This window comes from Rhodococcus sp. AZ1 (assembly GCF_054979605.1).
This window is the reverse complement of the sequence record NZ_JBUEQF010000001.1, coordinates 1-56,051: the sequence shown is the minus strand read 5'-3', so window position 1 is coordinate 56,051 and position 56,051 is coordinate 1. Positions and strand designations below refer to the sequence as shown.

General features: G+C 67.1%; 58 protein-coding genes (1 of these 58 running past the window's edge). 28 read left to right on the top strand and 30 right to left on the bottom strand.

Annotated elements, in window-relative coordinates; genetic code table 11:
* The 4 genes from ACY48E_RS00290 to ACY48E_RS00275 form a co-directional block, all read right to left on the bottom strand.
* Positions 1 to 188, bottom strand: the 5' portion of a protein-coding gene (locus ACY48E_RS00290) for a DUF2516 family protein (RefSeq protein ID WP_462870049.1). The gene continues 103 nt to the left of window position 1, outside the view; 188 of the gene's 291 nt are visible here — the first part of the coding sequence; the start codon lies at positions 186 to 188; the stop codon falls past the left edge of the window.
* A 70-nt stretch (positions 189 to 258) separates the two neighbouring features.
* Positions 259 to 1,068: a heparin-binding hemagglutinin gene (locus tag ACY48E_RS00285; RefSeq protein ID WP_462870048.1), complete on the bottom strand. Its 810-nt coding sequence runs from the start codon at positions 1,066 to 1,068 to the stop codon at positions 259 to 261.
* Positions 1,068 to 1,499 carry a helix-turn-helix domain-containing protein gene (locus ACY48E_RS00280; RefSeq protein ID WP_462870481.1) on the bottom strand — a complete coding sequence of 144 codons (432 nt, stop codon included), beginning with the start codon at positions 1,497 to 1,499 and terminating at the stop codon, positions 1,068 to 1,070. Before ACY48E_RS00280 ends, ACY48E_RS00285 begins: the two co-directional genes overlap by 1 nt.
* A gap of 145 nt (positions 1,500 to 1,644) precedes the next feature.
* A complete protein-coding gene (locus tag ACY48E_RS00275; protein ID WP_462870047.1) occupies positions 1,645 to 2,907 on the bottom strand; it encodes a DUF445 domain-containing protein in 1,263 nt (420 codons plus the stop codon).
* Between the two features lie 115 nt (positions 2,908 to 3,022).
* On the opposite strand from ACY48E_RS00275, the gene ACY48E_RS00270 reads away from it, so the two are divergent.
* The gene (locus ACY48E_RS00270; protein WP_462870046.1) at positions 3,023 to 3,763 is read left to right on the top strand and encodes a TetR/AcrR family transcriptional regulator; all 741 of its coding nucleotides are present in this window, start codon (positions 3,023 to 3,025) and stop codon (positions 3,761 to 3,763) included.
* Between the two features lie 10 nt (positions 3,764 to 3,773).
* On the opposite strand, the gene ACY48E_RS00265 is transcribed toward ACY48E_RS00270, so the two are convergent.
* From ACY48E_RS00265 to ACY48E_RS00255, 3 genes are all read right to left on the bottom strand, one after another.
* Complete coding sequence (locus ACY48E_RS00265) at positions 3,774 to 4,229, bottom strand: PPOX class F420-dependent oxidoreductase (protein ID WP_462870045.1); 456 nt, start codon at positions 4,227 to 4,229, stop codon at positions 3,774 to 3,776.
* Between the two features lie 26 nt (positions 4,230 to 4,255).
* On the bottom strand, positions 4,256 to 6,484 hold the full coding sequence (locus ACY48E_RS00260) for a putative bifunctional diguanylate cyclase/phosphodiesterase (protein WP_462870044.1): 2,229 nt from the start codon (positions 6,482 to 6,484) through the stop codon (positions 4,256 to 4,258).
* Positions 6,485 to 6,637: 153 nt separating this feature from the next.
* Positions 6,638 to 6,994 carry an STAS domain-containing protein gene (locus ACY48E_RS00255; RefSeq protein ID WP_462870043.1) on the bottom strand — a complete coding sequence of 119 codons (357 nt, stop codon included), beginning with the start codon at positions 6,992 to 6,994 and terminating at the stop codon, positions 6,638 to 6,640.
* A gap of 389 nt (positions 6,995 to 7,383) precedes the next feature.
* Between ACY48E_RS00255 and ACY48E_RS00250 the strand changes: the two genes are divergently transcribed.
* From ACY48E_RS00250 to ACY48E_RS00240, 3 genes are all read left to right on the top strand, one after another.
* Positions 7,384 to 7,812: an ATP-binding protein gene (locus tag ACY48E_RS00250; protein ID WP_462870042.1), complete on the top strand. Its 429-nt coding sequence runs from the start codon at positions 7,384 to 7,386 to the stop codon at positions 7,810 to 7,812.
* Positions 7,809 to 8,588 carry a SigB/SigF/SigG family RNA polymerase sigma factor gene (locus ACY48E_RS00245; protein ID WP_462870041.1) on the top strand — a complete coding sequence of 260 codons (780 nt, stop codon included), beginning with the start codon at positions 7,809 to 7,811 and terminating at the stop codon, positions 8,586 to 8,588. The genes ACY48E_RS00250 and ACY48E_RS00245 overlap by 4 nt, the downstream gene beginning before the upstream one ends.
* A 79-nt stretch (positions 8,589 to 8,667) precedes the next feature.
* Positions 8,668 to 9,555 (top strand): polyphosphate kinase 2 family protein, encoded by an 888-nt coding sequence (locus ACY48E_RS00240; protein ID WP_462870039.1) that lies wholly within the window; start codon positions 8,668 to 8,670, stop codon positions 9,553 to 9,555.
* A gap of 60 nt (positions 9,556 to 9,615) precedes the next feature.
* On the opposite strand, the gene ACY48E_RS00235 is transcribed toward ACY48E_RS00240, so the two are convergent.
* Together ACY48E_RS00235 and ACY48E_RS00230 are read right to left on the bottom strand one after the other, a co-directional pair.
* Positions 9,616 to 10,656, bottom strand: a complete 1,041-nt coding sequence (locus tag ACY48E_RS00235; protein ID WP_462870038.1) for an NAD(P)-dependent alcohol dehydrogenase — start codon at positions 10,654 to 10,656, stop codon at positions 9,616 to 9,618.
* 45 nt (positions 10,657 to 10,701) lie between these two features.
* Positions 10,702 to 10,971 carry a hypothetical protein gene (locus ACY48E_RS00230; RefSeq protein ID WP_462870037.1) on the bottom strand — a complete coding sequence of 90 codons (270 nt, stop codon included), beginning with the start codon at positions 10,969 to 10,971 and terminating at the stop codon, positions 10,702 to 10,704.
* A 224-nt stretch (positions 10,972 to 11,195) separates the two neighbouring features.
* Here ACY48E_RS00230 and ACY48E_RS00225 point away from each other — a divergent pair, with 224 nt between their 5' ends.
* Entirely contained in the window at positions 11,196 to 12,557 is a 1,362-nt protein-coding gene (locus ACY48E_RS00225; RefSeq protein ID WP_462870036.1) for an ABC1 kinase family protein, read from the top strand.
* Here the strand turns inward: ACY48E_RS00225 and ACY48E_RS00220 are convergent.
* Both ACY48E_RS00220 and aceA read right to left on the bottom strand, forming a co-directional pair.
* The gene (locus ACY48E_RS00220) at positions 12,550 to 13,434 is read right to left on the bottom strand and encodes a 3-hydroxybutyryl-CoA dehydrogenase (protein WP_462870035.1); all 885 of its coding nucleotides are present in this window, start codon (positions 13,432 to 13,434) and stop codon (positions 12,550 to 12,552) included. The genes ACY48E_RS00225 and ACY48E_RS00220 overlap by 8 nt on opposite strands.
* Before the next feature lie 87 nt (positions 13,435 to 13,521).
* Positions 13,522 to 14,811, bottom strand: a complete 1,290-nt coding sequence (aceA, locus tag ACY48E_RS00215; RefSeq protein WP_462870034.1) for an isocitrate lyase — start codon at positions 14,809 to 14,811, stop codon at positions 13,522 to 13,524.
* A gap of 361 nt (positions 14,812 to 15,172) precedes the next feature.
* On the opposite strand from aceA, the gene ACY48E_RS00210 reads away from it, so the two are divergent.
* Both ACY48E_RS00210 and ramB read left to right on the top strand, forming a co-directional pair.
* Complete coding sequence (locus tag ACY48E_RS00210; RefSeq protein WP_462870033.1) at positions 15,173 to 16,366, top strand: GNAT family N-acetyltransferase; 1,194 nt, start codon at positions 15,173 to 15,175, stop codon at positions 16,364 to 16,366.
* Between the two features lie 59 nt (positions 16,367 to 16,425).
* Positions 16,426 to 17,838, top strand: coding sequence for an acetate metabolism transcriptional regulator RamB (ramB, locus tag ACY48E_RS00205; protein WP_462870032.1), 1,413 nt, complete (start codon positions 16,426 to 16,428; stop codon positions 17,836 to 17,838).
* A gap of 32 nt (positions 17,839 to 17,870) precedes the next feature.
* On the opposite strand, the gene ACY48E_RS00200 is transcribed toward ramB, so the two are convergent.
* A complete protein-coding gene (locus ACY48E_RS00200) occupies positions 17,871 to 18,650 on the bottom strand; it encodes a PIG-L family deacetylase (protein WP_462870031.1) in 780 nt (259 codons plus the stop codon).
* 174 nt (positions 18,651 to 18,824) lie between these two features.
* Here ACY48E_RS00200 and ACY48E_RS00195 point away from each other — a divergent pair, with 174 nt between their 5' ends.
* Together ACY48E_RS00195 and ACY48E_RS00190 are read left to right on the top strand one after the other, a co-directional pair.
* Complete coding sequence (locus ACY48E_RS00195) at positions 18,825 to 19,709, top strand: YdcF family protein (protein ID WP_462870030.1); 885 nt, start codon at positions 18,825 to 18,827, stop codon at positions 19,707 to 19,709.
* A 14-nt stretch (positions 19,710 to 19,723) separates the two neighbouring features.
* Positions 19,724 to 20,260, top strand: coding sequence for a carboxymuconolactone decarboxylase family protein (locus tag ACY48E_RS00190; protein WP_462870029.1), 537 nt, complete (start codon positions 19,724 to 19,726; stop codon positions 20,258 to 20,260).
* On the opposite strand, the gene lpdA is transcribed toward ACY48E_RS00190, so the two are convergent.
* The gene (lpdA, locus tag ACY48E_RS00185; protein ID WP_462870027.1) at positions 20,261 to 21,700 is read right to left on the bottom strand and encodes a dihydrolipoyl dehydrogenase; all 1,440 of its coding nucleotides are present in this window, start codon (positions 21,698 to 21,700) and stop codon (positions 20,261 to 20,263) included. It lies immediately after the preceding gene.
* Between the two features lie 80 nt (positions 21,701 to 21,780).
* Here lpdA and ACY48E_RS00180 point away from each other — a divergent pair, with 80 nt between their 5' ends.
* Positions 21,781 to 22,248, top strand: coding sequence for an SRPBCC family protein (locus ACY48E_RS00180; protein ID WP_462870026.1), 468 nt, complete (start codon positions 21,781 to 21,783; stop codon positions 22,246 to 22,248).
* Between the two features lie 18 nt (positions 22,249 to 22,266).
* On the opposite strand, the gene ACY48E_RS00175 is transcribed toward ACY48E_RS00180, so the two are convergent.
* The gene (locus ACY48E_RS00175; RefSeq protein ID WP_462870480.1) at positions 22,267 to 23,217 is read right to left on the bottom strand and encodes a dipeptidase; all 951 of its coding nucleotides are present in this window, start codon (positions 23,215 to 23,217) and stop codon (positions 22,267 to 22,269) included.
* A gap of 57 nt (positions 23,218 to 23,274) precedes the next feature.
* On the opposite strand from ACY48E_RS00175, the gene ACY48E_RS00170 reads away from it, so the two are divergent.
* Positions 23,275 to 25,302, top strand: coding sequence for a prolyl oligopeptidase family serine peptidase (locus tag ACY48E_RS00170; protein WP_462870025.1), 2,028 nt, complete (start codon positions 23,275 to 23,277; stop codon positions 25,300 to 25,302).
* On the opposite strand, the gene ACY48E_RS00165 is transcribed toward ACY48E_RS00170, so the two are convergent.
* Complete coding sequence (locus tag ACY48E_RS00165) at positions 25,253 to 26,128, bottom strand: alpha/beta fold hydrolase (RefSeq protein WP_462870024.1); 876 nt, start codon at positions 26,126 to 26,128, stop codon at positions 25,253 to 25,255. The genes ACY48E_RS00170 and ACY48E_RS00165 overlap by 50 nt on opposite strands.
* Before the next feature lie 66 nt (positions 26,129 to 26,194).
* Between ACY48E_RS00165 and ACY48E_RS00160 the strand changes: the two genes are divergently transcribed.
* Positions 26,195 to 26,581 (top strand): VOC family protein, encoded by a 387-nt coding sequence (locus ACY48E_RS00160; RefSeq protein ID WP_462870023.1) that lies wholly within the window; start codon positions 26,195 to 26,197, stop codon positions 26,579 to 26,581.
* Between the two features lie 11 nt (positions 26,582 to 26,592).
* Here ACY48E_RS00160 and ppk2 read toward each other — a convergent pair whose 3' ends face one another.
* Positions 26,593 to 27,525 (bottom strand): polyphosphate kinase 2, encoded by a 933-nt coding sequence (gene ppk2, locus ACY48E_RS00155; RefSeq protein WP_462870022.1) that lies wholly within the window; start codon positions 27,523 to 27,525, stop codon positions 26,593 to 26,595.
* A 95-nt stretch (positions 27,526 to 27,620) separates the two neighbouring features.
* Between ppk2 and ACY48E_RS00150 the strand changes: the two genes are divergently transcribed.
* From ACY48E_RS00150 to ACY48E_RS00140, 3 genes are all read left to right on the top strand, one after another.
* The gene (locus ACY48E_RS00150; RefSeq protein WP_462870021.1) at positions 27,621 to 28,154 is read left to right on the top strand and encodes a hypothetical protein; all 534 of its coding nucleotides are present in this window, start codon (positions 27,621 to 27,623) and stop codon (positions 28,152 to 28,154) included.
* A 42-nt stretch (positions 28,155 to 28,196) separates the two neighbouring features.
* The gene (htpG, locus tag ACY48E_RS00145; RefSeq protein ID WP_462870020.1) at positions 28,197 to 30,107 is read left to right on the top strand and encodes a molecular chaperone HtpG; all 1,911 of its coding nucleotides are present in this window, start codon (positions 28,197 to 28,199) and stop codon (positions 30,105 to 30,107) included.
* Positions 30,108 to 30,235: 128 nt separating this feature from the next.
* Positions 30,236 to 31,966 (top strand): galactose oxidase-like domain-containing protein, encoded by a 1,731-nt coding sequence (locus ACY48E_RS00140; RefSeq protein ID WP_462870019.1) that lies wholly within the window; start codon positions 30,236 to 30,238, stop codon positions 31,964 to 31,966.
* 158 nt (positions 31,967 to 32,124) lie between these two features.
* On the opposite strand, the gene ligD is transcribed toward ACY48E_RS00140, so the two are convergent.
* Positions 32,125 to 33,090 (bottom strand): non-homologous end-joining DNA ligase, encoded by a 966-nt coding sequence (gene ligD, locus ACY48E_RS00135; RefSeq protein WP_462870018.1) that lies wholly within the window; start codon positions 33,088 to 33,090, stop codon positions 32,125 to 32,127.
* 110 nt (positions 33,091 to 33,200) lie between these two features.
* Positions 33,201 to 34,064: a GNAT family N-acetyltransferase gene (locus tag ACY48E_RS00130; protein ID WP_462870017.1), complete on the bottom strand. Its 864-nt coding sequence runs from the start codon at positions 34,062 to 34,064 to the stop codon at positions 33,201 to 33,203.
* Between the two features lie 100 nt (positions 34,065 to 34,164).
* Between ACY48E_RS00130 and ACY48E_RS00125 the strand changes: the two genes are divergently transcribed.
* A complete protein-coding gene (locus ACY48E_RS00125) occupies positions 34,165 to 34,488 on the top strand; it encodes a putative quinol monooxygenase (protein WP_462870016.1) in 324 nt (107 codons plus the stop codon).
* 6 nt (positions 34,489 to 34,494) lie between these two features.
* On the opposite strand, the gene ACY48E_RS00120 is transcribed toward ACY48E_RS00125, so the two are convergent.
* A complete protein-coding gene (locus tag ACY48E_RS00120) occupies positions 34,495 to 35,562 on the bottom strand; it encodes an NYN domain-containing protein (protein ID WP_462870015.1) in 1,068 nt (355 codons plus the stop codon).
* A 105-nt stretch (positions 35,563 to 35,667) separates the two neighbouring features.
* Between ACY48E_RS00120 and arsB the strand changes: the two genes are divergently transcribed.
* From arsB to ACY48E_RS00105, 3 genes are all read left to right on the top strand, one after another.
* Complete coding sequence (gene arsB / locus ACY48E_RS00115; RefSeq protein WP_462870014.1) at positions 35,668 to 36,777, top strand: ACR3 family arsenite efflux transporter; 1,110 nt, start codon at positions 35,668 to 35,670, stop codon at positions 36,775 to 36,777.
* The gene (locus ACY48E_RS00110) at positions 36,770 to 37,180 is read left to right on the top strand and encodes an arsenate-mycothiol transferase ArsC (RefSeq protein ID WP_462870012.1); all 411 of its coding nucleotides are present in this window, start codon (positions 36,770 to 36,772) and stop codon (positions 37,178 to 37,180) included. Before arsB ends, ACY48E_RS00110 begins: the two co-directional genes overlap by 8 nt.
* A gap of 72 nt (positions 37,181 to 37,252) precedes the next feature.
* Positions 37,253 to 38,131: an alpha/beta hydrolase gene (locus ACY48E_RS00105; protein ID WP_462870011.1), complete on the top strand. Its 879-nt coding sequence runs from the start codon at positions 37,253 to 37,255 to the stop codon at positions 38,129 to 38,131.
* A gap of 50 nt (positions 38,132 to 38,181) precedes the next feature.
* Here the strand turns inward: ACY48E_RS00105 and ACY48E_RS00100 are convergent, their stop codons facing one another.
* Complete coding sequence (locus ACY48E_RS00100) at positions 38,182 to 38,547, bottom strand: SdpI family protein (RefSeq protein WP_462870010.1); 366 nt, start codon at positions 38,545 to 38,547, stop codon at positions 38,182 to 38,184.
* 28 nt (positions 38,548 to 38,575) lie between these two features.
* Entirely contained in the window at positions 38,576 to 39,412 is an 837-nt protein-coding gene (locus ACY48E_RS00095; RefSeq protein ID WP_462870009.1) for an undecaprenyl-diphosphate phosphatase, read from the bottom strand.
* A 246-nt stretch (positions 39,413 to 39,658) separates the two neighbouring features.
* Here ACY48E_RS00095 and ACY48E_RS00090 point away from each other — a divergent pair, with 246 nt between their 5' ends.
* From ACY48E_RS00090 to ACY48E_RS00080, 3 genes are read left to right on the top strand one after another with little or no spacing between them, the layout of a single operon-like run.
* Positions 39,659 to 40,642 (top strand): AurF N-oxygenase family protein, encoded by a 984-nt coding sequence (locus ACY48E_RS00090; RefSeq protein WP_462870008.1) that lies wholly within the window; start codon positions 39,659 to 39,661, stop codon positions 40,640 to 40,642.
* Between the two features lie 7 nt (positions 40,643 to 40,649).
* Entirely contained in the window at positions 40,650 to 42,095 is a 1,446-nt protein-coding gene (locus tag ACY48E_RS00085) for an FAD-dependent oxidoreductase (RefSeq protein WP_462870007.1), read from the top strand.
* An 18-nt stretch (positions 42,096 to 42,113) separates the two neighbouring features.
* Complete coding sequence (locus ACY48E_RS00080; protein ID WP_462870006.1) at positions 42,114 to 42,806, top strand: TetR/AcrR family transcriptional regulator; 693 nt, start codon at positions 42,114 to 42,116, stop codon at positions 42,804 to 42,806.
* 17 nt (positions 42,807 to 42,823) lie between these two features.
* Here the strand turns inward: ACY48E_RS00080 and ACY48E_RS00075 are convergent, their stop codons facing one another.
* Positions 42,824 to 43,819: a LacI family DNA-binding transcriptional regulator gene (locus ACY48E_RS00075; RefSeq protein WP_462870005.1), complete on the bottom strand. Its 996-nt coding sequence runs from the start codon at positions 43,817 to 43,819 to the stop codon at positions 42,824 to 42,826.
* A gap of 265 nt (positions 43,820 to 44,084) precedes the next feature.
* Between ACY48E_RS00075 and ACY48E_RS00070 the strand changes: the two genes are divergently transcribed.
* Both ACY48E_RS00070 and ACY48E_RS00065 read left to right on the top strand, forming a co-directional pair.
* Entirely contained in the window at positions 44,085 to 47,120 is a 3,036-nt protein-coding gene (locus ACY48E_RS00070; protein ID WP_462870003.1) for a hypothetical protein, read from the top strand.
* Positions 47,121 to 47,160: 40 nt separating this feature from the next.
* Positions 47,161 to 47,703: a hypothetical protein gene (locus tag ACY48E_RS00065; RefSeq protein WP_462870002.1), complete on the top strand. Its 543-nt coding sequence runs from the start codon at positions 47,161 to 47,163 to the stop codon at positions 47,701 to 47,703.
* Positions 47,704 to 47,705: 2 nt separating this feature from the next.
* Here ACY48E_RS00065 and ACY48E_RS00060 read toward each other — a convergent pair whose 3' ends face one another.
* Positions 47,706 to 48,659, bottom strand: coding sequence for a T3SS (YopN, CesT) and YbjN peptide-binding chaperone 1 (locus tag ACY48E_RS00060; protein WP_462870001.1), 954 nt, complete (start codon positions 48,657 to 48,659; stop codon positions 47,706 to 47,708).
* A gap of 81 nt (positions 48,660 to 48,740) precedes the next feature.
* Here ACY48E_RS00060 and ACY48E_RS00055 point away from each other — a divergent pair, with 81 nt between their 5' ends.
* From ACY48E_RS00055 to ACY48E_RS00045, 3 genes are all read left to right on the top strand, one after another.
* Positions 48,741 to 49,439, top strand: a complete 699-nt coding sequence (locus ACY48E_RS00055) for an NUDIX hydrolase (protein ID WP_462870000.1) — start codon at positions 48,741 to 48,743, stop codon at positions 49,437 to 49,439.
* A 146-nt stretch (positions 49,440 to 49,585) separates the two neighbouring features.
* A complete protein-coding gene (locus ACY48E_RS00050; RefSeq protein ID WP_462869999.1) occupies positions 49,586 to 49,783 on the top strand; it encodes an antitoxin Phd in 198 nt (65 codons plus the stop codon).
* 2 nt (positions 49,784 to 49,785) lie between these two features.
* Positions 49,786 to 50,184 carry a type II toxin-antitoxin system death-on-curing family toxin gene (locus ACY48E_RS00045; RefSeq protein WP_462870479.1) on the top strand — a complete coding sequence of 133 codons (399 nt, stop codon included), beginning with the start codon at positions 49,786 to 49,788 and terminating at the stop codon, positions 50,182 to 50,184.
* Between the two features lie 488 nt (positions 50,185 to 50,672).
* On the opposite strand, the gene ACY48E_RS00040 is transcribed toward ACY48E_RS00045, so the two are convergent.
* The 7 genes from ACY48E_RS00040 to ACY48E_RS00010 all read right to left on the bottom strand — a co-directional run bounded on the left by ACY48E_RS00040 (position 50,673) and on the right by ACY48E_RS00010 (position 53,875).
* A complete protein-coding gene (locus ACY48E_RS00040) occupies positions 50,673 to 50,873 on the bottom strand; it encodes a helix-turn-helix transcriptional regulator (RefSeq protein ID WP_462869998.1) in 201 nt (66 codons plus the stop codon).
* Positions 50,870 to 51,298, bottom strand: coding sequence for a hypothetical protein (locus tag ACY48E_RS00035; RefSeq protein ID WP_462869997.1), 429 nt, complete (start codon positions 51,296 to 51,298; stop codon positions 50,870 to 50,872). Before ACY48E_RS00035 ends, ACY48E_RS00040 begins: the two co-directional genes overlap by 4 nt.
* Before the next feature lie 259 nt (positions 51,299 to 51,557).
* Complete coding sequence (locus tag ACY48E_RS00030; RefSeq protein ID WP_462869995.1) at positions 51,558 to 51,935, bottom strand: type II toxin-antitoxin system RelE family toxin; 378 nt, start codon at positions 51,933 to 51,935, stop codon at positions 51,558 to 51,560.
* Between the two features lie 11 nt (positions 51,936 to 51,946).
* Positions 51,947 to 52,267, bottom strand: coding sequence for a type II toxin-antitoxin system Phd/YefM family antitoxin (locus ACY48E_RS00025; protein ID WP_462869994.1), 321 nt, complete (start codon positions 52,265 to 52,267; stop codon positions 51,947 to 51,949).
* Positions 52,268 to 52,435: 168 nt separating this feature from the next.
* Positions 52,436 to 52,981, bottom strand: coding sequence for a TetR/AcrR family transcriptional regulator (locus tag ACY48E_RS00020; protein ID WP_462869993.1), 546 nt, complete (start codon positions 52,979 to 52,981; stop codon positions 52,436 to 52,438).
* Positions 52,978 to 53,181 carry a hypothetical protein gene (locus tag ACY48E_RS00015; RefSeq protein WP_462869992.1) on the bottom strand — a complete coding sequence of 68 codons (204 nt, stop codon included), beginning with the start codon at positions 53,179 to 53,181 and terminating at the stop codon, positions 52,978 to 52,980. The genes ACY48E_RS00020 and ACY48E_RS00015 overlap by 4 nt, the downstream gene beginning before the upstream one ends.
* 40 nt (positions 53,182 to 53,221) lie before the next feature.
* The gene (locus ACY48E_RS00010; RefSeq protein WP_462869991.1) at positions 53,222 to 53,875 is read right to left on the bottom strand and encodes an HAD family hydrolase; all 654 of its coding nucleotides are present in this window, start codon (positions 53,873 to 53,875) and stop codon (positions 53,222 to 53,224) included.
* A 486-nt stretch (positions 53,876 to 54,361) separates the two neighbouring features.
* Here ACY48E_RS00010 and ACY48E_RS00005 point away from each other — a divergent pair, with 486 nt between their 5' ends.
* Positions 54,362 to 55,930: a hypothetical protein gene (locus ACY48E_RS00005; RefSeq protein ID WP_462869990.1), complete on the top strand. Its 1,569-nt coding sequence runs from the start codon at positions 54,362 to 54,364 to the stop codon at positions 55,928 to 55,930.
* Positions 55,931 to 56,051: the final 121 nt, after the last annotated feature.

Sequence of the window (56,051 nt, the reverse complement as noted above, 5' to 3'; positions counted from 1 at the left end):
CCGGACAGCAGGATCAGCAGCACCGCGACGGCGAGGATGCCGATCCACAAAGGCTTGGTCTGCTTGCCGACCGCAGTGAAGGCGTCGGGGCGCTGGCGAACGGCGTGGACGAGCGCGAACACGGCGAAGCCGAGCGCAAGGAACTGGAGTACGAGCAGGATCATGCCGGTGGCGCTGAACGCGTTCATGAACCCAGCATAGCGAGCAACGGCCCCCGCGACGGTGGTGTCGCGGGGGCCGCTGTCTCGGCAATCGGTGTCAGCTCTTCTTCGGAGCTGCCTTCTTGGCCGGGGCCGCCTTCTTGGCCGGGGCCTTGGCGGCGGTGGCCTTCTTGGCCGGGGCTGCCTTCTTGGCGGGGGTGCGGGTGACCGGCGATGCCTTGCTGGTGCGCACCTTGGCCTCGACGGTGCCGATCAGACCGCTGATCTCCTGCGAGGCGCCCTTGGCGTCGGCGGCGATCTTCTTGCCGGCCGCAGCAACCTCGTCGGCGATGTCCTCGGCGCCGTCCTTGAGCTCCTCGGCGCTGTCCTTGATCTGGTCGGACGCACGGCCGGCGAGCTCGGCTGCACGCTCGCCCACGGCGCGGGTCTGCGATGCGACCTTGCCCAGGGTGCTCTGGGTGAAGTCGACGGCCTCGTTGGCGGTCTCGTTCAGGGTGCCGAGCCCTTCCTGGACCGGGCTGCTGTTGAGGATGCGCTCGACGGTCTCCTCGCCGCGCTCGGCGAGGGAGGTGTAGATGTCGGACGCGACCTTCAGGTACGCCTCGGCGACCTTCTTGAGCTCCTCGGCGGTGAAGCGCTCGCGCAGCGACTCGAGCTCGTCGGGCAGCTCGGCGGGCAGACGCTCGAGGCGCCCGACCAGCGACTCGACGTTGCCGGTGACCTCGCCCTGGAAGTCCGCCAGGCGGGTGCGGGCGGTATCGACGGCCTCGTTGACCTCCTCGGCGGCTGCCTCGGCACGGGCGCGAACCTGGGCGACGACATCCGCGACTGCCTGCACGACCGCGTCGCCGACACCGACGGCGGCGTACAGCGGGGTCTTCACATCGTCGAGCTTGGGTTCGGTCATCACGACTCTCCTTCGGGTGTTGCGACTGGGTGTGGTGGTTGTTTCTCTGCGAGCGCCTCGTCCTTCGCGTTCTCGCGCCGGAACGAGTCGTAGATCTCCAGCAGGACCTGCTTCTGGCGTTCGGTGATGGTGATGTCCGCCAGGACAGCGTCTCTGATGGGGCTGTGCGGCCGTTCCTCGAGGAGTCCGGCCTGGACATAGAGAACCTCGGACGACACCCGAAGTCCCTTCGCGATCTGGGTCAGAACCTCTGCCGACGGCTTGCGCAGCCCGCGTTCGATCTGACTCAGGTAGGGGTTCGACACCCCTGCGAGCTGAGCCAGTTGACGAAGCGACACGTGGGCCGATTCACGTTGTGCGCGAATGAAGCTCCCGATGTCGGCGGTGGCGGTGGTCACTCGTGCGGCAAGTTCACCGGCGGCCGCGGCCACGGTGTTCTCGTCGCAGTTGGTTCCCGTATCGCCGTGCACGTCAACTCCTCGTCACGATGTCTCGACGAACGACTCGATGCCTTCGAACTCGACGGTAACCACCAGTGCTAACTATTGCAAGCAGTCAGCTAGCACCTCGATGCGATCAGCCGAACAGAAGCTGCGAGACCGAGTAGATGATCAGACCCGCGAGTGAACCCACGACGGTGCCGTTGATGCGGATGAACTGCAGATCTCGGCCCACCTGCAACTCGATCTTGGCGCTGGCTTCGTCTGCGTCCCACCGCTCGACAGTGTCGGTAATCACAGTGGTGATCTCGTCGGTGTAGTTCTCCACGACGTAGCGCACGGCCGCCAGGAGCCACGATTCGACGCGATCGCGCAGCTCGTGGTCGTCGCGCAACCGCACGCCCAGACGGCACACGCTCTCACTGATCTTGGCCCGCAGGGTGCTGCTCGGATCCTCCGCGGATTCGAGGATCAGCCGCTTGGCAACCTTCCAGGAGGCATCGGCCAGACCCGTGACCTCCTGACGCGACATCAACTCGGCCTTGATCCGCTCGGCCTTGGCCACGGTCTCCGGATCGTGCTGCAGATCCTGGGCGAAATCGCGCAGGAACTTGTCGGCGGCCAGACGCAGCTCGTGATCGGGGTTCGAGCGGACCTTCCACGTGAACTCCACCAACTCGCGATGGATCCGTTCGCCGAGCAGCACGTCGACGAACTTCGGCGACCATGACGGGGAATCGCGACTGACCACTCGATCGATGGTCCCCAGGCTCCCCAGGGCCCACTCGTGAGCGCGTTCGGCGAGAAGGTCGAGCAACGGACGCTGACGCCCGTCTGCCAGCAGGGACTCGAGCACGCGCCCGATGGGCGGCCCCCACTGCGGGTCCGCGATCCGCTTGACGATGGTGTTGTCGATGATCTGCGCGACGTCGGCGTCGTTGACCACCTCGAGAATGCCGCGCAGGATCGTGGCCGTCTCGGTGGCCACCCGGTCGGCGTTGTCCTTCTCGGCCGCCCAACCGGCGAGCCGCAATGGAATCTGCGCACTGCGCACCTTCGCCGTCACCACGTCGGCCGCCAGGAAGTTCTGCCCCACGAAGTTGCCGAGACTGGCCCCGAGCTGCGCCTTCTTGCGCTTGATGATCGCGGTGTGGGGAATCGGCAGACCCATCGGATGCCGGAAGAGGGCGGTCACGGCGAACCAGTCGGCCAGCGCGCCCACCATGCCGGCCTCCGACGCCGCGCGCACGTAGCCCACCCAGGCGCCGGACCCTCGTGACTCGAGGTAGCGGCACCCGAAGTACACGACCGTGGCGAAGATCAGCAGGCCCGTGGCCACGATCTTCATCCTGCGCAGGTCGCGACGTTTGGTGGCGTCATCGGTTGTCAGCAGTTGCATCGGGTCCATTGTGCCTGGCGACGCGCACTACACTCGCCCGGGCGGGGCGGAGTCGGCACTCGCAGGCACGCTCGGGGTATCACCGGACGCCCCACCGGTCGAAGGAGTGGTACTCGTGGCGAGGAAGTCCGCATCGGACGAACCCGAGCAGCCCGCTGCACCACCCGACACCGGTGACGGCCCGAAGGCCGCCAAACCCGACGGGCGCAAGCGGCGATGGCGCGAGCACAAGATCGCCCGCCGCGAGGAACTGGTAGACGGCACTCTCGAGGCGATTCGTCGGCGCGGCCGCGAGATCGGGATGGACGAGATCGCCGCCGAGATCGGCATCTCCAAGACCGTGCTGTACCGGTACTTCGCCGACAAGAACGATCTGACGAACGCCACGCTCGAACGGTTCGTCGAGACCACCCTCGCACCGAGGATCTACGCCTCGATCTCCGAGGACCTCGACGAGTACCGGATGAGTCGGGCACTGATCTCCGCATACGTCGACACCGTCGCCGACGACACGGAGGTCTATCTGTACGTGATGAGCAACTCGGCCGGGCCCAACCGCGACGTGGTCGCCGAGTCCGAGCGCATGATCGCCGAAGTGCTGGCCACGGTTCTCGGCGAGCGCCTGCGCCGCCTCGAGATGGATTCCGGTGGTTCGGTGCCATGGGCGTACGCCCTGGTGGGCGGGGTACAGCTGGCCACCCACTGGTGGATCTCGAACAGGTCGATGAGCTCGGCGGACCTCATCGACTACCTGTCGATGATGATCTGGGGCGGAGTAGCGGGAATCGCGGACGTCGGCGGGTCACCGGCTCGATTCGCCGCCGCCGAGCACCCCCTCATCGACGGCTCGAGGTAGACGCTCTCCCCTACTTGGGCGGCGGGAAGCCACCGGTTGCGATCGGCCCCCACGCATCGATGGTGATGGCGATCAGCGACTTGCCCTGGCGCACCATCGCCTCGCGGTACTCGTCCCAGTCGGGGTGCTCGCCGGAGATCGAGCGGAAGTACTCCACCAGCGGCTCCACCGAGTCGGGTAGATCGATCACCTCGGCGGTGCCGTCGATCTGCACGTACGGGCCGTCCCAGTCGTCGGACTGCACCACGGCGGTCACGGCGGGATTGCGGCGGATGTTGATCGCCTTCGCGCGATCGGGATAGGTCGAGATCACGATGCGACCGCGCGCATCGAGCCCGGCAGTCACAGGTGAGCACTGCAGACCGCCGCCGGCGCGACGGGTGATCAGCACCAGGTGGTGGCGGTCACGGACGAAATCGAGCAACTCCTCGCGGGTGACCCGGTCGGCGGTGGCGTAGTTCGGCATGAGCTCCACGGTGCCACATGCCACCGTCAGGCGGATTCGCCTCGCGCCACCTTCGCCTCGAGTGCACTCGCCCGCAACATCGGATCGATCCGCGGGAGCAGCGGAACCTGCTCCGCCTGAACGGGTTCGGACACCAGGAAGCCCTGGACGGAGTCGCATCCACATGCGCGGAGCTGGTCGAGTTGCTCGGGCGTCTCAACCCCCTCACCCACCACGACGATCTCGAAGGCGTGCGCGAGCGAGGTCATCGCCGTGACTATCGCCGCCGACCGCCGCCCGGGCAGTCGGCCCACGAACGACCGGTCGATCTTGACGGCGTCGACGATCGGGAAGCGGGTGAGGTAGCCCAGCGAGCTGTGTCCCACACCGAAGTCGTCGATCACCAGGGTGACCCCGCGATCGTGCAGGGCGGCGAGATTGCGTGAGACGGTCGTGGTGTCCTCGACCCACACCGACTCGGTGATCTCGAGTCCGAGCCGACGTGCGTCGAACCCGGTCTCGGCCAGGATCCGGCTCACGGACGCCGCGAAATCCGGGTGGCGCAACTGGATCGGCGAGACGTTCACGCGCAGATCGACGTCCCAATCGAGAGCCTCGATGCAGGCGCGGCGCAGCGCCCACGCACCGAGCGGGCGGATCAGCCCGGATCGTTCGGCGATGCCGATGAACTCCGCCGGACCAACCGGACCGAGGTCTGGGTCGTTGAACCGCGCCAACGCCTCGACCGCCTGGAACCGACCCGTCTCGAGCGAGTACACCGGCTGGAATCGCACGTCCATGGTGTCGGCGTCGAGCGCCGCGCGCACACCGGTCGCGATGCTCAGCCGGCGCCTGGACTGGTCACCGTGGACATCGTCGAACACCTGGTGGCTACCCGGACCCTCGTTCTTGGCCTCGGCGAGAGCGAGATCTGCGTGACGAACCATCTCGGCCGCGGTGTTCTCGCCGTATCCGAGGGCGATACCGACGCTCGCCGAGATCTCCACCACGCGCGAACCGATGTCGATGGGCATTCTCAGCTGCGCGATCACGTTCTGCGCCAATGCAATTGCATCGAACCTGTCCACCAGCGACGACGCGACGACGAGGTACTCGTCCCCACCGAACCGGGCAACGCTGTCGGTTCCGGGGATCAGGTCGTCGAGGATCTTCGCAACGGCGACGAGCACGCTGTCGCCTGCTCCGTGGCCGTAGGTGTCGTTGATGACACGGAAGTCGTGCAGATCGATGAGCATCACCGTGGTCATCGTCGACTCGCGACGCGATTGCGCGAGGGCCGAGTCGATGCGCTGGTAGGCGAGCGTGCGGTTGCCCAGCCTCGTGAGCGGATCGTGCAGGGTCTGGTAGCGCAGTTCCCGCTCGAGGTCGCGACGACGCAACGCCGAGGCGATCACCTCCGAGATGGTGATCAGGAACGCGATCTCCTCACGCGCCCAGGAGTGCGCCCGATCGCGGAAGACCGCGATGGTGCCCCACATGTTCTCCCCCTGCGGGATCGGCACGGCCACCGTGCTCTCGAGGCCGTATCGGCGCATCGTGTCGGTGCTGAACGCGCTCTGGCCGGCGGTGCTCGTGCACTCGACCACCCGCCGGGTCCTGATGGCGTGGCCGGTGGGACCGTCGGTGGCCAACGGTATCGAGGCGGCGTCGGTGTCGAATCGGCATGCGCCGTCGATGAACCTCAGGTGGTCCTGACCGGGAACACACCGGTAGATCACCGACGCCTCCACGCCCAACACTTCGAAGGACACCGCGACTGCTGCGGAGATGAGGTCGTCGAATCGGCCGGTGAGCGAGACCCGATTCAACTCGGCGACCGCCGCCTGTTCGCGCTTGCGACTGGCCACGGCGTTCATGGCGTCGGTCAGGACCGGAGTGCCCGCAGGTCCGTCCGATTCACGCCGCATGACCACCACGACCCCGTGCTCGGTTCTGCCGTCGACAAGCGCGTAGATGGTCACCGACAGTGGAAGTTTGTCGCCGGCCGGTGTCGTGATCTCCACCCTGCCGACCCAGGTGCCGCGACGGTCGACGTGTTCACGCATGGCCTCGATGTTGGGCAGGACACTTTCGGGGAGCATGTTGCGGTACTGCGTGTCCGCCACCTCGCCCACGCTGGGCACCCCGAGCATCAGCAGAGCAGCGGGATTGAGGTAGCGGATGCGCGAGAGTCGATCGATGATGGCGATACCGTCGGCGCTGTTCTCGGCTGCAGCGATCATTGCCCTGTGGGGCATGGTGGGATCGCGATCCACGACAACCGCTCCTTTTCGATCTCCCCGACCGGTTCGGACAGCGCCAATTGTCACATCCAAATGCGCGGGTGCGCGCACCGGGAGGCTCTCCTACGCGGAAGTATGACCGAAAACAGCAGTGAATCGGGGCCGATACCGGGAACTGCGTCGCGCTCAGCCGACCGAACTCGCCAGCGCGGCGTCGACCGTGCTGAAACAGCGGGAGTCCGTGGTGAAGCCTCCGGCCACCATCACGTGGTCGAGGGCCGGTGCCGTCACCAGCGACCAGTTCACACTGGTCACGGTCGCGGCCATCTCGGCAAGCGACGACAACGCCGACATGCCGACGAATTCGATGCCCGAGAAATCGACGAGAACACTATCGGCGACGACGTCGTTCGAGGAGATGAATTTTGCGAACTGGTCGCCGTTGGAAAGGTCGAGTTGGCCAGCGACGTGCACAATCGTCGGGCCCTCGCGGTGTCGCTGCACCGTCACGGAGGCAAGACCCAAGCGCAGCGGGCCGATCACGGCGTCGGGACCGCCGGGTGTCCGGGAATCAGAGGTCTGCATGGCTGCTCCGATGATGGGTTCGGAGGAAACAACGAGCCATAGGTCGGAGTACGCCGGGGGCATGGACCACACTGCGCGTGAGACACCACGAGCGGGGGATTACCAGGGTGTACATCGAACAGGCGACCAGCGGGACGCAATCGCAGGTGGAGCGTCGTCGCGGGAGCGGGCTATCGTCGATGTTCCATTCGTCGGCTGGGGACTCAACCGCTTACGACACTACGCCCCGACCGCAGCCACTGCCACCGACGTCGGCACGGAAGGTTTGTTCGGTGCTCGCACGGGGTAATCGACCTATTGGCGCTCATCGCGTCGAGGCACACGTAGATCATCCACAGGAGGCCGGAATGACCAGGGCGATCAGCACCGATGCCCGATCAGAGAGCGGCGACGCCACCATCGAGCTGGGCGTGCTCGCCGCCCCGGCTCGCCTCTCGGTCATCCGGGCGATCGCGGCGACACTCGCCGCGCAGGAGGACTTCGACCTCGACGACATCGCCGACATTCGGCTCGCCATCGACGAGGCGTGCAGTCGTCTCGTCGTGCGCGCGGTACCGGGGAGCAGGTTGGTGTGCCGGTTCACCCCATCCGACCACGACATTCATGTTCGGATCAGCGCGGAGGTCGGTTCGGAAACCTCCACCGAGCAGGCCGGGTTCGGCTGGCACGTGCTCAACGCGCTCACCGACGAGGTGAGCGTGGCGCACGACGAGTCGTCGTCCGGGGTCATCACCAGCAGCATCTCCTTCGTCAAGAAGAAGCCCACTGCGGAATGACCCCGGAACGGACGCCCGGGCGCTCCGACGACTACGCCGACGTCGGCGATCGGTTCCGGGAGATCAGTGCCCTGCCCGAGGGGGACGCCCGCAGAGCGCGCATCCGGGACGAGGTGGTCACGCGCTGCCTACCCCTGGCCGAGAACATAGCCCGCCGCTTCGGCGGCCGCGGCGAGGCGCACGACGACCTGGTCCAGGTCGCGCGAGTGGGGCTGGTCAACGCGGTCGATCGGTTCGATGTCGAACGCGGGTCGGACTTCGTCTCGTTCGCGGTGCCGACCATCATGGGCGAGGTGCGGCGTCACTTCCGCGACACGGGATGGGCGGTGCGTGTCCCACGCCGGATGAAGGAACTGCACATGCAGATCGGTCGGGCGGTCGGCGAGATGTCACAGACCCTGGGTCGATCGCCGACGGTCTCCGAGCTCGCCGAACATCTCGAACTCGACCGCGACGAGGTCGCGCTCGGTCTGACCGCCGGCAATGCCTACCAGACGCTGTCCGTCGACAGCGCCCCGCACGGAGGCGATTCCGAAGGACTGTCCCTGGCGGACACACTCGGCGACTACGACCGTGAACTCGAGAAGGTCGAGAACCACGAGGCGCTTCGCCCCCTGCTGGCCAAACTCCCCGAGCGCGAGCGCAACGTGTTGTTGCTCAGATTCTTCGGGAACATGACTCAGACCCAGATCGCGGATCGACTGGGAATCTCGCAGATGCACGTCTCGCGACTGCTGGCCCGGACACTGGCCGGTCTGCGCGAGGAGCTTCTCTGACAAGGACGCGAGCGATTCGTGCCCGGCGCGAACACCAAGCGTCTGTGCCGGGCACCCGAGTTGGCCATACGATCGCCCCATGCCGCCACCGCAGAACAAGCCGTCCGCTGCCGAGTCCGGGCCGGGTCACTGGCACATCCCCGCAACCGAGGTGCTTCGGGCGGACTCGCACACGTCCGTCGCCGACCTCGACACCAACTCCACTCCCGGCTACTCCGGGTCCAAGTCGGATGCATCGCGCATTCTCGCCGAGCGGGGCGAGGTCCTCTCGGCGCTCCAGGAGAAACTGTTCGCCAACGGACAGTCCGGAGTGCGCAAGTCCATCCTCCTGGTGCTCCAGGGAATGGACACCGCGGGTAAGGGTGGAATGGTTCGCCACGTGATCGGGCTGGTCGATCCCCAGGGCGTCGAGCACACGTCGTTCAAGGTGCCCACGGCCGAGGAGAAGGCACATCACTTCCTGTGGCGCATCGAGAAGAAGCTGCCCACGCCCGGCCACATTGGTGTGTTCGACCGCTCGCACTACGAGGACGTCCTGGTGGTGCGTGTGCACGAGCTGGTGCCCACCGACGTGTGGGAGGGGCGCTACGACGAGATCAACGCCTTCGAGAAGCGCCTGGTCGACGCCGGCACCACCATCGTCAAGGTGGCCATGTTCGTCTCGCTCGACGAGCAGCGACGCCGCCTGGCAGAGCGCCTCGACCGGGAGGACAAGCACTGGAAGTACAACCCCGGCGATGTCACAGAGCGCGCCTTCTGGCCGCAGTACCAGCAGGCCTACCAGGCAGTTCTCGACCGCACCAACACCGACCACGCCCCGTGGTACGTGGTGCCGTGCGACAAGAAGTGGTACGCCCACCTCGCCGTCACCGAACTGCTCATCGACGCCCTCGAGACCCTGAACCTCACCTGGCCCCCTGCCGACTTCGACATAGAGGTCGAGAAGCAGCGCCTCGCCGCCTCCTGACTCCCCCTCCCGAGCCGCCCTGACCCGTCGTGGTGGGTGCAGAGCGGTCGGGGCGGGAGGTCAGAGGGTGGAGGTGTCGATCACGAAGCGGTAGCGCACGTCGGAGGCGACCACTCGGTCGTACGCGTCGTTGATCTGCTCACCCGAGATGACCTCGACCTCGGCGCCGATGTGGTGCTCGGCGCAGAAGTCGAGCATCTCCTGCGTCTGCGCGATGCCGCCGACCATCGAGCCGGAGATCGAGCGACGGTTGCTCAGCAGCGGGAACACCCCCACGGTCAGCGGGTTCTCCGGCAGCCCCAACTCCACCAGCGTGCCGTTGCGCGCGAGCAGGCCCAGGTACTTGTCCAGCGGAAGGTTCGCCGAGACGGTGTTGAGAATGAGGTCGAACTTCCCGCGCAGAGCCTTGAACGTGGCCGGGTCACTCGTCGCGTGATACTCGTCGGCACCGAGTCGGGTGCCGTCGGCCTGCTTGCTCAGGCTCTGGCTCAGCACGGTCACGTGCGCGCCCATCGCGTGGGCGATCTTCACGCCCACGTGGCCCAACCCGCCGAAGCCCACGACGGCAACCTTGGTGCCGGGCCCGACGTTCCAGTGCCGCAGAGGCGAGTACAGCGTGATGCCTGCGCACAGCAGCGGCGCGGCGACGTCGAGGTCGATTCCCTCGGGGATTCCGACGACGAACTTCTCGGTGACCACGATCTGCGTGGAGTACCCGCCGTGGGTGCGCTCGCCGGCGTAGGTGGTCGAGTTGTAGGTGCCGACCGCGCCCTTGGTGCAGTACTGTTCGTCACCGTCGACGCATGCCTCGCACACTCCGCACGACTCCACGAAGCAGCCGACGCCGACGCGATCCCCGACCTTGCGGGTGGTGACCTCCGAGCCGACGGCGGCGACGATTCCCGCGATCTCGTGACCGGGCACGACGGGGTACTTGGTCCCGCCCCATTCGTTGCGTGCGGTGTGGATGTCGGAGTGGCAGATGCCGGCGTACTTGATGTCGATGAGGATGTCGTGGGGACCGAGGTCGCGCCGTTCGATCGTGGTCTTCTCGAGCGGGGCGTCGGGAGCGGTGGCAATGTAAGCGGTTGCAGATGACATGTCTACATTCTTACTCCTGCATAGAACCTCGCCCGGCGCCCGCTCCTAACGGGCCTGGTAGGCGCGATATCCGAGGAAGCCGACGTAGGCTGCCAAACCAGCTAGTCCGATCTTCCGGGTCGCCGGCACGGCGATCGCGGTCCCCACGACCAGCTCGGTGACCCCGTTGCGGAAGGTCCAGGCCCGCGTGTCGGCAGGGAAGGCAGCGGCAGTGATGGGGGCGAAGGCGTCGGGGATGACGAAGTGTGCTGCGCCCGTTGCCGCGAGAGCCCCGCCGAGAACCGTGGCGATGGTGGAGGACGAACCTGAGCTCATGAGTGATCCTCGTCTTTCGTCGATGTGCCACATAGGCCCCTGCCACAGGTAGCTGTGTCGGCCGGGTCACATGTACTGTCGAAGCGATCCGGCCGCACGGCGACCGGGGAGCCGACGTTACCGTGACGCACCGGAGGCGCCCGAGGATGGCCCGACGCGACGACGAGTCCGACAGCCGCTCCGCATCGAGAAGTGCGAGCACGAGGACCGCGAACCCGAAAGCAATGCCGACCTCACGCATCGCGCGCGGGTCCAGGTTGGGTGCGGTGGCCGCGACGCAGGCAGTGCGGGGGGCCGGGACGCGCGTGTCGATGCTGGGACGCTCGGAGGAGGTTCGAGCGCGCCTGGCGGAGAACAACGCGATGGAAGCGGCAGACCGACTCGTCACCGTGCTGGGCACGATGAAGGGCGCGGCGATGAAGCTGGGCCAGATGCTCTCGATCCTCGACCTGTCCCTGGTGCCGCCCGCGCAGCGCGCCCGCTTCCAGGAGCGCCTGGCAGTGTTGCGAGATCAGGCGCCGCGCATGCCGTTCGAGAAGATGGCGGCGGTGATCGAGGCGGATCACGAGCGGCCGCTCGCCGAGATCTTCGCGCACATCGATCCGGAGCCGGTGGCGGCGGCGTCGATCGGCCAGGTCTACCGGGCAACGACGCACGACGGGCGCACCGTGGCCGTGAAGGTGCAGTACCCCGGTGTCGATGCCGCCGTGCGCGCCGACATGAAGAACTTCGCCCTGTTCCTCAAGTTCTCCAAGGCGGTGGTGCCCGCGCTCGCTGCACCCGGGCTGCTCGACGAGTTGCGTCGCAGCATCGAGGGTGAGTTGGACTACGTGGAGGAGGCGCGCACCCAGCACGCGTTGGCCGCGCTCTACCGCGGGCATCCGTTCATCACGGTGCCCGATGCGCTCACCGAGTTGTGCACCAGGCGAGTGCTGGTTAGCGAGTTCGTCTCCGCGGCATCGATGGACACGGCGGCGTCGTTGCCGCAGCAGGCGCGCGATCGAATCGGCGAGATCGTCTATCGCTTCTACGTGGGTTCGCTATACCGATACGGCGAGTTCTGCGGGGATCCGCATCAGGGCAACGTGCTTCTCGCCGACGACGGCACCGTCGCCTTCCTCGACTTCGGGCTCTACAACCGGATGGATCGGCGTGACATCGACTTCGAGATTCGATGTCTGCGGGCCGCGGCCGAGGAACGTGGAGACGACCTGCGGGCCCTACTGATCGAGCGCGAGATCCTGCCTCCGAACACCGCCGTCGGACCGACGGACTGCCTGAACTACGTGTACGCGGCGTCGGAGTGGAACCTGGTGGACAGGCCGATCACGGTGACTCCGGACATGGCCGGGTCGTCGATGATGCTGGCGCTGGACCCGACAGGCTCCGACTTCGCGGGCATCAACCGCCATCAACTGCCCCCGGCGCACCTGTTCTCACGGAGGGCCGACTTTCTCACGTTCGGCATCCTGGGCCAGCTCGGGGCGGGCGCGAACTGGCACCGCATCTCCCGGGAATGGATCTACGGCGACGAGCCGACCACCGAACTCGGACGTGCCGAGGCCCAGTGGTCGGCCGCTACTTGACGATGCGGCCGTTGACGTAGGAGTAGAAGCCCTCGCCGGACTTCTTGCCCAGCAACCCACCCTCGACCATGCGCAGCAGCAACGGCGGGGGAGCGTAGAGCGGCTCCTTGTACTCGGCGTAGAGCGAATCGGCGATGGATTTGACGGTGTCGAGGCCGATGAGGTCGGACAGGGTGAGCGGACCCATGGGGTGCGCGAGACCCAGCACGGTCGCCTTGTCGATGTCCTCGCGGGAGGCGAAGCCGGCCTCGACCATGCGGATCGCGGAGAGCAGGAACGGCACCAGCAGGAAGTTGACCACGAATCCGGATCGGTCGGCGGCTCGAACGACCTGCTTGCCGAGAACGTCGACGGCGAACTGCTCGGCGCGCTCCTCGACGTCCGATGCCGTCTTGACCGTGGTGATCAGTTCCACCAGTGGCAGTACCGGCACAGGGTTGAAGAAGTGCAGACCCACCACGCGCGCAGGGTTGGCGGTGGCCACGGCGATCTTGGTGATGGGGATCGACGAGGTGTTCGAGGCGAGCACGGCGGCGGGATCGGTGACGATGGCGTCCAGGCGGGCGAAGATGTCGGTCTTGACCTTCTCGTCCTCGAGCACGGCCTCGACCACCAGTTGGCGATCGGCGAACTCGGCGAGGTCGGCGGTGAAGCGTAGGCGCCAGGCGGCCTGCTCCCGCTCGCGTTCGGTGATCTTGCCGCTCGAGACCCCGCGGTCGAGGGACTTGAGGATGCGGGTGCGACCGGCGGCGGCCAGTTCGGGTGTCTGCTCGAACACGAGCACGTCCACGTGCGCGCGGGCACATACCTCAGCGATACCGGCACCCATCTGCCCGGCACCGACGATGCCTACACGCTCGATCCTGTCGCTGGTCACAACCGCTCCTCGGGAGATGTTCGGGTGGAGAAAAGAACACGGTCCGCCGCCCGTGCACCGGACGGCGGACCGTTCACGCGTTCTGGATCAGTGGAACTGACCCTCTTCGGTGGAGCCCTTCAGAGCAGCGGTCGACGTGTTGGGGTCGACGGTGGTGGCAATGCGGTCGAAGTAGCCCGCACCGACCTCACGCTGGTGCTTGATGGCGGTGAAGCCACGCTCCTCGGCGGCCTTGAACTCGCGCTCCTGCAGGTCCACGAAGGCGGTCATGCCCTCGCGGGCGTAGCCGTGGGCCAGGTCGAACATGCCGTAGTTGAGCGAGTGGAAGCCGGCCAGGGTGATGAACTGGAACTTGAAGCCCATCGCGCCGAGCTCGCGCTGGAACTTGGCGATGGTCGCGTCGTCCAGGTGCGCCTTCCAGTTGAAGGACGGGCTGCAGTTGTAGGCCAGCAGCTGGTCGGGGAACTCGCTGCGCACGGCCTCGGAGAACTTCTTGGCGACCTCGAGGTCCGGCACGCCGGTCTCCATCCAGATCAGATCCGCGTAGGGGGCGTAGGCCTTGGCGCGCGCGATGCAGGGATCGATGCCGTTCTTGGTGCCGAAGAAGCCCTCGGAGGTGCGGGTGCCGTCGAGGAACTCACGGTCGCGCTCGTCCACGTCGGAGGTGATGAGGGTGGCGGCCTCGGCGTCGGTGCGGGCGATGATCACCGACGGCACGTCGGCGACGTCGGCCGCGAGGCGCGCGGAGGTCAGGGTGCGGATGTGCTGCTGGGTGGGGATGAGCACCTTGCCACCGAGGTGGCCGCACTTCTTCTCCGAGGCCAGCTGGTCCTCCCAGTGCACACCGGCGGCGCCGGCGGCGATCATGGCCTTCTGCAGCTCGTAGGCGTTGAGTGCGCCACCGAAGCCGGCCTCGGCGTCGGCGACGATCGGAGCGAGCCAGTTGCTGACGGCGGTGTCCCCTTCGATCTTGGCGATCTCGTCGGCACGCAGGAGAGCGTTGTTGATGCGGCGGACCACCGAGGGCACCGAGTTGGCCGGGTAGAGGCTCTGGTCGGGGTAGGTGTGGCCGGAGAGGTTGGCGTCACCGGCGACCTGCCAGCCGGAGAGGTAGATCGCCTTGAGGCCGGCACGCACCTGCTGGACGGCCATGTTGCCGGTGAGGGCGCCGAGCGAGTTGATGTAGTCCTCGTTGTTGACGAGGTCCCACAGGATCTCCGAGCCGCGGCGGGCCAGGGTGGCCTCCTCCACGACGGTTCCCTGCAGGTCGACGACCTGCTGCGCGGTGTAGTTGCGGGTCACGCCCTTCCAGCGAGGATTGGTGTCCCAATCCTGCTGGAGCTCAGCAGCCGTCTTCGGTGTGCCGGTGGTCGACATCAAAACTCCAGTCTCTTCGCGATGCGCGGCTTTGCAGCCTTGCCATGCATGGGGGATGTTCGTCACGAGAATGACACACAGGAAAACAGGTGTCTACCTGCATGTTCTGCAAAGTACAGCTAGCTTGATCGCAGTTTGTGCGAAGTTTGCGAAGTTCTTGCCCACGCTTGCACTCGCGATGAACGCAAACCGGCAGCGTGCAAGCGGTACGGGCGTACCGGAACCGGACGCCGTCAGCGAGCGCGCCGAACGCCGCATCGACACCCCGTCACGAGATCTGTGTGAGTGACGACACACGGCTCAGCGGAGGCCGCACCCGGCACCCACCGCCTCGAAACGAACTTTCGGTACGCTCGAAGGGGTGAATGCGAACTCGAGGTACGCACCGGAGCCCACGGACACCGCGCGCACGACGGATCGCATCGAGGTGCTCCGCGGCGTCGACGCTCTCACCGACCCCGGTCTGCGGGACCGTTGGGACGCTCTGGCCGACGCCAGGGCCACCCGCATCGCCGCACGGCCGCACTACGTCCTCGGCGCTCACGCCACCAGGCCCATGGGCCGCCTGCTCACCGTCACCGTCCACCGCGGCTCCGACCTGGTCGCCATCGCACCGCTGTGGAGCATCTCGTACGGGCCCCTCCGCGTGGGACGGGTGGTCGGCGACGGCTTCGGCCTTCCCGTGGAGATCCTGGCCGTGGACGAGGCAGCCGCCCGCGCCCTCTGGTCGGGCGTGCGCAGGCACCGAGTGAGCATGTACTTCGAGGAAGCCGAGGCCGAGTCCGAGCCGATCCGCGCGCTCTTGCGTGACCCCGGCTGGCACCCGCACGCGGTGGCCAGCGAGTCCGGCGACGTCGTCCTCCTACCGGAGGACGGTTCCGGCTCTCGCGGACTGCGCAGCGGTCACGCCCGCCGTCGACTCGCCGCGGCCCGGCGCAGCCTCGAGAAGCAGGGCCACGACGTCGAATTCGAATTGATCACCAGCACAGCGGCCTTCGATTCACGCTGGCCGGAAATGGCCGCACTGTCCGCGTCGGCAACGGCGTCCACCGGCCACATCGACTACCTCGCCGGCCCCCTCGGGTCCTTCGTCCGCGACGTTCTGCGCGCCGAGTACGTCGCCGGTCGCGCAGGCATCGTAGGGCTGCGGGTCGACGGGCGGTGGGCCGCGCAGCTGATCACCTCCACCACCGCGGACCGCGCGGAGTGCTGGCTCACGCACTACGACCCGGCCATCGCTTCGGCCCGACCGGGACACCTGCTGATGCAGAACTTCACCGATCGCGCATCCGGCCTTGGGCTGACCGAGATCGATCTCGGCGCAGGATCCAACGAGTTCAAGGCAGCATGGTCGACGCACAGCTACACCCCACTGCGAGCGGTCGCGGTGCCCTCGACCGTCTCCTCGACGGGGCGGGTGTCCTCGTCAGGGCAGGTGTCCTCGACAGGGCAGGGGTTCTCGCCGGAGCGAGTGGCCGGGCTCATCGCCCGGCTCGAGGCGAGCGGTGCCGCCCGCCGGATGCGTCTGCTGCGCGGCATGCTTCCGCCGCGCTGAGCTGCGAAGGTTGCAAACACGATCTTGAACCTCGCTGCGAAGGCCCCTACGCTGCGGTGATGGCCAAGACGTATGTCGGTAACCGCCTGCGCCTGCTGCGCACCGAACGCGGTCTGAGCCAGGCTCACCTGGCCCAGCAGCTGGGCATCTCGGCGAGCTACCTCAACCAGATCGAGCACGACGCGCGCCCGCTGTCGGTGGCGGTGCTGACGCGGATCACCGAGGTGTTCGGCGTGGACACCACCTTCTTCGCATCACAGGACACCACGCGGCTGGTCGCCGAGCTACGGGAGGTGGCGCTCGATCAGGACATCGGCTTCGAGGCGTCCGTGGACGAGCTCGCCGAACTCGCCGCCGACCACCCGGGCCCGGCGCGGGCGATGGTCAACATGCACCGACGGTTCCGTAACACCACCGCGCAGCTCGCCGCGGCCACCGACGAACGATTTGCCGACGGCAGCGGTAGCGGGTCGATCAGCAAACCGCACGAGGAGGTGCGCGACTACTTCTATCAGCGTCAGAACTACCTGCACGATCTCGACACCGCCGCCGAGGACCTGGCCACCAAGCTGCGCTTCCACCGCGCCGACATCTCCGGGGAGATCGCCAAGCGACTGCGCAATCTATACGACGTGCAGGTGGTGGAACGGATCGATCTGGGCGAGGGCGTGCTGCACCGATTCGATTCACGCACAAGGCTTCTCGAAATTTCGCCACGCCTGTCCGGTGGGCAGAAGGTGTTCCGGTTCGCGGCGGAACTGGCCTACTTCGAGTGCGGCGACCTCATCGATCGCATGGTCGCTGAGGGCGGCTTCACCGGCGACGAGTCCCGTGCGTTGGCCAAACTCGGACTGGCCAACTACTTCGCCGCGGCGACCGTGCTGCCGTACACCCTCTTCCACGGCATCGCCGAGGATTTCCGGTACGACGTCGAGCGCATCTCGGCGTACTACTCGGTGAGCTTCGAAACCATCTGCCATCGACTGTCCACCCTGCAACGACCGTCGCTACGCGGTGTGCCGTTCTCGTTCGTCCGGGTCGATCGTGCCGGGAACATGTCCAAGCGCCAGTCCGCCACGGGGTTCCACTTCTCCTCGAGCGGAGGCACGTGCCCGCTGTGGAACGTGTACGAGACCTTCGCCTACCCCGGTCGAATCATGACCCAGATCGCCGAGATGCCCGACGGTCGGCGCTATCTGTGGATCGCCCGCACCGTCGAGCGGCGTGCGGCGCGTTACGGCGAGCCGGGCAAGACGTTCGCCATCGGCCTCGGATGCGAGGTGCGCCACGCCACCCGCCTGGTCTACGCCGACGGGCTCGATCTCAACAACGAGCGCACCACCACGCCCATCGGAGCGGGCTGCCGGGTGTGCGAACGCTCGAACTGCCCGCAACGGGCCTTCCCGCCACTGGGGCGCGCACTCGACATCAACGAGCACCGCAGCAGCGTCTCCCCCTACGTTCTGCGCTAGGGCCGAGCTCCGCGGTAGATCTCCACCAGGCGCTAGAGCGCCAGGTGCGCCTCACGCTCGGGACCGAGCGTCGCCCCCACCCGCACGAAACACTCGCTGCCGAACGCGAAGGCCAGGTGTTCGTCGGGCATGTCGCGGAACTGACCGAAGTCGCCGACCTGCGTCGCGTGCGCCCACATCGCGGCGCGTTTGGCTGCGAGCACCGATCGCACGTCGACCTCGGTGGTGATCTCGGCCGCGGGCGTACCCATCTTGTCGATGTCGACCGTCAACTCGTCCTGCTCGGACCAGTTGGGGTTGGCCTGGATCAGCAACCGCATGCGGTCACGATCCATGGTGGACATGTACACCGACGGCGTCCCGGCGATCTCCGCCGCGCGCATGCCGACCACGTGAACCTTGATGTGATCGGGGTGGCCGTAGTTGCCGAAGGGGTCGTAGATGGTCAGGACGGTGGCGTTCTCGTCGACGAGGATCTGCGCCAACTTCTGCGCGGCTTCCTCGACGTCGACGTTGACGAAGGCGTTCGGATCGGCATTCTCGGGCGCGCCTGCCATTCCCGAATCCGGGTAGCCCAGCATCACGATGCGGTCGGCTCCGAGCACGGTCGCCGAGTTGTGCAGCTCTTCTCGGCGGCGCTCGGCCAGGGATTCGCCCTCGGCCAGGAGACCGTCGGGGTACTCCCCGAGCGCACCGTCGGTGGCCGTGACGAGCACGACGCGATGGCCGGCGTCGGCAGCGAGGCGCATGATGCCCCCGGTGCCGAACACCTCGTCGTCGGGATGGGCGTGGAAGCAGACGAGTGTGGACACGCGATTCATGGTGTCACGGACACGCAAGAGACGGTGCCACGGCAGGGTCGGAACTACAGCACTGTAATTCTTTCACTTCGGCCACACGCGTAACAATTTGCCCGAAATGGCGATACTGTGCGCAACCAGGACCGGTCGAACCGAGGCCGGACACCCTCCCGGGAAGAGAACACTGTGGTCCATTCGACGACCCGCACGCCCACCTCGATTCTCGCCGCTCTCGTGACGATCCTCGCGGTGGCTCTGACGTCCGCGGCAGCCCTGACCCCCCACGCGGTGGCCGATCCTGCCCGCGCCGACGCGGGGGCCTACAACTCCGCCGTCAACGATCTTGCGAACGGTCGGTACGGCCCCGGGCTCGCCGCTCTCGCCGGGCTCGCCGCGGCGTCACCCGACGACGCGAACGTCGCTGCGCTGCAGGCGCTCTACGCGTCCACCACCGGCGATGTCGGTACCGCGGCCGCGGCGCGCGAGCGTCTGGGCCGGTCGAACCCCGCTCTGGCCGGTGGTGTGGACCGGGCCCTGGGCGCGATCTTCCGCTCCGCCGGCGGTCCCATCGTCTACGGCTCGCTGCGCGGTCCGGGAACAGCGATCGTGATTCTCGGATTCGGCCTGCTCCCCGACGGGTCGATGCGGCCGGAGCTGATCGATCGACTCACCGCCGGCCTGACCGCGGCGCGGATCTCGTTCCTCTCGCCCGTCATCGTCACCGGTGGCAACCCCCGCAACGGCATCGCGGAGGCCGACGCGATGCGCGCCTGGCTGATCGGACAGGGCATCCCGGACTTCCGCATCCGCGTCGATCGACGGGCGTCGCAGACCACCGAGAACGCCGTCAACTCCACCGCGATGCTGGCCTCGGTCGGCGCGGTGGATGCCGTTCTGGCCACCTCCACCAACCACATTCGACGTGCCATGTCCGACTTCATCACAGCCGGGGCCACCATCGTCGGCGCGGTGGCGCTCGATCCGTGGTCCTCACCAGCGGTCCCACCGGTACCCCCGGCCGCTCTGGTCATCGACGCAGCGAAGGTCATCGGCGTCGCCCGCGCGTACTAGGTACGGTTCAGGGCGTGAGTACGCCCCGAATCCCCACCGGCACACTTCGCGACCTCGGTCCCATCAACTGGGCCATCTCCCGGGTGATCGCGCGGGCGATCCAGGTTCCCGATGCACACCTGTTCAGCACCCTGGCGCGCACGGGTGGACTGTTCCGGGCCTGGCTCTTCTACAGCGGGCATCTGATGCCGGGCGGGAAGCTGTCGCGTTTCGAGTCGGAGATGGTGATCCTGCGCGTGGCACACCTGCGTGGCGCCTACTACGAGCTCGATCACCACACTCGGCTCGGCGAGCGCGCCGGGATCGACGAGGAGCTGCGTGAGGCCATCTTCGCCGGCCCGTCGGATCCCGCGCACGACGACCGGCGCCGAGCCATTCTCACCGCCGTCGACGAGATCGTCCACACCCGCAACGTCAGCGATCAGTCGTGGGCGGCGCTGACCGATCACCTCGATGAGCGTCGGCAGGTGGAGCTGGTCCTCCTGGTCACCCAGTACGACGGACTGGCCACCACCCTCGCGACACTGCGCGTGCCGCGGGACTACACCTGATCAGAAGTTGATCATGTGGCCGGCAAGGCCGTGGATCGCTTCCTGAAGGGTCTCCGAGAGCGTCGGGTGAGTGTGGACGTTGCGCGCCAACTCGTGCACGGTCAGGTCCCACTTCTGGGCCAGCGTCAGCTCGGGCAGCAGCTCGGACACGTCGGGGCCGATCAGATGTCCGCCGAGCAGTTCACCGTGCTCGGTGTCGGCGATGAGCTTGACGAAGCCGGTGGGATCACCGAGTCCGTGGGCCTTGCCGTTGGCCATCATCGGGAAGGTGGCGACCTTGATGTCCGAACCCCGTGACTGCGCGTCGGCGCGCGCCTGCTCCTCGGTGAGCCCGAACGAGGCCACCTGCGGCTGGCAGAACGTGGCGCGCGGCATCATCCGGTAGTCGTCGATGGGCAGGGTCTCGGCGCCGCCGATGGTCTCCGCCGCCACCACACCCTGCGCCTCGGCAACGTGGGCCAGCTGCAGCTTGGCGGTGACGTCGCCGATGGCGAAGATGTGCGGGACGGAGGTGCGCATCACGTTGTCGACGGCGATCGCGCCGCGGTCGGTGAGCGCCACCCCGGTGTTCTCGAGCCCGAAACCTTCTACGCGCGGGGCGAATCCGACCGACTGCATCACCTTGTCGACGGTGACGGTCTCCACCTCACCGGAGGCGTTGTTCTTGATCGAGACGGTGACCTTGCTGCCGTCGTCGTCGATGGACTGCACCGCGGCGCCGGTCTTGATGGTCACGCCCAGCTTCTTGTACTGCTTGGCGATCTCCTTCGACACATCGGCGTCCTCGTTGGGGAGCGCGCGGTCGAGGAACTCGACGATGGTGACGTCCACGCCGTAGTTGCTCAGCACGTACCCGAACTCCATGCCGATCGCGCCGGCTCCGACGATGAGGATCGAGCCGGGCAGCTCGCGGGTGAGGATCTGCTCCTCGTAGGTCACCACGTTCGCGCTCAGGGTGGTGCCCGGCAGCAGCCGGGTGGTGCTGCCCGTCGCGATGATGGCGTTGCCGAAGGTGATCGTCTCGGTGGTGCCGGCCTTGGCGCCGTTGGCCTTGTCGGCGTTGTGGACGACCGAGACGGTGGTGGCGTCGACGAAGCTGCCGAACCCGAAGAACTGATCGATCTTGTTCTTCTTCATCAGGAAGTGGATGCCCTTGACCCGACCTTCGGCCACCGAACGGCTGCGGTCGAACGCGGCACCGAAATCGAACTTCGCCTCACCCGAGATGCCGAACAACTTCGCGTCCTTGGCGAACAGGTGAGCCAGCTCCGCGTTGCGTAGCAGCGCCTTGGACGGGATGCAGCCGACGTTCAGGCACACACCACCCCAGTACTTGTCCTCGACGATGGCTGTCCTCAGCCCCAGCTGCGCCGCTCGAATGGCGGCGACATAACCGCCGGGACCTGCTCCGAGTACGACGACGTCATAGTGTTCGCTCACGGTGTCCGAGCGTAGTCCCAGCCACCGATCGCTGTCGCGTTCCCCGGCCCGTTCCACCGGCCGTGCACTATCTTCTGCGCATGGCACCGACACCCTTCACCGTGGCCCGTCGCGTCGACGTCGCTGCAGGCCCCGCCGAGATCTACCCGCACATCGTCGACTTCAGGAAGTGGACGGCGTGGTCGCCGTACGAGGGTATGGACCCCAACCTCGCCCGCACCTACACCGGCCCGGCCTCGGGTCCGGGATCGCACTACGCATGGTCGGGCAACCGTAAGGCCGGCACCGGCACCATGGAGATCACCGAGGTGGCCGAGAACTCCTCGGTGACCATCGCGCTGACCTTCACCAAACCTTTCAAGGCTCAGAACACCTGCGTGTTCACCCTCACCCCGAACGGCGAGTCGACCACCGTGGAGTGGGCGATGTCGGGGGAGAACTCCGGGTTCGGGAAGGTGTTCGCCCTGCTGATGCCCATGGACAAGCTCGTCGGCAAGGACTTCGAGAAGGGCCTGGGTTCGCTCAAGGCCGTCGTCGAGAGCGCGTAGGCCCACGGCCTGCAAGGCCTAGCGCCACACCTGCTCGGCCACGCGACGGAAATTGCCGCCGAACACCGCGCCGATGTCGGCGTCGGCCCATCCCCGCGCGCGCAGCACCGCGGGCAGGGTCACCGCATCCTCGGGCGGCACCCACTGAAGCGGCCCGTAGCGGGTGTACTCGTCGGAGAACGCCTCGGGGTGGGCGGCGAGCTCGGCGTTGAAGTCCTCGTGGTCGAAGGAGTAGTCGGTGCCCACGCCGATGTGCTCGATGCCCACCAGCTCGGCGCCGTACTCGATGTGGTCGGCCATGGCCTGCACGCGCTCGGCGCGCTGATCGGGATGGTTGACGCCGAGGAAGATTCCCACCCCGTTGACGCCGATCACGCCGCCGGTCTCGGCGCACGCACGGGCCTGCTCGTCGGTGATGTTGCGCGGATGCCGATGTAGCGCAGCGAAGTTGGAGTGACTGTAGATCATCGGGACGGTGGTCACGGCGGCGAGATCGAGGCCGGTGCGCACCGAGCAGTGCGAGCCGTCGACGAACATGCCGACCTCGTTCATCTCGCGCACCAGCTCGCGCCCGTAGTCGGTGAGCCCGGTGTCGACGGCGTCCAGGCACCCGCACCCGGCGGCGTTGGCGTGGTTGTAGCTCGGCAGCATCGACCGGACGCCCCGGTCGTAGAAGCGCCGTACGTTGCGTAGGTCGCCACCGACGGGACCGGAATCCTCGAGGTCGAACGCCAGGGCGTAGACGTGGTCGGCGCGGGCGGCGTCGATGTCGCCTACCGTTTCGATCAGCCGAAATCTCCCGTTCTGCAGTGCTTTTCGTGAGTAGGAGTCGATCAGCTCGAGCGAATCGGCTGTGGTCTGCGGCGAGTACCCGACGTTCACCGACAGGTAGGTGCCCGCCGGGTACCGGGCGAGGTCGGCGATCACGGCGGTAGCAGTGAGGGGCAGGCAGGTGTGCTGCTCCCACATCCATGGCGGCACGGTCACCGCCCGACGATACCTGCCGAACACTGACACACTGGAGCGGTGACCAGTACTGACGACACCTATCTGTGGCTCGAGGACATCACGGGCGACGACGCCCTGGGCTGGGTGCGGGCTCGCAACGAGGCCGCTGTGAACGCGGTGGCCTCGGGCCCGGGGTTCGCGGCCCTCACCGAGTCGCTCCGGGAGATTCTCGACACCGACGCACGCATCCCCTACGTCAGCCCGCGGGCGCAGTTCCTCTACAACTTCTGGAAGGACGCCGAGCATCCGCGTGGGGTGTGGCGCCGGACGACACTCGAGTCGTACCGCGAGGACGACCCCGCGTGGGACGTGCTCATCGACGTCGACGCCCTCGCCGCGGCTGAGGGCGAGAACTGGGTGTTCACCAGTGCGCGGGTCCTGCGCCCCGGCCAGGAGCTCGCTCTGATCTCGCTCTCGCGTGGCGGTGCCGACGCCACGGTGGTTCGCGAGTTCGACCTGCGTACCCGCACGTTCCGCGCACCCGAGGACGGCGGATTCGCCGTCGCCGAGGCGAAGACGACCATCCGATGGATCGACGAGAACTCGGTGTTCGTGGGTACCGATACCGGTGAGGGATCGATGACCGATTCCGGTTATCCCCGCCTCGCCCGTCGATGGACCCGGGGCACCGCCCTGCTCGACGCGCCCGTGGTGTTCTCCGGTGAGCAGACCGACGTGTTGGCGGAGGTCACCCACGATCGCACCGAGGGCTTCGAGCGCAGCTTCACCGAGCGTGCCATCGATTTCTACAATTCCGAACGGGCGCTTCTGGACTCGGACGGCACGCTGCATCCGATCGATATTCCCACCGACGCCTCGCTCTCGGTGCATCGGCAGTGGATGCTGGTGCGCACCGTCACGGCGTGGTCGGTCGGCGGCGTCACCTACCCGCCCGGGACGCTGCTGGTCACCGACTTCGACCGGTACCTCGCAGGCGAGCGTGACCTCACGCCCGTGTTCACCCCCGACGCCCACACCGCGCTCCACCAGTTCGCCTGGACGCGTGGACACCTCGTCCTGGTGGTGCTGCGCGACGTCGCGTCGGAGGTGTTCATCGCCACCCCGACCGACGACGGGTGGCGCACGTCGCCGCTCGTGGGGCTTCCCGAGCTGACGATGGTCCAGATCCTGGCCACCGACTCCGACGTCGACGACAGCTTCTACCTCGACGCGAGCGGCTACCTCACCCCGTCGACGTTGCTTCGCGGAACCGTGGCCGGTGATCTCGAGGTGCTGCGCACCGCGCCGTCGTTCTTCGACACCGACGGCCTGGCGGTCACACAGTTCTTCGCCACGTCCGACGACGGCACGCAGATCCCCTACTTCGTGGTGCGCGATCCGGCAGCGCCGCCCGGGCCCACACTGCTCTACGGATACGGCGGGTTCGAGGTCTCGCGTACCCCCGCCTACAGCGGCGTGATGGGTCGGGCGTGGCTGGCGCGCGGCGGCACCTACGTGATGGCGAACATCCGCGGCGGTGGCGAGTACGGGCCCACCTGGCACACGCAGGCGGTCAAGGCCGGTCGGCACCTGGTCGGGGAGGATTTCGCCGCCGTGGCACGGGATCTGGTGGCCCGTGGCATCACCACCGTGGATCGACTGGGCGCTCAGGGCGGCAGCAATGGTGGGCTGCTGATGGGAGTGATGCTCACGAAGTACCCGGAGCTGTTCGGGGCGTTGGTGTGTCAGGTTCCGCTGCTGGACATGAAGCGCTACCACCTGCTGCTGGCGGGGGCGTCGTGGATGGCCGAGTACGGCAACCCCGACGACCCCGAGGAGTGGGCGATCATCGAGCAGTACTCGCCGTATCAGAACGTCGACGCCGAGCGGGACTACCCGCCGATCCTGATCACCACCTCCACCCGCGACGATCGTGTGCACCCCGGCCACGCGCGCAAGATGGCGGCGCTCCTTGCGGAGCTGGGCAAGGACGTGACGTACTACGAGAACATCGAGGGCGGGCACGGCGGTGCTGCCGACAACCGTCAGCTCGCGTTCATGAGCGCGCTGATCTACCAGTACCTGTGGACGCAACTGACTCGGTGACGAATGCGGCAACCATCGCCGCGACGCCGCGCGGGTCGGCGATCCATCCGTTGTGCCCCAACTCTTTCGGCTCGTGGTCGTAGGAGGTGGGGGCGGCGGGCATCTTCGCCAGCAGGGCCCTGGCCGATCGCTCGGGGATCACGGCGTCGCCTTCGACGGTGATGGCCAGAGCCGGGGTTCGCAGTGTGGCCAGCCGCGCTTCGTAGTCGATGTCGGCGCCCGCGGGCTCGAGCCGCCCGGTGCGCGCGAAGGACGCCCAGTCGTTCATCAGCACCTTCGATTGGCGCCCGAACCCGCCGGCCAGGGGCATGTCGCCGGGCCAGAACCCGGCGATGTTCGACGCCAGCGCCACCGCGGTTCCACTGAGGAGCATTGCCGGAGAACGTGTTCCGTACACCTTGTGATGCGGCGACCCGGAGGCCACCAGAACCAGTCCCCGCACACGGCCCTTCGCCCGCGCCGCGTAGAGCATCGCCAGGTGCCCGCCCATGCTGTGACCGAGCAGGTAGGTGGCGCTGCACTCGAACCGCTCCCTGATCACGGCGAATGCGGCGGGGAAGTCCACGCTCACGAGCTCGTGGTAGCCGTAGGTGCTCCCCCGGCCGGGCTTGGGGGTGCTCTCGCCGTGGCCGCGCAGTTCGATGGTCGCGGTGTTCAGGCCCAGTCCCACCAGCTCTGCGCCGAGGAAGTCGTAGTGCTTGGCGGGCACCCCGAGACCGGGGACGATCACCACCACCGGCGCTCCGGGATTGGATCCCCGCACGCGCACGGCGATGCGCGCTCCACCGGGTAGGTGTATCGGGATCGATTCTGCACGCCGCGCCACGACAGGCCATTTTACCTGTCGACGAGCCCTGGACAGCACCGGCCGGGGAGCCTAGCGTCTGCGCCCATGACGCCTCGCCTGGCCGTGATCGAAGTGGTGGTCTCCGACATGGACGCCACGCTCGCGTTCTACCGTCGTCTCGGTCTCGACATCCCGCCGCCGGAGAACCCCGCTCACGTGGAGGTGACGGTGGGTGGTCTGCGCCTGGCCTTCGACACCGTCGAGGTGATCCGGAGCTTCGATGCCGACTGGCAACCACCCGTCGGGAGCCATCGTGTCGCGTTGGCGTTCGACTGCGGCACGCCGAGCGAGGTCGATGCCACCTACGCCGACCTCGTCGCCGCGGGTCACCACGGCCACAGGGAGCCGTGGGATGCGTTCTGGGGCATGCGGTACGCGGTGGTCCACGATCCCGACGGCACGGCCGTCGACCTCTTCGCGAACCTGTCCTGACGGCACGGACGCTACTGGTCGCCGATCACGTCCCGCGAGCGTCCGACGATCAGGTCGTCGGTCGGTCCGATCACCTCGGCGTCCTTGTTGGTGTAGTCGAACTTGTTGAGCACGAAGCGCATCGCGTTGATCCGTGCGCGCTTCTTGTCGTTGCTCTTGACCGTGGTCCAGGGGGCGATGTCGGTGTCGGTGGCGCCGATCATCTCCTCCTTCGCGGCCGTGTAGGCGTCCCACTTGTCCAGTGAGGCCAGGTCCATGGGCGAGAGTTTCCACTGCCGAACGGGGTCCACCTGGCGAATCGCGAAGCGGGTGCGCTGCTCGAGTTGCGACACCGAGAACCAGAACTTGGTCAGTGAGATGCCGTCCTCGATGAGCATGCGCTCGAACAGCGGGGCCTGCCGCAGGAAGCGGGCGTGCTGATCCTCGCTGCAGAAGCCCATCACACGCTCGACACCTGCGCGGTTGTACCAGGAGCGGTCCAGCAGCACCATCTCTCCGGCGGCCGGCAGGTGCTCGACGTAGCGCTGGAAATACCACTCGGTGGACTCGCGCGGGGAGGGCTTCTCGAGCGCAACCACCGATGCCCCGCGCGGGTTGAGGTGCTCCATGAACCGCTTGATGGTGCCGCCCTTGCCCGCGGCGTCGCGCCCCTCGAACACGATCACGTGGCGGGCACCGGTCTCCTTGGTCCACATCTGCAACTTGAGCAGCTCGATCTGCAGCAGGCGCTTGCTCATCTCGTACTCGGCGCGGCTCATCCGCTCCTGGTACGGGTAGTCCTCGCGCCAGGTGTCGACCATCCGGCCGCCGGGGACGGTCAGCAACACGGGGTCGTCGTCGTCGGAGTCGTCGACCACGAAGTTCGAGGTGTCGGCCAGGTCGACGGCGGTACCGAGGTCCGCAACCTCACTGAGCGCAGGGAAGTAGCCGTTGTCGATGCTCACCGCGGCGACGGTAGGGGAGTTCGGTGACGTGCGGGTGAACAGACCCCGCTCCACCAACCAACCGACCGGCCCCGGGGATCGCTACTCTCGATCCAGTGACCCGAGAACGTGTGGACGGCCGGATCTCCAGTATCGGCACGGCGACCGGGACCCGGCTGGTGATCGGTCGATGGGCGCACGCGAGCGTGGTGCTGATCGAATTCGTCGACGGGCATCGCGTGCTGCTGACCTCGCGCGCCGAGGACGCGGCGCTGCTGGTGGACCCGTCGAGCGTCGCCGAGATGCGGGAGGACACGATCAGCTGCGACGACCTCGGCGATATGGTCACGGTCACCGCGGGCGATCTGGTGGTCACCTTCACCCACGGGATGTCGACGGCCGTCGGACGCCTGCTGGGTCTGATCCCGTCGACCGTTCCGGCGTGGCTCACCAGCACGCTCTCGCGCATCGCGCTCGGTGTCGGCGCGTCCGCCCATCGGGTGGTCGGGCACCGTCCCATCACCAGCGCGGTGGCCACGTGGAAGGGTGACGAGCTCGGCGAACTGGCGGACCTCACGCCGCCGGTGGCCTTCGCGCTCGGCTTCACCCCCACCTCGCCGTCGACACTGACCGTCGTGACCGCCACGTAAAATGCGCTCGAGAACCCACTCGATCGCAGGAGGAAGGCACCGATGACCGCGCACGTCGAAGAGCTGCAGTTCCAGGCCGAGACCCGTCAGCTGCTGGATCTGATGATCCACTCGGTCTACTCCAACAAGGATTCGTTTCTTCGCGAGCTCGTCTCCAACGCGTCCGACGCACTGGACAAGTTGCGCCTCGAGGCCTACCGGAACAAGGACCTCGAGGTCGACACCTCGGATCTGCACATCGACATCGACATCGACGCCGATGCCCGCACGCTGACCATCCGCGACAACGGGATCGGCATGTCGCGCGCGGAGGTGATCGAGCTCATCGGCACCCTCGCCAAGTCCGGTACCGCCGAGGTGCGCGCCAAGCTCGCCGAGGCCGCGGCGCAGAAGGACGCCGCCGGGTCCGAGGATCTGATCGGTCAGTTCGGCATCGGCTTCTACTCCACGTTCATGGTCGCGGACACCGTCACACTGCTGACCCGGCGCGCCGGGGAGTCGACGGCCACGAGGTGGGAGTCCGCCGGGGCCGGCACGTACACCATCGCCGAGGTCGACGACGCCCCCACGGGCACAGCGGTGACCCTGCACCTCAAGCCCGCCGACGAGGACGACCACCTGCACGACTACACCTCCGAGTGGAAGATCAAGGAGCTGGTCAAGAAGTACTCCGACTTCATCTCCTGGCCCATCCGGATGAAGTCCGAGACCGAGGTGGACGGCGAGAAGACCGTCACCGACGAGACCATCAACTCCCAGAAGGCGCTGTGGACGCGCTCGCGGGACGAGGTCGGCGACGACGAGTACCAGGAGTTCTACCGGCACGTCGCGCACGCGTGGGACACCCCGCTCGAGATCATCGCGATGAAGGCGGAGGGCACCTTCGAATTCCAAGCGCTGCTGTTCATTCCGTCGCAGGCGCCGTTCGACCTCTTCATGCGCGAGAGCAAGGTGGGTGTGCAGCTCTACGTCAAGCGCGTGTTCATCATGGACGACTGCGACGACCTGATCCCCGAATACCTGCGCTTCGTCAAGGGTGTGGTGGACGCGCAGGACCTCTCGCTGAACGTCTCACGCGAAATTCTGCAGCAGGACAGGCAGATTCGCGCGATCCGGCGACGCCTGACCAAGAAGGTCCTCGGGGTGATCAAGGACTTCGACGCCGAGAAGTACGACACCTTCTGGGGCCAGTTCGGCAAGGCTCTCAAGGAAGGTCTGCTCTCGGACACCGACAACCGGGACACCATCCTCGAGATCTCGTCGTTCGCTTCGACCCACAGTGAGAACGAGCTCACCCGGCTCGCCGGCTACGTCGAGCGGATGAAGGACGGGCAGGACTCGATCTACTACATGACCGGCGAGACCCGGCAGCAGATCGAGAATTCCCCGCACATGGAAGCGTTCCGCGACAAGGGGATCGAGGTGCTGCTGCTCACCGATCCGGTCGACGAGGTGTGGGTGGGCGCGATCGGCGAGTTCGACGGCAAGCCGCTGCGCTCGATCGCCAAGGGTGCCGTGGATCTCGAGAGCGAGGACGAGAAGAAGGCCACCGAGGCCGGGCGTGAGGCACAGGAGAAGGAGTTCGAGTCGCTGCTGACCTTCCTGAAGGATGCGCTCGAGGCGGACGTCAAGGAAGTTCGGTTGTCCGCGCGGCTGACCACCTCCCCCGCGTGCATCGTGGGCGACGAGTTCTCCATCACCCCCACGCTCGAGAAGATGTACCGGGCCTCCGGCCAGGAGGTGCCGCACGTCAAGCGGATCCTCGAGCTCAACCCCACGCACCCGCTGGTGACCGGCCTCAAGGCCGCGCACGAGGCGGACTCCGCGAACGCCGATCTCACCGACACCGCGCAACTGCTGTACGGCATGGCTCTGCTCGCAGAGGGCGGCGAACTCCCGGACCCGGCCACGTTCACCCGTCTGTTGGCGGACCGGTTGACTCGCTCCATCTGATCGCACCCGGGCGTACGAGGTCGTTCGATGAACTGAATCAGACCGCCCATTACATTCCTCGGTAACATGCACGACGACGGTTTCTATAGCCTGTTGGAAACCCTGAGTCATCGTATGGAGACCGTGTCGTGCAGTATCCCGAGGAAAAGGCCCGCCCGCTGGGCCGACGTGCGTTCCTCGGCGCTGCCGCGATCACGGTGGCCGGGGCCGCCGTCGGCACCCAGTGGGCCATGGCCACCAGCCCGACGTCGGCGCTGCCGGGACCGCGGCCCGGTGTGCGTCGGCTCGGCGACGGCAACACCACGATCACCCTCACCCAGCCCTTCGACCCCGGCGCCGGGGTGCTGACCCCCGCTCCCGACGCCGTGGAGAACGGCATGTTCGGGCCACTGCTGGACTGGCCGGTGGTCCCGCTGTCGGCCACGCTGCAGACCGATGGGCGGCTGTTGACCTTCGGCACCCCGGTCGGCGTCGCAGCACAGAACGGCATCACCTTCGACATCTGGGATCCGGCCAGCGGTGACTCGGCCGCCTCGCACACTCAGACGGCCTGCCTGCACGGGTACGACAGCTTCTGCAACGGCATCCAGTCGATGGCCGACGGGCGGTACTCGATGGTGGGAGGGCGCACGCAGGAGTCGGCGATCGTCTACGACCCCAGCACGGGCAACCAGATCGCCGCACCGGGCCTGGCGCAGCCGCGCTGGTACCCGTCGGTGCTGCGGCTGCACGACGATCGCATTCTCGTCATGGGTGGCACGATCAGCGACAACGTCAGCGCTTACTGGACGCCCTGGGACAACTCGCTCGTCGGCATCACCCCGGAGATCGGCACCGGCGACGGGCCCTGGTCGCCGCTGACCGGTGCCACCAGCACCCTCGCCTTCGGCGCCGCGTTCAACCGCTGGTGGTACCCGCGTACCTTCCTCGACCTCGACGGCACCGTGGTCGGCGTCTCGGGACGGCAGCTGTGGCGCCTCGACGCCCGCGGCGACGGCTCGGTGGTCGATCTCGGCGAGGTCCCCGGCAACATCGGCGTCTCCGGCACAGCCGTGATGTACCGCCCCGGGCGTCTGATGCTCGCGGGCGGCGGTCAGATGATGAACAGCGACTTCGCGCCCGCGAACAACGCCGTCACCATCGTCGACATCACCTCCGGACAGCCGCGGGCGCGCTCGACCAATCCGATGTTCCACCCGCGGAACTGGCACAACAGCACGATCATGGCCGACGGGCAGGTGCTCGTCACCGGCGGAACGGCCGTCGGGGTGAACGGCGACTCGGCGGTGCGCACCGCGGAGATCTGGAACCCCGACACCGAGCAGTTCCGTCCCGTCGCCTCGGCCACCCGCATCCGCACCTACCACTCCACGGCGCTGCTGCTTCCGAGCGGTGCGGTGTTCACCGGCGGCGGCGGGGTGCCCGGCCCGGAGACCAACTTCAACGCCGAGATCTACTACCCGCCGTACTTCTTCATGCGCGACGGCGCCGGACGGGTGCAGTGGGCGCCGCGCGCCTCCATCATCTCGATCTCGGGTGCGCTCGAGTGGGGCAACACCATCACCCTGCGGGTTTCCGGCCCGCGGCCCATCGTCTCCGGCGCTCTGATCACCTCACCCAACGTCACCCACTCGCACGGCACGGACCAGCGGATGGTTCCGCTGAACCTGACCATCGACGGCAGCACCGTCCGCTTCGCTCTCCCCGAGATCGCCCTCGCCCCACCCGGCAGCTACCTGCTCACCCTGGTCGACGCCGCCGGTATCCCCGCGCCCGCCCAACTGATCACCCTGGGCAACGGCGGGCCGGGCTCGGTCACCATCTACGGCGTCACACCTCCCCCCGGCTCGCACCACTGACAACCGCGGCCTCCCGCCCTGGTGCGCTGTCCGCGCACAGTTCAGCACTGCGCGCACCCGTCAGCACTGCGCGCACCTGTCAGCACTGCGCGCACGCTCCAACGTGCGCGGGGACACGCAGGGTGCGCGGATAGCCCGTCACACGCCGCGGCCAGCGCTCACCGGGGCTCGTCGGGGACCGTCAGTCCGGCTCGCTCGTCCCGCTCGGCCCACTCGATCAGCGGGGCGGGGTCGAAGACCGCGTCGTCGATACCCGCGTGCAGGTTCCCCAGTTCGGCATAGCGAGCGGGGACGGTGGTGATGGTCAGCTCCTGCGGGTCGACGTCGGCTATCTCGTCCCAGCGGATGGGCGTGGACACCGTGGCCCGCGGGGTGCCCCGCACCGAATAGGCGCTGGCGATGGTGTGATCGCGCGCGTTCTGGTTGTAGTCCACGAACACCGAGGTGGGGTCGCGGTCCTTGCGCCACCACGTGGTGGTCACCTCGTCGGGTGCGCGGCGCTCGACCTCACGCGCGAAAGCCAGTGCCGCCCTACGGAGATCACCGAACTCGAGCTCGGGTCGGATGCGCACGTAGATGTGCAGGCCGTGCCCACCGGAGGTCTTGGGCCAGCCCACCGCACCCAGATCGGCGAGCACCTCCTGCGCCACCGCGGCAACTCGTCGAACGCGGTCGAAGGGGCAGTCGGGCATGGGGTCGAGGTCGATACGCCACTCGTCGGGGCGCTCGACGTCGGCGCGGCGGGAGTTCCAGGGGTGGAACTCCACCGTCGACATCTGCACCGCCCAGATCACGTGTGCCAGTTCGGTGACACACAGTTCGTCGGCCGTGCGGTTGTAGCGGGGGAAGTGCACCTGCACGGTGTCCATCCACTCGGGCGCACCGCGCGGTAGGCGCTTCTGGTGCACCTTCTCGCCGGCCAGCCCGTCGGGATAGCGGTGCAACATGCACGGGCGCTCCCGCAGTGCCTGCACTATCCCATCGCCCACCGACAGGTAGTAGTTCACCAGGTCGCGCTTGGTCGCCCCGATCTCGGGGAAGTACACCCGGTCGGGGTTGGACACGCGCACGGCGCGCTCGCCCACCTGCACCTCGATTGCCGGTGAACTCGCCCGTGCGGCCATGGTTCGACCCTAGCGGCGCCCCGGCCCCCGCGCGCCCTCCCGTGCACCCCCAATTGCTGTGCGCACCTGCACTCGCCCGCGCGTGGAGCAATTCTGGGTGCGTGGGGTGCTCAGACTCGCCGCACGTCCACGGTTTCGGCCACAGCCACGAACCCCAACCGCTCGTACAGCCCGGTCGACGTCGCGTTGTCGGTGTCGGCGAACAGCAGCAGCCGAAGGCCGTCGCCGAGGATACGACGCGACACCTGCGCCACCGCGGAGCCCGCGTACCCCCGTCCACGCGCCGCCGAAGGGGTGTACACCGGGCCGATCCGGGCTACCCCACTCGACGCACAACTGCGCCCCACCAGGCACACCGGGCCGCCGTCGTCCCAGATAGACAGGTTGCCCGCGTCGATTCGACGGGTCAGCGCACCGGCACTGGGTGGCCCGTAGGCCTCGGGGCGCGGGTCTCGTCCTGCCTGCAGGTCGGCCTCCGGCCAGAACTGGGCCAGCCAGTCGGTGACCAGGGCGAGATCGGTGTGGGTCGCGGGCCGAAGTGTCCCCGGTGCGGCGGGCGGATCGATCAGCTCGGTCAGCTCGTAGAGCCGCTCGACAACGTCGATCACCACGCGATCACCCGCCCGATCGGCGAACACCTGCAGGAACGCCTGCGTCGAGGTTCGGAATCCGCGAGCCTCGACGACATCCTCACCGAGTTCCATCACCGCCCCGGCCAGGGCCTCCGCCGCCACTTCGGGCATCGGCGAGAGGTACGGCGGGCGGGCGGCGCTGACGGCGGTGCGCATCGCGGCACCCACCACCTCGCGGCCATCGTCAACCCACGCCCACCAATCCTGTTGATTCGCTGAGCTTCCCGCCAACGCCCCCTCGAGATTGGAACCCAGGACGGTGGTCAGGACCGGCTCGGCGGCCAGGAACTCCCCGGCGTGCGCGGCGAACTCCGCAGGGTCCTTCGTCACGGTCACGTTCATAGCCCGACGGTAGGGGCGACGATGCCCCGACGCCAACGATTTACCGCGGGCTCGTACCCTGGGTCTCAGGCCGAGAACACCCCCGGAACGAGGAGCACCGTTGATCTTCATCACCGCAAAGTTCGCGATCAAGCCCGAACACGCCGACAACTGGCCCGAGATCTCGCGGGAGTTCACCGAGGCATGCCAGGCCGAAGAGGGCTGCCTGTGGTACTTCTGGTCGCGTTCGGTGGACGACCCGAACCAATACGTGCTCGTCGAGGGCTTCCGAGATCCGGAAGCCGGTGCGGTGCACGTCAATTCGGATCACTTCAAGAAGGCGCAGAAGGACCTTCCGCCCTATCTCCAGGCCACTCCGAAGATCATCAGCGAGAACATCGACGCTTCCGACTGGTCCGACCTGGGTGAGTTCACCGTCAAGTAGTCCCGCTCACTCCGCGGACGAGTACCGGTTCCAGAACGTCGCCCGCAAGCGGTAGCGGATTGCCTCGTCGAGATCATCGATTCCCAGCGCGACGGACGCGTCGCGGAGGAGGGCACGGTCGATGTCCGGTGGGATCGACGGGCGCGAACGCTCGAGGTCGGCAATCTCGTCCGCGCCGGCACTGCTGCGCACCGACCGCAGAACCTGCATCACCACGTCGTCGATCGTGGCGTCGTGCTCTGCGTTTCGCTCGTAGGTGGGCGCGATCCACGCCTTCTGTCCCGTCGAGGAACTGTAGGCGGGAACCGCGGTCGGCGCGGGGCGCGGCGCCGGGGGTGGGATCGGCGTCGGTTGCGGCACGGTTGCGGGGCGGGCGGCCAGATCGCGCGGGGTGGGCCGGGACGCTCCGGCCGGTCGCTCAGCCGACGCCGGGGCCGCGGTCGACGTCTCGGCAGCGGTCGACGTCTCTGAAGCAGTCGACATCTCTGAAGCAGTCGACGGCTCCGCGGCGACCGGCGGCGCGGGCCGTTCGACGCGGGTGACCGCGGCGTCGATGGCCGACGGGTCGACGATGATCATCTCGTCGGCGGCGCGCACGAGGTGGTGGCTCACTCCGTGCGGCTCACCGTCGGCGTTCGGCACCGCCAGCACGATCACCTGCACTCCGTGCACCTGCGCTTCTTCGACGGCTTCGGTGAGGTCGTCGTCGCCGGAGACCAGGTAGAACACATCGGAGGCGTTGTTGCGGGCATGGGTCACCAGGTCGAGCCCGATGCGCAGGTCCACGCCCTTCTGCTCGCCGTTGACGCCGAATCGGCCCAGACGCAACTTCACCTTGGGCAGCTCGCCGATGCCCTCCTGGCGACTGTCGGGGATCCCGTTACGAGCGGAGTCGTACCAGTGCGCTCGCAGTACCGGCAGACCCGATCCGTCCCCTGCCACGCCGATCAGTGACGTGATGAGCGCGGGGAAGTCCACGTAGATTCCGCTGCGCAGCGACGTCCCCGTCACCCTCGTGGCAGCGGAGGCGAGGAGGTATCCGGCGTCGATGTAGAGCGAGCAGGTCGAGCGCATACCCCCACTGTGTCAGGTGCGGCGCACGATGAGGATGTTCGCGGCGGAATCGATTGCGTTCCCACGGTTTGACCAGGCCCACCACACCCGACTACTCATGGACTCATGCCTGATCGAGCCGCCGACCGCCGGGGTGGCACCACCCGTGACACAGCAGTGGTGGGCAAGCTGTCCACGCTCGACCGATTCCTGCCGGTCTGGATCGGCGTCGCGATGGTCGGCGGGCTGGCTCTCGGGCGACTGGTCCCCGGCCTGAACGATGCGTTGTCCGCCATCTCCGTCGACGGGGTGTCGCTGCCCATCGCCGTCGGTCTGCTGATCATGATGTACCCGGTGCTGGCGAAGGTGCGCTACGACCGGCTCGACAGCGTCACCGGCGACACCCGCCTGTTGGTGGCGTCGCTGATGCTGAACTGGGTGCTCGGGCCGGCTCTGATGTTCGCCCTCGCGTGGTTGATGCTGCCCGACCTACCCGAGTACCGCACCGGTCTGATCATCGTGGGCCTCGCAAGATGCATTGCGATGGTGATCATTTGGAATGACCTGGCGTGTGGTGATCGCGAAGCGGCTGCGGTGCTCGTGGCGATCAACTCGGTGTTCCAGGTGATCATGTTCGCCGTGCTCGGGTGGTTCTACCTCTCCGTGCTCCCCGGCTGGTTGGGGCTCGAGCAGACCACCATCGAGGCGTCGCCGTGGCAGATCGCGAAGTCGGTGCTGATTTTCCTCGGAATTCCTCTGGTGGCCGGTTTCCTCTCCCGCCGCGTCGGCGAGCGCGCCAATGGACGCCAGTGGTACGAGGAGCGCTTCCTCCCTCGGATCGGTCCGTGGGCGCTGTACGGGCTGCTGTTCACCATCGTCATTCTCTTTGCGCTGCAGGGCGATCAGATCGTTTCCGCACCCTTCGACGTGGTGCGGATCGCGCTGCCACTGCTGGTGTACTTCGCCGTGATGTGGGGTGGCGGCTACGCCCTGGGTGCGGCGTTGGGCATGGGCTACGAGCGCACCACCACACTGGCCTTCACCGCGGCGGGCAACAACTTCGAGCTCGCGATCGCCGTCGCCATCGCCACCTACGGCGCGGCGTCGGGTCAGGCGCTGGCCGGGGTGGTCGGGCCGCTGATCGAGGTGCCGGTACTGGTGGGGTTGGTGTACGTCTCGCTGGCCCTGCGCCGCCGCTTCTCCACCCCGCAGACCGAGGAGACCACCGATGCCTGACATCCCATCCGTGCTGTTCGTGTGCGTGAAGAACGGCGGCAAGTCACAGATGGCGGCGGGCCTGATGCGCGCGGCCGCCGGCGATGCCGTCGAGGTGCACTCCGCCGGCACCAAGCCCGGATCCGCGGTGAACGCGCTCTCCGCCGAGGTCCTGCTCGAGGTGGGCGTCGACATCACCGCCGAGCGCCCCAAGCCCATCGACCCGGAGCTGCTCGCGCGCGTGGACTACGTGGTGACCCTCGGCCGCGAAGCCGAGGTCCCGGTGGTCGACGGCCCGCAATATCTCGACTGGGACACCGACGAGCCCTCCGAGCGAGGGATCGACGGTATCGAGCGAATGCGTCTGGTGCGCGACGACATTGCCGCGCGAGTGCGTGAGTTGGCAGGGCTGCTGACCCGCTGAGTCGAGCTCACGACGCCACCGAGGGACAAGTCCAGGGCGCTGCGCTGACTCCCCGTCCAGTACCATCGCCGGATGATCAGCCGGCGGTCGTTCCTTCTGACGGGCGCGGCCGCCGGCGTATCCGCGGTCGGCGTCGGATTCTGGGGGGTCCAGGAGCGTGTGCTGCCTGGACGCGAGCGCATCAACCACATCCTGGGTCTCGACGGCCCAGCCGGCGTGCCCCCTGACGTGACACCGGGTTTCACCGCGAGCGGCACGTTCGATTCCACTGCCGTGCGGGGCCCTGTCGGCTGGCGCATCGCCTACCCGGGTCCCACCGCCGAACCGCTGTCGGTCGTCGTTGCGCTGCATGGCCTCAACGCCGATCACAGCTGGGCCTTCTCCGCCCTCGCGGTCGACCGCTACCTCACGGCGCACGTCATGGGCGGCGGTAGGCCGTTCGCGGTGGCGAGCGTCGACGGCGGAAGCTCGTCGTACTGGCATCGCCGCTCAGACGGAACCGATCATGGGGCCATGGTGATCGACGAGTTCCTTCCCTTGCTCACCGCGCAGGGGTTGTCGACGTCGCGCGTTGGTTTGCTCGGCTGGTCGATGGGCGGCTACGGCGCTCTCCACGTGGCGACCCGACTGGGCCACGATCGCGTGTTCGGCTGCGTCGCATCCTCTCCGGCGATCTGGCCGTCATTCGACGATGTGGTTCCCAACTCTTTCGACGATCGCGCCCAGTTCGATCGCGACGGCATCTTCACGAACCTCGACGGGCTGAGTGGCGTGCGCCTGCGCGTCGACTGCGGAAACGACGACGCCTTCTTCGACAACGTCACCGAGCTGCGTCGCCGGCTGAATCCCGAACCTGCAGGAGGCTTCTCACCCGGTGGCCACAACGAGGCGTACTGGACCCGCATGATCCCCGATCAGCTGCAGTTCCTCGGTGACACCCTGCACGGGTGATCAGTGGCCGCCGGCGGCCATGGCGTTCGGGGCGCCCCTCGAGGCGATCGTCACGCCCTATTCGCAGCCTTCGACGCCTTGACCGCGCCGTAGAGGACAGCCACCAGCATGGCGCCCACGGTGACGAGCGTCGCCGCGGCCCCGAAGCCGGGAGGGAGATCGAGGACGGCCCCGATCCCGATCACCACTCCCCCGATCAAGAGCGCCACCGCGCCCATGAGCAGCTGCGGCTGTGCCGCGCGGTGGCCGGCTTTCCACGCGGCATCGCTGCGCATGGTCGCGGGGGTGCGAATGCCGGCGAACCGGTTGCGCTCGAAGGTGCCCTCGGCGATCTTGCGAACCATCACCAGGAACGCCAGACCGAGTACGACGAATATCCCGGCAGGCAGGATCATGGCCCACCTGTCACTGTCCATGCAGTTCACGCTACGCCGGGGCGGTCGATCAGGTGGCTGCGAGCGTTCCCGTGGAGAGCAGCACGATCAGCACCAGGCCGAGCGCCACGCGGTAGGCCACGAAGTAGGTGATCGGGTGCCCGGCAACGAACTTCAGCAGCCAGGCGATGGTGGCGTAGGCGACGACCAAGCTCACCACCGTGCCCACCGCCGTCGCCGCCCAGCCCACGCCGTTCGAGATGTCGGTCGCGGTGGTCGCCGCTTCGTATCCACCTGCGGCGACCAGGGCCGGGATGGCGAGGAAGAACGCGAGCCGGGTTGCCGCGACACGGTTGAGCCCCATGAACAGGCCTCCGCTGATGGTGGCACCGGATCGGGACACACCGGGAATGAGCGCCACGCACTGCAGCACCCCGACCACCACCGCGTCCTTCATGGTGACCTGCTCGTCGCTACGTTGCTGTGTGGCAACACGTTCGGCGAGATACATCACCGCGCTCCACCCGATGAGGGCGAATGCGACAACCCAGAGACTGCGCAGCGATCCGGACACCACGTCCTTGGCCAGGAAACCCACGATTCCGATGGGAATCGATCCCACGATGACCACCCAGGCCAGGCGGTACTCGGGATCGGTGCGCGCGTCGGCCGAGCGCAGACCCGCGAACCAGGCGGTGATCAGCTTCACGATGTCGCGCCAGAAGTACACGATGACGGCGATGATGGCGCCCACCTGGATGATCGCGGTGAATGCGGTGAGGGACTTGTCCTCGAGGTCGAGCCCCAGAACCTTCTCGGCGATCGTCAGGTGTCCGGTGCTCGAGACGGGCAGGAACTCGGTGAGTCCCTCCACCACGCCGAGGCCGGCTGCTTCGAGAATGTTCATCGCGCGGCGTCCTCCCCATCGAGCCGGGCCTGCCCCGCACTCGTCGCAGCATCACACCACAGCCGCGCTGAGTATTCGCTGAGAGGCGGGCACACCTCGACCCGACGGGTGGGCGGCGCTCTCCGACCAGCGACTCTGGTCGAGGTTCCGACCACACCATTGCGTGCGACGACGAGTTGCAGTAACTTTGCCTGCAACACGCTGTCTCACCAATCGGGGCGACACGAACACGGAGGCCGATCTGCCATGACTGCACTCGCCGACACCACCAACACAACCGACGCCGACTACCTCCACACGCTGAAGGTGCTGTCGCAGGCATCGGTCGACAAGCACTTCGACGCGTTCATCGACGTGCCGTGGGACGACCCCGAGTACGCCATCGTCCCCGACGACCCGCGGTGGGTTCTGCCGGAGGTGGACCCGCTCGGCGCCACCGACTGGTACCGGTCGCTTCCGCTCGAGCGTCGGATCGAGGTGGGGATGTATCGGCAGGCGAACATTCTGAAGGTGGGCCTGCAGTTCGAGCAGGTGCTGATCGCGGGAATCATGAACTTCGCGTTCCGGCTGCCCAACGGCTCGCCGGAGTTCCGGTACTCCACGCACGAGGCCACCGAGGAATGCCATCACACGCAGATGTTCCAGGAACTGGTCAACCGCATCGGCATCGAGGTGCCCGGCGCCCCGCGGTGGTTCCGCAAGGTCAGCGCGCTGCTGCCGATGGTGGCCGGCCCGATGCCGTTCGGCTTCTTCATCGGCGTCCTCGCCGGCGAGGAACCCATCGACCACACGCAGAAGGCGATCCTGCGCACCGGTGCACACCTGCACCCCCTCGTGGCCCGGGTGATGCAGATCCACGTTGCCGAGGAGGCTCGCCACATCGGTTTCGCCCACCAGTACCTCGAGCACCGGGCGCCGAAACTGACACGACGCCAACGATTCCTGATCTCGCTGGCGACACCGCTGGTGATGCGTGTGCTGTGCGATGTCATCATGAAGCCCAGCCGCCAGGTCAGGCGAGATCTCGGCCTGCCGCGCAGCGTGGCCCGGCAGGTGTGGTGGCGTAGCGACACCTCACGAAAGACGTTGCGCGACATGTTCGGTGATGTCCGCGCTCTGTGCGACGACCTGGGGTTGATGAATCGCGGTTCGCGCATCATCTGGCGCGCCACCCGCATCGACGGCCGCTCGTCCCGCTTCCGCAGCCAGCCCGCCTCCGCGGCCGCCTGAGCTCGCAGTGCCCCACGTTGTCACGCAGTCGTGCTGCGCGGACGCCTCGTGCGTCGTGGCGTGCCCGGTCAACTGCATCCACCCGGCGCCCGGTGAGCCGGGTTTCGGCACCACCGAGATGCTGTTCGTCGACCCGGCGGCGTGCGTGGGGTGTGGTGCATGCGTCACCGCGTGCCCGGTGGGTGCGATCGTGCCGGACACCCGGCTGACCGCCGACCAACTGCCCTTCCGCGAGCTCAACGCCGAGTACTACCGGCACAATCCACATTCCGACCGAACGCCGCTGGCACTGGTCCCCGCGCAGCGGCGGCTGAGATCGCCCGGCCCGTTCCGCATCGCCGTCGTGGGCGCGGGGCCGGCGGGGCTCTATACCGCGGACGAGCTGCTCACGCACCCCGAGATCGTGGGGGTCGATGTCTACGACGCCCTCACCACACCGCACGGGTTGCTGCGCTTCGGTGTGGCACCTGATCACACCAGCACGAAGCTGGCGAGCACCCTCTTCGAGAAGATCGAGCGGCAACCCGGCTTCCGCTACGTTCTCGGCACTCGCCTGGGCACCGATGTCACTGTGGCGCAGTTACGTTCAACGTACGACGCGGTGGTGGTCGCGGTCGGCGCGTCGTCGGACAAGCCTCTCGGGATCGCCGGCGAGGAGTTGGACGGCTCGTATGCCGCGACGGACGTGGTGGGCTGGTACAACGGGCACCCCGACAACGCCGACACCGACGTCCGCCTCGACCACGAGCGCGCCGTGGTGATCGGCAACGGCAACGTCGCTCTCGACATCGCCCGCATGCTCACGCTCGATACCGGTCGGCTCGCCCCGTCGTCCGACCTCGCGCCCGCGGCGCGGCGACGGCTCGAGGCCTCGGCGGTGCGGGAGGTACGGATCGTCGGTCGCCGGGGACCAGCACAGGCGGCGTTCACCGTGCCGGAACTGATGGGACTGGCTGCGCTCGACGGCATCGACATCGTGATCGACGCCGACCCCGCCCTGCTGACGGGCACCGATCAGCGCAGCCGGCTGCTCGCCGATCTCGCGCAGCGACCAGTACGCGGTGCACCTCGGCGCATCGTGCTGACGTTCGGGGCCTCGCCGGTGGAGATCCTCGGCGCGGACGGCCGGGTCACCGGAATCCGGTTGGTGCGCAACAGCATCACCACCAACGGTGACGCCGTGATCGCCGAACCCACCGCGCAGACGTGGTCGGTCGACGCCGGTCTGGTGGTGCGGGCGGTGGGCTTTCGTGGCCTGCCGGTACCGGGGCTGCCATTCGACGCCGACACCGCGACGGTGCCGAACGATCACGGCATGGTCGAGCCCGGCCTGTACGTCGCGGGGTGGATCAAGCGGGGCCCTCGTGGGTTCATCGGTACCAACAAGACGTGTGCGCAGGACACTGTCACCTCGATCCTCGACCACCTGGACGGTGTGCGCACGGGTTCGTGATGCGATCATGGTTCCCTGATGAGCCGTGAGCAGAGCAGATCCGTCGACGGCCGCAAGCGTCGGTGGGAGCAGCACAACGCCGATCGGCGGCAATTGGTGATCGACGCCGCCCTGGCCGTTCTCGAGCGGGAGGGGCGGACGGCGGAGCAGGTGTCGGCGCAGCAGATCGCGGACGAGGCGAAGATCCACCGCACGGGCATCTATCGCTACTTCGACGACCGGGCCGATCTGGACCTCGCCATCGCGCGCACCGTCTGCGCCATGCTCGAGCGCACGCTCGCCGATTCGGTGGTGCTCGAGGGCACTGCACGCACCGTCGTGCGGCGTGTGGTCGATGCGTACGCCCGGTGGGTGGTCGAGCACCCCGGCTGGAGCTTCGTGATCGAGCAACCCGCGGCCGGATCGGATTCGCCTCTGCAGGAGACGATTTCGCGGGTGGCGGATCGGATCGAGGTGTCGCTGGTGACGGTGCTGACGCTCGTGGGTGCCGAGCTCGACTCCGATGACCTCAAGCTCGTGACGCCGTGGGTGTCGAGTCTGGTGACGGGTGTGATGGGCGCGGTTCGGGCGTGGCGTGCCCAGGACGATCCGTTGGACCTCGACCGGTTCGTGGAGTTCCTGGCCGACACCATCTGGATTCAGATCACCGGCCTGAGCGATTCCCGCGGCCTCGCCCTTCCCGAGGAACCGCTCGAGCAGCTCCTCGAGTAGCTGCGCCCCGACCGCGCTCAGGTACCGCGGACCACCAGTGGGGGCCGCAGCAGCCGCTGAACATGGGCGTGCTCACATCCGGCCAGTCGCGACAGAAGTTGTTCCACCGCAATCTCTGCCATCGAGGTCAGCGGTAGATCGCACGCGGTCAGCGGCGGTGCCACACTTCGTGCAATGTGCGGCAGCGCAATGGCGGCCACCGCAATGTCCTCGGGCACCCTCTTGCCCGCGGCGGCGAGAGCCGGCAGAAAAGTCGGTAGCGACTCCTCGTTGATGGTGATGATGCCGTCGACGTCGGGACTGGTCTCGAGCAGCCGATGCACGAACGCCGGTCCGGCACCGAGTTCGTCCGGGCACGTCAGTTCCACACCGGTGATGCCCTCGGCAGCAACGAGTTCGGCGAAGCGTGCGCTCGCGCGCAGGGCGGCGCTGTAGCGCGCCCGGACCATCGCGTCCGAGCGATTGACCAGCGCGATGCGTCGGCGTCCCCGGCTGCGGAGGTACGAGAAGCATTCGCTCACCACGAACTCGTGATCGATGTCCACCCAGTCGTACCCGTCGGCCACATCGGAGCGGCCGATCGCGACGAACGGAACCGGGGAGTCGAGCGTGCGCCGCACCCTGGCGTCGTCGATCTCGATCTCCATGGCGATCACGCCGTCGATTCGCCGTTGCGCGAGCATGCGGTCGTAGCGGTGCGGTGCGGCAGCGCCGGTGGGTGAGAGCAGCACGTCGTACTCCCGCGCCGCGGCGGCCTCGGTGACGGCCCCGACCAGCGCGAGCTGACCGGAGAGCAGGCGATCGCCGCGACCGGTGGGCAGCGAGAGCGCGAGCACGCCCGTGGTGCCGGAGCGAAGAGCCTGCGCGGCGGCGTTGGGTACGTAGTCGAGTTCGACCATCACCGCCTCGATGCGCGCACGGGTGGCGGCACTGATCGGCCGTTTGCCCGACAGCGCGTAGGACACCGTGCTGCGCGATACGCCGGCGCGCGCCGCTACCTGGCCGATATCCACTGGTGACTCCTTCCGACACGTCGTCGATCATGTCCCCGGCCCGACACGCTCGCACCTTTAGCTAACGAATTGGTAACAGCACATGGCCTTGTTCCGACGGCCGGGTGCGCTGTCGTTCATTCTGCATCGAACCGATTCGACCACACGGGTTCGACGACACAGTTTCGACAACACAATGGGGTGTGCGATGCGTGACCTGCGACTGCTTCGAACAGTGACGACGGCGGTGATGGTAGCCGCTGCGACAACGTACACGCTGACCACGATGCCCGCCGTGGCCTCGGCTGATGCTCTCCAGAACGTGGATGACGCGACGGTGAGCGCCACCGCAGGATTCGGGTACGACGGCGGGTGGATCGGCAACTGCTGTTTCCGCGACCTGTCCGCGGGCACCGTGCACTACACCAGCACGGCCGGCGCCACCGCGACGTTCAACTTCACCGGCACCTCCGCCACCGTGCGGGGTGTGCGCGATGTCGATCAGGGCCAGGTGAGCTTCCGCGTGGACGGCGGCACCACCTCGACGGTGGACAACTACGCCGCCACGCGCGATCCCCAGGCCGCCCTGTTCGACACCGGCGCCCTACCCGCCGGACCCCACACCATCACCATCACCGCGCTGGGCACCAAGAACCCCGCCAGCACCGGCTCGTTCATCGCCCTGGATTCGGCCGACTTCACCGGGCCCACGATTCCCGCTCCCGGCTTCACCCTCACCTCCGATCTCTCTACTGCCGCAGAGTCGTTCACCCCGTGGGCGGCGGGCTCGCTCTACGGGATCTTCGGCTCCGGCGTCCCCAGCTCCAATCTCGTCGACGGCATGCGGCTGCGCACCCTGGCCACCAAAGCGCAGGACGGGCAACAGCATCCGGGTTCGGACGCCCTCGAGGTGGCCAAGCCGTTCTTCGATTCCGGCGGCCAGGAGATGCTCATCTATGCCACCGACGTCTACCGCAACTTCCCCTACGAGCGCACCGGTGTCGATCAGTACCAGGGCTTCCTGCGCACCGAGGTCGAGCAGGTGAAGGCGTCGCCGTACCGGGACAAGATCGTCTTCATCCCCTACAACGAGCCGGAGGGCAACTGGTTCCCGAACCTCAACGGCAGCGCCGACGTGCAGAGCAGGTTCAACGCCGAGTGGCTCTCGACCTACAAGCTGATCAAGTCGATCGACCCCAACGCCAGGATCGGCGGGCCCAACCTCACCGGCTACTACCCGTCGACCATCTCCTCGCTGCTGACGTTCTGCAAGGCCAACAACTGCATGCCGGATCTGATGACCTGGCACGAGTTGGCCGCGGTATCGGGCGTGCGCAACCACGTCAGCGCCTACCGGGATCTGGAGAAGTCCCTGGGCATCGGCCCGATCCCGATCAACCTCAACGAGTACGCGACACCGCGTGATCTTGCGCAGCCGTCCACCATGCTGCCGTGGATGGCGGCTCTGACCGACATGGGTGTCGACGGCGATCTCGCCTACTGGCGTGTGAACGGAACGCTCGACGACTCTGTGGCACAGCAGAACACGCCGAACGCGCAGTGGTGGCTCTACAACTGGTACGGCTCGCTCACCGGCAAGCGCGTCCCGGTGAGCAGCAGTGGCAACAACAACGACGGCACCCCGCAGGGCGTGTCGACCTACGACGCCACCCGGCGCACCGCCACGATGCTGCTCAGCTCGTCCGGCCGACCCGCCACGGTGACGGCCAAGTTCGCGAGCCTGCCGTCGTCGGTGTTCGGCGGCACCGCCCACGTGACGGTGCTGCAGAACAAGTGGTCGGGCAACACCGGTGCCGCCGAGGCACCGCTCCGGATCGTGGACAAGGACGTTCCCGTAGGCGCCGACGGTTCGCTGGCAGTGGACATCTCGAGTGACGCCGACTCCGCGTACAAGGTGGTGGTGAGCCCCGGAGGCGGAACCCCGAGCGCAGTCGCAACCGGCTTCCGCGCAACCTACGAGGCGGAGAAGGCGACCCTCAGCGGCGCCGGATACAACATCAACAACGAGGGCAACGACGCCACCTCGGGCGGGCAGGATGTGGGCGGGCTGCGTACCGGTTCCACCACCACCATCGACTTCGCGGTGAACGTCCCCCGCACCGGCACCTACACCCTGCGACTGACCAGCGGGAGCAACGCCAAGGCCAACGGTGTCAACGGCACCACGCAGGTGTTCGCACGCGTGGACAAGGGCGCGGCGATTCCCGTTCCCGTTCCCGTGAGCTACAACTGGCCGGTGTGGAACAACTCGGAGGTGACCCTCCAGTTGTCCGCGGGGGCGCACTCGGTGACGCTCGCGACCACCGGGGACAACGGCGCCGCCATGGCCGGTGACGCCATCGTCGACAAGATCGACATCATCGAAGGTGACGCGGCTGCGGCGCCGGTGACCTACGAGGCCGAGCAGGCTGACCTGGCGGGCGATGCAGGCGTCGACTACACCGCTCGCAGCCAGTCGGGCGCCGCGGTGGCGTCGCTGGGCGTCGGCGGAAGCACCACCTTCTGGGTGTCCGCGCCCCGCGACGGCTACGCCGATCTGGCGTTGAAGTCGCTCGGTGGCGGCACCGGGACGGTGACGGTGAACGGCCAGAACATCGCGTCCCTGGCCGGGGCGCCGCAGGGCGGCGTGTCCTTCGGCAGCTCCACCTTCGGCAGCTCGTCCGGTGGCGGTGCGGCTGCTGCGGGCACGCAGACCAACCGGGTGTTCCTGGCCCAGGGTGTCAATCGGGTGGTCGTCGCCGGCACCGGCGGTCGCCTGCTCGTCGATTCGTTGGTGGTGACACCCGCCGCCATCAACGATTCACGCACCATCACCGTGCCGGCGGAATCCGGGAGGCTCTCCGGCACAGCGGCTGTGAGCACCGAATACAGCAATGCGCGGGGATCGGTGGTCACCTCCATCGGCAACGGGCGCGCGAACTCCCTCACCGTCACCGCCACCGTTCCCACCGCCGGGAAGTACGCGGTGACAACGCGATTCGCCAACGCCGAGGAGCTGCCGTCCAACCACTACAACCCCGACCTGATGGTTCGCGAGGGCCAACTGTCGGTGAACGGTGGCGCGCCTGTCGTGGTGGGCTTCGGCCCCACCTACAGCTTCAACCAGTTCTTCACCGTCACCACGTTCGCGGACCTGAAGGCGGGCGCCAACACCCTGGAACTGTGGGCTGATCAGCGGTTCGATCTGGACGGCACCACCATCGGCAAGGTGGTCTCCGGGGACGGCGGGGTGGGCTCGCAACTACGCTCGAACCAGGCCGCCAACATCGACGAGTTCACAGTGTCGCCGGTGACGTACTGACCGTGGGAGTGGCCGATCATCGGAAGGGACGTCGCCCGTGGTGACCGAGTTCGTGCGCGACCACGCCTTCACCATCGCGTGGTTCGGGTTGATGGCGTTCGTGTGGTTCGGGTGGGGTCAGGAGGATCCACCGCCGGGCTGGTCGGCGCGGCTCGGTATCGGGTCCGGCCTCGGTGTCGTGCTGGCCGGTGTCTTCGGCACGGTGGTGGCCCTGAGGTGGGACTCCGGTAGCGCCCTCGACGGTCGGTACCCGTTGTTCGGTGTTCTCGTCGGCGCCGAGGTGCTCGCGGCCGGCATCGGCTGTGCGGTGCTGTGGCGGCGTGGCGCCACCCGCTGGATGGCCTGGTGGGTCGCGCTCGTCGTCGCATTCCACTTCGTGCCCCTGGCGTTTCTGCTCGGCGACGCGTCCCTTGTGGTGCTGGCAGCCGTCCAGGCCGGCCTGCTGGCGCTGGTCGTCCCGCGACTACGGGCCGACCACCGGGCGACCAGCCGTGTGGTCGGGCCGGTGATGGGGCTGACTCTGCTCGGATTCGCCGCGGTGTCCACCATCGTCTTCGTCACCCGCATGGACACCGCGATCTGACCTCAGCTCGCCCGTGTGCCCGTGCGGAGCTGCAGATCCGCCCGAGTGTGGGTGAGGGTGTCGAGGAAGACGTCGATCATCGCGCTGAGGTGATGCGGCGCGAACGGGTATGCGGGCACGAACACCGACTGCCAGACGGACCTCCCCCGCAGGGTCCATCTCGGCCACGATTGGTCGCGGTTGAAGAGCGCGACCTCCACCGAGGCCGCGCGCATCGATCGCACATTGCGGGCTACGCACGAGAGGATCTCGATGGCCGGCTGGCTTCTGTGCACGATGACCCACACGGGCGCTCCATCGTCGCCCAGCACGAAGTCTCCGTCGTCGTCGACCTCCGGTGCGGTGCCGAACTTCTCCTGTAGCAGCCGAGAGACGATGCCGCACAGTTCGTCCCGGTCGGTGACCTCGAACGCCACACGCGAGAGCACCGACCGCGGCGCGTCCTCGACCGGTACATCTGCGGTGGCGCACAACTGAAGCACGTCGGCACCGGCCGCCGCCGGCCCCGTCGCCGTGTACGACAACAGCTGCGGGTGCGCGACACCGAAGATGATCTCGAAGACGGCCCGAGTGTGGTTGGCGGTGACGTCGACCTGCTCGATCGGCCATTCTCGGAACCAGTTGGCTCGATTGGGGTCACGGCCGTGCTCGTTGCCCTCCCAGCCGAGTACGTCCAGCCGCGAGCACCCTCTTTCGTCGAGTCGATGCGCCGGGGCGAGGAACTCGTTGCCCGTCACCTCAGCCCGCATCATGCGCCCGTCGTCGAACACCGCGAACTGGGCATACGGCAGGCAGCCGAGCTCCGGGTCGCCGGAGCAGGCTCCGAGCTCGATGCACAGGTTGTCGCCCTCGGCCATCGTGCCGAGGTAGGTGGTGAGGCCGTTCTCGAAGGTCTCCCACGCGGCGAGGGTCGTCTCGTACCCCTGGTCGTGGCCGTTGATGTTCGGATCGGTCATGGCTGCTCCTCCAGTTCGGTGCGCACTTAAGCATGCGCTTGTCGCTAATTATTAGCACGTTTGGCGCGCTAATGTGGGGTCATGTCGACCGCGGACCTGAACTCGTTCCCTCGCCCCGGCGTCACCGTCGACCTTGCGATCCTGACTGTAACCGCACCCACCGACAACAATCCTCAGCTGCGGCTCCTGGTCCAGAATCGCACAGAACCCGCAGGTAGAGCCCTTCCCGGCGGGTTCATGCGCGAACGGTGGACCGTGGCCGACACCGTCGCCGACGTGTTGCGCCGCAAGGTCGGCATCACCCCCGCGGCCGGCGTGCAGCCGCGGTTGCTGCGGGTGTTCGACGACCCCGACCGCGACGATCGCACCTGGGCCATCTCCATCGCACACTCGGTGTCACTGCGCGAGCCCGACCTGGCCTCCGTCGCCGGCGATCTGGTGGCGATCACCGACGACGGCCGACTGCACGGCGAAGGCCGGCTGCTCTTCGACCACGACGCCATCGTGTCCGCGGCCGTCGCCGCCCTGCGCGAGCGCTACGAGTTCCGATACCGGTACGTCAACACCTTCCCCGACCCCGACGGCTTCCTCCCCGAACCCTTCACACTCCACCAACTACGCAAGGTGCACGAGGCGGTGATCGGGGAGGAACTGCACAAGGACAACTTCACCCGGCGCATGAAACCGCACCTGGAACCTGTTCTGCAGCATGGGGTTCAGGTGGTATCGGATGGTCTGCGAGGGCGGCCGGCGGGGTTGTTTCGGCGGGGTGAGGGGTGATGCGGCCTCGCGAACTCTCGCGCGATCACGGCCCCGCGCGCTGCCGATCGTCCGCTGAGAACGCCAGCGCTACCAGATGCGTACCGAGCCCGGTACCGTTTTTGGTACCAGTCTTCAGCTCCCCCAGGCGTCGGAAGGGCGACAACGTGCCATCTCTGAACATCACCTTCACCGAAGAGGAGCAGCAGGAACTGCGCGAGGCTGCACAGCGCGCGAACGTCTCCTTGAAGACGTTTGCCCACGATGCCGTCACAGCCGCGGCAAGCTCCAGGAAACGCCAGGTGGCGGAGGCATCCAAGCGGGTCGCGGCGGTCTCGGCAGAACTCAACCGACGACTTGCGTGAGCATCTACCACCTCGACCGCGACGACATTCTCACGATCGCGGGTGACGCAGTGGGGTCCGTGCCCGTCGTTCGGGACTATGGGCTGCTCGATGCCGCTGTCGCGAGACCTCGATCTGACGTCTTCGGCATCGACGCCTACCCCGAGTTGTTCGACAAGGCAGCGGCGCTCCTGCACTTACTCGTTCGTAACCACGCTCTGGTCGACGGCAACAAGCGGACGGCCTGGGCCGCAGCGTCGGTCTTCCTCACGGTCAATGGTGTCCCTATCGATGACCACATCGACGCTGAGCGTGCCGAGAAGTTCATGAACGACGCGGCCACGGGTGCGATCGAGATCGATTACATTGCACGCGAACTCGCGCACTACCACCGCCAAGTCACCACCGATGGTCCTTCGTGAACTCGTCCGCCGCCGTGCCGCTTCGGAGTCGAAAGGGACGGCGTCGACTTCGCTCTCGACGCGTTGCAGCACTTCCATCCGTCGCGATCGCTCCTCGTGCTCCTTGTAGTGGTCCTGCTCGGTGTCGGGCCGCCCCTCGTGGGGTCCGGCGGACAATTCGGCGAGACTGATTGCACTAATGGCCATCTCGTCCGGGAGATCGGTTGGGTCGATCCATCGCCGAAGGATCAGGCTGTTCGTGTCGATCATCCCTCGACGGTGTCGGTAAGCGGTCATACGGGCTGATCGAAATCTGCTCACTTGCCGCGTCCTGATCCGACCGGAACGTAGCGACATCGACTGCGGGCGCGTTCTTCGACATGCTCGCGAAATCCTGACGTGACACGAACCGCCGGCGTCGGGTCTCGTCACCGTTCATCGTCACACGTTAGCGCTTGGTGCGACAGGTTGACGACCTGCGTGCGCAGGACGAACCAGCCACGATTGCACTACCCGCCGCTGTCCGGAGTGAAGACGTCCTCGATGCGGGCGTCGAAGACCTTTGCGATGCGGAAGGCGAGGGGCAGGCTGGGGTCGAACCGGCCGTTCTCGATCGACAGCACGGTCAGTCGCGTGACGCCCAGCAACTCCGCCAGCTGAACCTGCGTCCACCCCGCGTGGAGTCGGCGCTCGCGGACACTGTTCTTCACGCGGCGAGTACGCCCGCGCGGATCAGCGCGTAACGCGTGGTCGCCGAAGCGAACGCGACCACCAGCACGAACAGCAGTGCCCACTGGGCGGACACGTCGGCTCGGGTGATCACGAGTACGGCCAGACCCAGTCCGACAACGGTCACCACGTCGGTGGCCGTTCCGGCGAGCGCTCGGGTCATCCACACCGACTCCGCCGAGTCGCGGGGCGGGCCGGCGTCGGGAAGGGTCTTCGGCGCCACCAGGACAATCCATCCGAATGCGATACCGAAGGGCAGGCTGGTGACCGCGAAGACCAGACCGGCCAGCCCGGGGTGCGCGGGCGTCGCCAGCGAAGCCCCGGCTCCGGCGAGGCCCGCGATCGCACCGCCCACTCCCACGGCTCCGAGCCATCGAACCACCACGCCGCTGTCCCACCGAGCCATCGCCGCACCTCCTGCATGTATATCGACCTATACGTACAGCAAACTATACATGCCATGACCAAACCTACGGGTGCGGGCCGGGCGGGGTGGTCCTGCCCGCCTCTCAGCGAATTCGACTGGTTCGCCCGGCGAACTCGTCGACAGCGGTCGATACCTCGGTTTGGCACTTGCGCCCATTGCGGACCGACACATGTGGACACCAGGTCGAGACCCGCCAACCGGACGTAACGACCTCCATGGCGAGCGGCGGGATCGCCCCTCAAGCGTCCGACTCGTCGGCTCCCCACGCCAGTCGAAGTACTGAATCGAGGTGCGCCGCGGCGTTCCGGTCTGGGTGCGCGGCGAGCCGCGCCTGCGCTAGCCGGTAGCACCTGTCGTCGGCGCGGGCCGCGATCACCCACACCACAACCACGGCGTCCTGCTCCACTCGGTAGACGATCCGGATGTCCTTCCGCCCGACCACCAACCTGAGGAAGCCCGTGAGGTTGCTGCTGCGCCGAGAACCGAGCGGCAATCCACGTTTCGCGGGCTCGGTGCGCAACTTCGTCAATCCGAGGAGCACCCGGCGTTGTTGTTCGTGGTCCAAGGCCCGAAGATCGTCTGCCGCCTCCGGCAGCAAGGTGATCTTGTACTGCATGCGCCTGTCCGCTACGCGTCGTCGCTATGTCCAGTGTCGTCGTCGAGATCATCGAGCTCGAACCCGAGTTCTGCGGCAACCTCGTCGAGGTCGATGCGCGCTCCCGTGTCGGTGGCCATCCGAACGACGGCAAGCGCGAGGATTCGCAGATCATCCTCTCGCTCATCGAGGTCTTGCAGGCGCTCCATGTCGGCCGGGCTCACCAGTGCTGCCGCCGGTCGATTGTTCTTCAGCACCACCACAGTGCGGCCCGCGCTGACTTCACTGACGTGGCGGGAGAGGTCACGACCGAGCTCGGTCACGCTGACCAGGTCGCGGGTATCGGTACGCATGAGACCACCTTCGAATCGACAAGACACCACCGCAGACCACGACAGTACAGATAATTCTCTGTAGATGACGGCGAACGACCAGTATAGGCCCGCCTGCTGCGCTTCGTCTGATGGCGGGTCAGCACGCGCCTGAGAGCGACCGTGTCGATAGGCCAGAGATCCGTGCAGTCAACGAGGACCGGTCGCAAGTCTCGCAGCCCCGGCCGCCCAGGTGCGGTCGAGGTCGGAGCCGGGCGGGTATCGGCCGTCCAGTTCGAGGATCATCATCCCGTGGGCGAACGACCACAATGCCTGCGCCACAGTCGGATCGCCGGTGACGAGAAAGAACGGCGACCCGGACCACTCCTCCAACCCCTCCGGCAACTGCTCGCGGCTGAGCGGCCCGGCCGTGGTCAGCCGGTAGAGATTGGGGTGCGCGAGGCCCATTGCGCGGTAGGCGGCGAGCAGATCGTGCACCGGCATCGAGCCCGCGAGTGCACCGTGCAACGCATCCCCCATCTCGATGAGCCCCTGCGTCACCAGCGCTGCCTTGATCTGATCGCGGTTGGCGAAGTGCTTGTAGATCGATGGTGCGCGGATGCCGAGGGCGTCGGCCAGTGGCCGCATCGACACTCCCTCCCACCCGACGTCTTCGAGCATCACCCGTGCCGCGTCGACGATCTGACGGGCACGCGGGGGCAGAGACAGCGCGAAATGCTCAGGTGTACCGCTCATTCCACGCGTCGCCTGAGTGCGTCGTTCATGGCGTCGAAGCCATCGGCCACATCCAGCGCGGAGCCGGCGAACGGCACCAGCGCCCCCGTGAACCGCTCACCCTGAGTGAAGGTGACGCTTGCGGGGCCGGTCGGCTCGATCAGGAAGTAGTGCTCGCCGTCGACGACACCGGGCACACCGAACCGGCCGATCCAGCGCATTAACAGTGTTGGCCAGACGGCGCAAGGGTGGGCAGTGTCGTTATCCGCGGGTGATGATCCGAGCGAGCTCGGCCAGTGAATCGACGCGCAGGTCGGCCACCGCGACGTCCGGGCGGTGGGCATGGATGTGCCCCCACGGTCCGCGGCGCAGGAAGGCCGTGCGAAGCCCGGCGGCGTGGGCGGGCAGAACGTCGTTGTCCACGCGGTCACCGACGTAGAGGACCTCGTGAGCAGAGGCGCCGGATGCGTGCAGCACGCGGGCGAAGAACTCCGGTGACGGCTTGGCCACACCCCACTCCGCCGACGACGCAACGAAGTCCGCGTCGAATCCCAGCTCGATCAACTGCGCCACCGCCGACGCCGGCTGATTCCCGGCAATCCCGACGGTGAACCCGGCAGCGCGTACGGCCGCGAGGCAGTCGAGCGCATCGGGGTAGAGGTCGACGGGCCCGATCGCCGAATTCGCTGAAAGCCGGGCAACACCGAGCAGCTCCCACGCCACCTCGTGCGACTCGCCGCGGGCGATGGTGGCGCCGATGGCGGCCATCATCGTGAACGGAGTGAGCCCCGCCCGCTTCGCCTGGTCGGTCCACTGCCGCGTTTCGTCCACCAGCGTCTCCCCGACATCGAAGACGACGGCCCGCACGTCCCGAGGCATCTCTTGCCGGTCACCGTTCACCGCATCTGTGCTCACCCATCCACCGTGCCAGGCTCACCCCTCGATCAGCCGGTGCAACGCCTCTCGGGTTCGATCGTCGGTCGAGTAGATCACCGTGCCGACGTCCAACCGAAGACGTTTAGGAGCCCGGATCGGGCCGCCCCCCTTGCTACCCTGCACCTGGCTGCCCGAACATTCGCCGCGCGGCTCAAGGGGCTGCGCGGCGTATCCCTAAGTCGGGTGCCGGTTTCTCGTCGACAAAGCGAACGCAGACCAGGAGATCGCGCCTCGAACTGCGCGGCGGATCTGCTCTGCCACCAGCGCGGACCGCGGCGCGATCACCAGCGGAGGCCTCCACATGGCCATTGACAGGTGGTCCGTCGGACTACATCGCTACAGTCTGTTTCGACCTTCATTCGTAAAGCAAGGGTGGTTTGTCATGGTCTCGTCGAAAGTAACTTGTTTGGGAACCCCGGTAGAAGGTCGATCAGGTGATCGGCGAACACTCTTGACGCTTACGCGATGACCGTCCTCTACCGGGCACTGTGGTCCGCATCGGCGACGAGCGATCCAGACAAGTTGCTTGCCGATGCCGTCGGTATCGTCTCGGCATGGGCCCGAGGGTCCTCGGGCTTTGGTCCCTTACCGGAGGGCCGCTCAGAACTTGAGATTTCTCAGGGCCGCCACCGATCTGTCTTCTTCCGACGGATCGGGGACACTGCTGTCGAGATGATCATCGACGACCAGAATCCTGACGACAGGACCGACTGGACCACGGTAGTCCGTCTCGTTGTGGATGGAAACCAGATCCACTCGCTTGTCGAGAACCGGGTGCAGGCCGCTGATGTCACACTCCGTATATCCATCGGACGACCTAGGTTCGTTCACGACCTGCTCCTCGCTGTCGCCAAGCCCCACCTCGGCGACAGCGCGCTGCTCACCGCGCCGCAAGACCTACCAGCCAACGGCATCGATATCTTGACGAAGCTTCTAGCGAACCCAGATCGCACAGTGCCCGTGGTCGTGTGCTCGGAACCTTTTGGCGACCACGACCGATCGTGGCTGGCAGTGGCTGCGAGGATCGCCTCGCGAGCCGAAGGCATCGCAGTAGTGATCACTTTGGACAGCGATGCTGTTGTCGCGTTCAAGGAATCGTTGGGGGAGTTGGCGATCTGGGGAGGCGGCATCCGGGTTTATTCGCCGGTGCCCGTCGGGGCGACTTCGGAGGGGTGGCGGCATAGGTACTACCTGCGTGATCGAATCGATTCTTCGCCGCAGGCGACGATCGACCGCATCGTTTACTCTGTCGCGCAGCTTTCCACGCGAAGGCGGGTACCCTTGGCCTTCGATGTTTTCGACGACCATAGCCGAACATCGACGGTGTCGTTGTCAGATCTCGAAGATGCTCGCGAACAGTGGGATTTCGAGCTCGACCTTGCGCTGGAGAGAGCCAGTGAGCTGGAGAAGGAACTGGCATCAGCCAACGGACATCTCGCGCGCCTCAAGCGAGTCCTGGTCGCCCGTGAGCTCGGTGAGCTACTGTGGGGTACCAAGGACGAAGGAGTGGCCGACGCCCCCGACGAGGTTCAAGACACTTCGGAGGCGGTTTTCGCCGCGCGGACCTACCTCTCTCAATGGATCTCGATTCCGGACTCTGCCGCGAGGGCACTTGAGGACATTGACACCACCACCGAGTCGTACTCCTGGGGGAATGCAGCTTGGCGCGGTCTCAAGGCGCTCGCTGCGTACGCCGAGGACCGGGCCGGCGGCTGGGACCGGGGCGGTTTCTGGGAGTGGTGCGCAAGTGGACCCGTCGTCGGGTGGCCGGCGAGCACCAAGAAGCTGTCGATGAGCGAAGGTGAGACCGTTCAGAACAACGACAGACTCAGACGAGCGCGGGTGTTCGAGATCGACCCTGCTGTTGATCAGGCCGCGCAGATCGTCATGCTTGCCCATCTCAAGATTGCCGAGGGCGGCGGTAGGCTCGCGCCGCGCATCTACTTCCACGACGACACAGGCGGCGCCACGAAGCAAGTCCATGTCGGTTTCGTCGGCCCTCACTATCTTGTTCCCAACAAGTCGACCAACTGACATCAGAGACCCGCCCTCATCGGCGGAGCCACATGGGTGGGTCGTTGTGCAGGACTGAGCATTAAAGTGGCTTAACGGCGAAAAGCCACCACTAGTGCGACGCGCCTGAAGTAGTTGGGCG

Bases quoted from the DNA above. Each gene is read 5' to 3' on its own strand.
- ACY48E_RS00285 (WP_462870048.1), bottom strand. From the start codon at position 1,068: ATGACCGAACCCAAGCTCGACGATGTGAAGACCCCGCTGTACGCCGCC.
- ACY48E_RS00275 (WP_462870047.1), bottom strand. From the start codon at position 2,907: ATGCAACTGCTGACAACCGATGACGCCACCAAACGTCGCGACCTGCGC.
- ACY48E_RS00265 (WP_462870045.1), bottom strand. From the start codon at position 4,229: ATGCCGAACTACGCCACCGCCGACCGGGTCACCCGCGAGGAGTTGCTC.
- ACY48E_RS00250 (WP_462870042.1), top strand. From the start codon at position 7,384: ATGACCAGGGCGATCAGCACCGATGCCCGATCAGAGAGCGGCGACGCC.
- ACY48E_RS00245 (WP_462870041.1), top strand. From the start codon at position 7,809: ATGACCCCGGAACGGACGCCCGGGCGCTCCGACGACTACGCCGACGTC.
- ACY48E_RS00240 (WP_462870039.1), top strand. From the start codon at position 8,668: ATGCCGCCACCGCAGAACAAGCCGTCCGCTGCCGAGTCCGGGCCGGGT.
- ACY48E_RS00235 (WP_462870038.1), bottom strand. From the start codon at position 10,656: ATGTCATCTGCAACCGCTTACATTGCCACCGCTCCCGACGCCCCGCTC.
- ACY48E_RS00230 (WP_462870037.1), bottom strand. From the start codon at position 10,971: ATGAGCTCAGGTTCGTCCTCCACCATCGCCACGGTTCTCGGCGGGGCT.
- ACY48E_RS00225 (WP_462870036.1), top strand. From the start codon at position 11,196: ATGCCGACCTCACGCATCGCGCGCGGGTCCAGGTTGGGTGCGGTGGCC.
- aceA (WP_462870034.1), bottom strand. From the start codon at position 14,811: ATGTCGACCACCGGCACACCGAAGACGGCTGCTGAGCTCCAGCAGGAT.
- ramB (WP_462870032.1), top strand. From the start codon at position 16,426: ATGGCCAAGACGTATGTCGGTAACCGCCTGCGCCTGCTGCGCACCGAA.
- ACY48E_RS00180 (WP_462870026.1), top strand. From the start codon at position 21,781: ATGGCACCGACACCCTTCACCGTGGCCCGTCGCGTCGACGTCGCTGCA.
- ACY48E_RS00175 (WP_462870480.1), bottom strand. From the start codon at position 23,217: ATGTGGGAGCAGCACACCTGCCTGCCCCTCACTGCTACCGCCGTGATC.
- ACY48E_RS00160 (WP_462870023.1), top strand. From the start codon at position 26,195: ATGACGCCTCGCCTGGCCGTGATCGAAGTGGTGGTCTCCGACATGGAC.
- htpG (WP_462870020.1), top strand. From the start codon at position 28,197: ATGACCGCGCACGTCGAAGAGCTGCAGTTCCAGGCCGAGACCCGTCAG.
- ligD (WP_462870018.1), bottom strand. From the start codon at position 33,090: ATGGCCGCACGGGCGAGTTCACCGGCAATCGAGGTGCAGGTGGGCGAG.
- ACY48E_RS00130 (WP_462870017.1), bottom strand. From the start codon at position 34,064: ATGAACGTGACCGTGACGAAGGACCCTGCGGAGTTCGCCGCGCACGCC.
- ACY48E_RS00120 (WP_462870015.1), bottom strand. From the start codon at position 35,562: ATGCGCTCGACCTGCTCGCTCTACATCGACGCCGGATACCTCCTCGCC.
- arsB (WP_462870014.1), top strand. From the start codon at position 35,668: ATGCCTGATCGAGCCGCCGACCGCCGGGGTGGCACCACCCGTGACACA.
- ACY48E_RS00110 (WP_462870012.1), top strand. From the start codon at position 36,770: ATGCCTGACATCCCATCCGTGCTGTTCGTGTGCGTGAAGAACGGCGGC.
- ACY48E_RS00105 (WP_462870011.1), top strand. From the start codon at position 37,253: ATGATCAGCCGGCGGTCGTTCCTTCTGACGGGCGCGGCCGCCGGCGTA.
- ACY48E_RS00100 (WP_462870010.1), bottom strand. From the start codon at position 38,547: ATGGACAGTGACAGGTGGGCCATGATCCTGCCTGCCGGGATATTCGTC.
- ACY48E_RS00095 (WP_462870009.1), bottom strand. From the start codon at position 39,412: ATGAACATTCTCGAAGCAGCCGGCCTCGGCGTGGTGGAGGGACTCACC.
- ACY48E_RS00090 (WP_462870008.1), top strand. From the start codon at position 39,659: ATGACTGCACTCGCCGACACCACCAACACAACCGACGCCGACTACCTC.
- ACY48E_RS00080 (WP_462870006.1), top strand. From the start codon at position 42,114: ATGAGCCGTGAGCAGAGCAGATCCGTCGACGGCCGCAAGCGTCGGTGG.
- ACY48E_RS00070 (WP_462870003.1), top strand. From the start codon at position 44,085: ATGCCCGCCGTGGCCTCGGCTGATGCTCTCCAGAACGTGGATGACGCG.
- ACY48E_RS00060 (WP_462870001.1), bottom strand. From the start codon at position 48,659: ATGACCGATCCGAACATCAACGGCCACGACCAGGGGTACGAGACGACC.
- ACY48E_RS00055 (WP_462870000.1), top strand. From the start codon at position 48,741: ATGTCGACCGCGGACCTGAACTCGTTCCCTCGCCCCGGCGTCACCGTC.
- ACY48E_RS00035 (WP_462869997.1), bottom strand. From the start codon at position 51,298: ATGGCTCGGTGGGACAGCGGCGTGGTGGTTCGATGGCTCGGAGCCGTG.
- ACY48E_RS00030 (WP_462869995.1), bottom strand. From the start codon at position 51,935: ATGCAGTACAAGATCACCTTGCTGCCGGAGGCGGCAGACGATCTTCGG.
- ACY48E_RS00025 (WP_462869994.1), bottom strand. From the start codon at position 52,267: ATGCGTACCGATACCCGCGACCTGGTCAGCGTGACCGAGCTCGGTCGT.
- ACY48E_RS00020 (WP_462869993.1), bottom strand. From the start codon at position 52,981: ATGAGCGGTACACCTGAGCATTTCGCGCTGTCTCTGCCCCCGCGTGCC.
- ACY48E_RS00015 (WP_462869992.1), bottom strand. From the start codon at position 53,181: ATGCGCTGGATCGGCCGGTTCGGTGTGCCCGGTGTCGTCGACGGCGAG.
- ACY48E_RS00005 (WP_462869990.1), top strand. From the start codon at position 54,362: ATGACCGTCCTCTACCGGGCACTGTGGTCCGCATCGGCGACGAGCGAT.